Origin of the sequence: Amycolatopsis sp. A133 (assembly GCF_031082405.1) — a bacterium.
Classification (GTDB): Bacteria; Actinomycetota; Actinomycetes; order Mycobacteriales; family Pseudonocardiaceae; genus Amycolatopsis.
Genome location: NZ_JAVHJU010000062.1, coordinates 1 through 57,108, shown reverse-complemented (window position 1 = coordinate 57,108; position 57,108 = coordinate 1). Strand labels below are relative to the sequence as shown.

At 71.1% G+C, this 57,108-nt stretch carries 50 protein-coding genes, 2 tRNA genes and 1 pseudogene (1 of these 53 only partly in view); 36 read left to right on the top strand and 17 right to left on the bottom strand.

Translation table 11 applies throughout. From position 1 onward, the window contains the following. From Q5425_RS37505 to Q5425_RS37495, 3 genes are all read right to left on the bottom strand, one after another. A protein-coding gene (locus Q5425_RS37505) for a hypothetical protein (RefSeq protein WP_308677143.1) crosses the window boundary here: on the bottom strand, positions 1–89 show its 5' portion. It extends 277 nt beyond the left edge of the window; only the first 89 of its 366 coding nucleotides appear in the window; the start codon lies at positions 87–89; its stop codon lies beyond the left edge, outside the window. 20 nt (positions 90–109) lie between these two features. Further along, positions 110–1,009, bottom strand: coding sequence for an RNA polymerase sigma-70 factor (locus tag Q5425_RS37500; protein ID WP_308677142.1), 900 nt, complete (start codon positions 1,007–1,009; stop codon positions 110–112). Positions 1,010–1,118: 109 nt separating this feature from the next. Beyond that, positions 1,119–1,751: a LysE family translocator gene (locus Q5425_RS37495; protein WP_308677141.1), complete on the bottom strand. Its 633-nt coding sequence runs from the start codon at positions 1,749–1,751 to the stop codon at positions 1,119–1,121. Positions 1,752–2,243: 492 nt separating this feature from the next. Here Q5425_RS37495 and Q5425_RS37490 point away from each other — a divergent pair, with 492 nt between their 5' ends. After that, positions 2,244–2,696, top strand: a complete 453-nt coding sequence (locus tag Q5425_RS37490; protein WP_308677140.1) for a hypothetical protein — start codon at positions 2,244–2,246, stop codon at positions 2,694–2,696. 102 nt (positions 2,697–2,798) lie between these two features. Here the strand turns inward: Q5425_RS37490 and Q5425_RS37485 are convergent. The 4 genes from Q5425_RS37485 to Q5425_RS37470 form a co-directional block, all read right to left on the bottom strand. Further along, a tRNA-Ala gene (locus Q5425_RS37485) sits at positions 2,799–2,866 on the bottom strand. Between the two features lie 96 nt (positions 2,867–2,962). After that, entirely contained in the window at positions 2,963–4,396 is a 1,434-nt protein-coding gene (locus Q5425_RS37480) for an alpha/beta hydrolase (RefSeq protein ID WP_308677139.1), read from the bottom strand. 26 nt (positions 4,397–4,422) lie between these two features. After that, complete coding sequence (locus Q5425_RS37475; RefSeq protein WP_308677138.1) at positions 4,423–5,142, bottom strand: ABC transporter permease; 720 nt, start codon at positions 5,140–5,142, stop codon at positions 4,423–4,425. A gap of 11 nt (positions 5,143–5,153) precedes the next feature. Next, on the bottom strand, positions 5,154–6,038 hold the full coding sequence (locus Q5425_RS37470) for an ABC transporter ATP-binding protein (RefSeq protein ID WP_308677137.1): 885 nt from the start codon (positions 6,036–6,038) through the stop codon (positions 5,154–5,156). A gap of 108 nt (positions 6,039–6,146) precedes the next feature. Between Q5425_RS37470 and Q5425_RS37465 the strand changes: the two genes are divergently transcribed. The 5 genes from Q5425_RS37465 to Q5425_RS37445 all read left to right on the top strand — a co-directional run bounded on the left by Q5425_RS37465 (position 6,147) and on the right by Q5425_RS37445 (position 11,145). Then, positions 6,147–7,286 carry a histidine kinase gene (locus Q5425_RS37465; protein ID WP_308677136.1) on the top strand — a complete coding sequence of 380 codons (1,140 nt, stop codon included), beginning with the start codon at positions 6,147–6,149 and terminating at the stop codon, positions 7,284–7,286. Further along, positions 7,283–7,900, top strand: a complete 618-nt coding sequence (locus Q5425_RS37460) for a response regulator transcription factor (RefSeq protein WP_308677135.1) — start codon at positions 7,283–7,285, stop codon at positions 7,898–7,900. Before Q5425_RS37465 ends, Q5425_RS37460 begins: the two co-directional genes overlap by 4 nt. Before the next feature lie 152 nt (positions 7,901–8,052). Beyond that, positions 8,053–8,391: a helix-turn-helix transcriptional regulator gene (locus Q5425_RS37455; protein ID WP_308677134.1), complete on the top strand. Its 339-nt coding sequence runs from the start codon at positions 8,053–8,055 to the stop codon at positions 8,389–8,391. After that, positions 8,388–9,341, top strand: coding sequence for a hypothetical protein (locus tag Q5425_RS37450; protein WP_308677133.1), 954 nt, complete (start codon positions 8,388–8,390; stop codon positions 9,339–9,341). The genes Q5425_RS37455 and Q5425_RS37450 overlap by 4 nt, the downstream gene beginning before the upstream one ends. A gap of 34 nt (positions 9,342–9,375) precedes the next feature. Then, a complete protein-coding gene (locus Q5425_RS37445; RefSeq protein ID WP_308677132.1) occupies positions 9,376–11,145 on the top strand; it encodes a hypothetical protein in 1,770 nt (589 codons plus the stop codon). 334 nt (positions 11,146–11,479) lie between these two features. Here Q5425_RS37445 and Q5425_RS37440 read toward each other — a convergent pair. Continuing rightward, positions 11,480–11,614, bottom strand: a pseudogene (locus Q5425_RS37440) (epoxide hydrolase); the annotation flags it as partial. 595 nt (positions 11,615–12,209) lie between these two features. Here Q5425_RS37440 and Q5425_RS37435 point away from each other — a divergent pair. After that, positions 12,210–14,882 (top strand): RICIN domain-containing protein, encoded by a 2,673-nt coding sequence (locus Q5425_RS37435; RefSeq protein WP_308677130.1) that lies wholly within the window; start codon positions 12,210–12,212, stop codon positions 14,880–14,882. A gap of 118 nt (positions 14,883–15,000) precedes the next feature. Continuing rightward, positions 15,001–15,501 (top strand): hypothetical protein, encoded by a 501-nt coding sequence (locus Q5425_RS37430; RefSeq protein WP_308677129.1) that lies wholly within the window; start codon positions 15,001–15,003, stop codon positions 15,499–15,501. A 325-nt stretch (positions 15,502–15,826) separates the two neighbouring features. Here Q5425_RS37430 and Q5425_RS37425 read toward each other — a convergent pair. Then, positions 15,827–15,899 (bottom strand) — tRNA-Ala (locus tag Q5425_RS37425). 285 nt (positions 15,900–16,184) lie between these two features. Between Q5425_RS37425 and Q5425_RS37420 the strand changes: the two genes are divergently transcribed. From Q5425_RS37420 to Q5425_RS37395, 6 genes are all read left to right on the top strand, one after another. After that, positions 16,185–18,365 (top strand): RICIN domain-containing protein, encoded by a 2,181-nt coding sequence (locus Q5425_RS37420; RefSeq protein ID WP_308677128.1) that lies wholly within the window; start codon positions 16,185–16,187, stop codon positions 18,363–18,365. A 149-nt stretch (positions 18,366–18,514) separates the two neighbouring features. Continuing rightward, on the top strand, positions 18,515–19,084 hold the full coding sequence (locus Q5425_RS37415; protein WP_308677127.1) for an HdeD family acid-resistance protein: 570 nt from the start codon (positions 18,515–18,517) through the stop codon (positions 19,082–19,084). Positions 19,085–19,097: 13 nt separating this feature from the next. Further along, complete coding sequence (locus tag Q5425_RS37410) at positions 19,098–20,024, top strand: ribonuclease Z (RefSeq protein ID WP_308677126.1); 927 nt, start codon at positions 19,098–19,100, stop codon at positions 20,022–20,024. A gap of 10 nt (positions 20,025–20,034) precedes the next feature. Next, on the top strand, positions 20,035–21,687 hold the full coding sequence (locus tag Q5425_RS37405; RefSeq protein WP_308677125.1) for an FAD-dependent oxidoreductase: 1,653 nt from the start codon (positions 20,035–20,037) through the stop codon (positions 21,685–21,687). Next, positions 21,684–23,105, top strand: a complete 1,422-nt coding sequence (locus tag Q5425_RS37400; protein ID WP_308677124.1) for an ATP-binding protein — start codon at positions 21,684–21,686, stop codon at positions 23,103–23,105. The genes Q5425_RS37405 and Q5425_RS37400 overlap by 4 nt, the downstream gene beginning before the upstream one ends. Next, the gene (locus Q5425_RS37395; protein WP_308677123.1) at positions 23,105–24,598 is read left to right on the top strand and encodes a carboxylesterase family protein; all 1,494 of its coding nucleotides are present in this window, start codon (positions 23,105–23,107) and stop codon (positions 24,596–24,598) included. The genes Q5425_RS37400 and Q5425_RS37395 overlap by 1 nt, the downstream gene beginning before the upstream one ends. A 90-nt stretch (positions 24,599–24,688) precedes the next feature. On the opposite strand, the gene Q5425_RS37390 is transcribed toward Q5425_RS37395, so the two are convergent. The 3 genes from Q5425_RS37390 to Q5425_RS37380 all read right to left on the bottom strand — a co-directional run bounded on the left by Q5425_RS37390 (position 24,689) and on the right by Q5425_RS37380 (position 27,058). Next, on the bottom strand, positions 24,689–25,507 hold the full coding sequence (locus Q5425_RS37390) for a hypothetical protein (RefSeq protein ID WP_308677122.1): 819 nt from the start codon (positions 25,505–25,507) through the stop codon (positions 24,689–24,691). A gap of 76 nt (positions 25,508–25,583) precedes the next feature. After that, on the bottom strand, positions 25,584–25,838 hold the full coding sequence (locus Q5425_RS37385; protein ID WP_308677121.1) for a hypothetical protein: 255 nt from the start codon (positions 25,836–25,838) through the stop codon (positions 25,584–25,586). A 317-nt stretch (positions 25,839–26,155) separates the two neighbouring features. Then, positions 26,156–27,058: an ornithine cyclodeaminase family protein gene (locus tag Q5425_RS37380; RefSeq protein ID WP_308677120.1), complete on the bottom strand. Its 903-nt coding sequence runs from the start codon at positions 27,056–27,058 to the stop codon at positions 26,156–26,158. Positions 27,059–27,098: 40 nt separating this feature from the next. On the opposite strand from Q5425_RS37380, the gene Q5425_RS37375 reads away from it, so the two are divergent. The 4 genes from Q5425_RS37375 to Q5425_RS37360 all read left to right on the top strand — a co-directional run bounded on the left by Q5425_RS37375 (position 27,099) and on the right by Q5425_RS37360 (position 31,604). Then, a complete protein-coding gene (locus Q5425_RS37375) occupies positions 27,099–27,698 on the top strand; it encodes a pentapeptide repeat-containing protein (protein WP_308677119.1) in 600 nt (199 codons plus the stop codon). Between the two features lie 29 nt (positions 27,699–27,727). Further along, the gene (locus Q5425_RS37370) at positions 27,728–28,327 is read left to right on the top strand and encodes a sulfite oxidase-like oxidoreductase (RefSeq protein ID WP_308677118.1); all 600 of its coding nucleotides are present in this window, start codon (positions 27,728–27,730) and stop codon (positions 28,325–28,327) included. After that, positions 28,297–29,040, top strand: a complete 744-nt coding sequence (locus Q5425_RS37365) for a ferredoxin reductase (protein WP_308677117.1) — start codon at positions 28,297–28,299, stop codon at positions 29,038–29,040. Before Q5425_RS37370 ends, Q5425_RS37365 begins: the two co-directional genes overlap by 31 nt. Positions 29,041–29,282: 242 nt before the next feature. Beyond that, positions 29,283–31,604, top strand: coding sequence for a hypothetical protein (locus Q5425_RS37360; RefSeq protein WP_308677116.1), 2,322 nt, complete (start codon positions 29,283–29,285; stop codon positions 31,602–31,604). Here the strand turns inward: Q5425_RS37360 and Q5425_RS37355 are convergent. After that, positions 31,601–33,973: a helix-turn-helix transcriptional regulator gene (locus Q5425_RS37355; protein WP_308677115.1), complete on the bottom strand. Its 2,373-nt coding sequence runs from the start codon at positions 33,971–33,973 to the stop codon at positions 31,601–31,603. The genes Q5425_RS37360 and Q5425_RS37355 overlap by 4 nt on opposite strands. Then, positions 33,970–35,097: a molecular chaperone DnaK gene (locus Q5425_RS37350; protein ID WP_308677114.1), complete on the bottom strand. Its 1,128-nt coding sequence runs from the start codon at positions 35,095–35,097 to the stop codon at positions 33,970–33,972. Before Q5425_RS37350 ends, Q5425_RS37355 begins: the two co-directional genes overlap by 4 nt. A gap of 304 nt (positions 35,098–35,401) precedes the next feature. On the opposite strand from Q5425_RS37350, the gene Q5425_RS37345 reads away from it, so the two are divergent. The 5 genes from Q5425_RS37345 (at position 35,402) to Q5425_RS37325 (ending at position 41,666) form a co-directional block, all read left to right on the top strand. After that, positions 35,402–36,388 (top strand): IniB N-terminal domain-containing protein, encoded by a 987-nt coding sequence (locus Q5425_RS37345; RefSeq protein WP_308677113.1) that lies wholly within the window; start codon positions 35,402–35,404, stop codon positions 36,386–36,388. A 101-nt stretch (positions 36,389–36,489) separates the two neighbouring features. Further along, positions 36,490–38,271, top strand: coding sequence for an isoniazid inducible protein IniA (locus tag Q5425_RS37340; RefSeq protein WP_308677112.1), 1,782 nt, complete (start codon positions 36,490–36,492; stop codon positions 38,269–38,271). Further along, a complete protein-coding gene (locus Q5425_RS37335) occupies positions 38,268–39,470 on the top strand; it encodes a GTPase (protein ID WP_308677111.1) in 1,203 nt (400 codons plus the stop codon). Before Q5425_RS37340 ends, Q5425_RS37335 begins: the two co-directional genes overlap by 4 nt. A 121-nt stretch (positions 39,471–39,591) precedes the next feature. Further along, entirely contained in the window at positions 39,592–41,124 is a 1,533-nt protein-coding gene (locus Q5425_RS37330; protein ID WP_308677110.1) for a long-chain fatty acid--CoA ligase, read from the top strand. Further along, complete coding sequence (locus tag Q5425_RS37325) at positions 41,124–41,666, top strand: TetR/AcrR family transcriptional regulator (RefSeq protein WP_308677109.1); 543 nt, start codon at positions 41,124–41,126, stop codon at positions 41,664–41,666. Before Q5425_RS37330 ends, Q5425_RS37325 begins: the two co-directional genes overlap by 1 nt. Positions 41,667–41,709: 43 nt before the next feature. Here the strand turns inward: Q5425_RS37325 and Q5425_RS37320 are convergent, their stop codons facing one another. After that, positions 41,710–42,111, bottom strand: a complete 402-nt coding sequence (locus Q5425_RS37320; protein WP_308677108.1) for a PPOX class F420-dependent oxidoreductase — start codon at positions 42,109–42,111, stop codon at positions 41,710–41,712. A 156-nt stretch (positions 42,112–42,267) separates the two neighbouring features. Between Q5425_RS37320 and Q5425_RS37315 the strand changes: the two genes are divergently transcribed. Together Q5425_RS37315 and Q5425_RS37310 are read left to right on the top strand one after the other, a co-directional pair. Further along, on the top strand, positions 42,268–43,473 hold the full coding sequence (locus Q5425_RS37315) for a glycosyl hydrolase family 8 (protein WP_308677107.1): 1,206 nt from the start codon (positions 42,268–42,270) through the stop codon (positions 43,471–43,473). Between the two features lie 69 nt (positions 43,474–43,542). Continuing rightward, the gene (locus Q5425_RS37310; RefSeq protein ID WP_308677106.1) at positions 43,543–44,124 is read left to right on the top strand and encodes an NADAR family protein; all 582 of its coding nucleotides are present in this window, start codon (positions 43,543–43,545) and stop codon (positions 44,122–44,124) included. Here Q5425_RS37310 and Q5425_RS37305 read toward each other — a convergent pair. Beyond that, the gene (locus tag Q5425_RS37305; protein WP_308677105.1) at positions 44,085–45,068 is read right to left on the bottom strand and encodes a Gfo/Idh/MocA family oxidoreductase; all 984 of its coding nucleotides are present in this window, start codon (positions 45,066–45,068) and stop codon (positions 44,085–44,087) included. The genes Q5425_RS37310 and Q5425_RS37305 overlap by 40 nt on opposite strands. 97 nt (positions 45,069–45,165) lie before the next feature. On the opposite strand from Q5425_RS37305, the gene Q5425_RS37300 reads away from it, so the two are divergent. The 5 genes from Q5425_RS37300 to Q5425_RS37280 are packed head-to-tail and all read left to right on the top strand — an operon-like array spanning position 45,166 to position 49,893. Next, a complete protein-coding gene (locus Q5425_RS37300; RefSeq protein WP_308677104.1) occupies positions 45,166–46,113 on the top strand; it encodes an ABC transporter substrate-binding protein in 948 nt (315 codons plus the stop codon). After that, complete coding sequence (locus tag Q5425_RS37295) at positions 46,100–46,978, top strand: amino acid ABC transporter permease (RefSeq protein ID WP_308677103.1); 879 nt, start codon at positions 46,100–46,102, stop codon at positions 46,976–46,978. The genes Q5425_RS37300 and Q5425_RS37295 overlap by 14 nt, the downstream gene beginning before the upstream one ends. Next, positions 46,971–47,738, top strand: a complete 768-nt coding sequence (locus Q5425_RS37290; protein ID WP_308677102.1) for an amino acid ABC transporter ATP-binding protein — start codon at positions 46,971–46,973, stop codon at positions 47,736–47,738. Before Q5425_RS37295 ends, Q5425_RS37290 begins: the two co-directional genes overlap by 8 nt. Next, positions 47,735–49,453, top strand: coding sequence for an aminotransferase class V-fold PLP-dependent enzyme (locus tag Q5425_RS37285; RefSeq protein ID WP_308677101.1), 1,719 nt, complete (start codon positions 47,735–47,737; stop codon positions 49,451–49,453). The genes Q5425_RS37290 and Q5425_RS37285 overlap by 4 nt, the downstream gene beginning before the upstream one ends. Before the next feature lie 53 nt (positions 49,454–49,506). Then, entirely contained in the window at positions 49,507–49,893 is a 387-nt protein-coding gene (locus Q5425_RS37280) for an effector-associated constant component EACC1 (protein WP_308677100.1), read from the top strand. A 43-nt stretch (positions 49,894–49,936) separates the two neighbouring features. Here the strand turns inward: Q5425_RS37280 and Q5425_RS37275 are convergent, their stop codons facing one another. Next, positions 49,937–51,109, bottom strand: coding sequence for a macrolide family glycosyltransferase (locus Q5425_RS37275; RefSeq protein ID WP_396135345.1), 1,173 nt, complete (start codon positions 51,107–51,109; stop codon positions 49,937–49,939). 275 nt (positions 51,110–51,384) lie between these two features. On the opposite strand from Q5425_RS37275, the gene Q5425_RS37270 reads away from it, so the two are divergent. From Q5425_RS37270 to Q5425_RS37245, 6 genes are all read left to right on the top strand, one after another. Next, entirely contained in the window at positions 51,385–52,956 is a 1,572-nt protein-coding gene (locus Q5425_RS37270) for an alpha/beta hydrolase (RefSeq protein ID WP_308677098.1), read from the top strand. 157 nt (positions 52,957–53,113) lie between these two features. Beyond that, positions 53,114–54,013, top strand: a complete 900-nt coding sequence (locus Q5425_RS37265; RefSeq protein WP_308677097.1) for an ABC transporter ATP-binding protein — start codon at positions 53,114–53,116, stop codon at positions 54,011–54,013. After that, on the top strand, positions 54,010–54,741 hold the full coding sequence (locus Q5425_RS37260) for an ABC transporter permease (RefSeq protein WP_308677096.1): 732 nt from the start codon (positions 54,010–54,012) through the stop codon (positions 54,739–54,741). The genes Q5425_RS37265 and Q5425_RS37260 overlap by 4 nt, the downstream gene beginning before the upstream one ends. A 55-nt stretch (positions 54,742–54,796) precedes the next feature. Continuing rightward, entirely contained in the window at positions 54,797–55,417 is a 621-nt protein-coding gene (locus tag Q5425_RS37255; protein WP_308677274.1) for a hypothetical protein, read from the top strand. Then, a complete protein-coding gene (locus tag Q5425_RS37250) occupies positions 55,414–55,725 on the top strand; it encodes a transcriptional regulator (RefSeq protein ID WP_308677095.1) in 312 nt (103 codons plus the stop codon). Before Q5425_RS37255 ends, Q5425_RS37250 begins: the two co-directional genes overlap by 4 nt. Before the next feature lies 1 nt (position 55,726). After that, positions 55,727–57,031 (top strand): DNA polymerase IV, encoded by a 1,305-nt coding sequence (locus Q5425_RS37245; protein WP_308677094.1) that lies wholly within the window; start codon positions 55,727–55,729, stop codon positions 57,029–57,031. The last annotated feature ends 77 nt before the right edge of the window (positions 57,032–57,108 follow it).

Here is a 57,108-nt window from a genome sequence, read left to right as displayed (position 1 = left end):
TCGCCGAGGACGGCTTCGAGCGCGGCGCTGTCCCGTCGGCGGCAAGCCGCGGCGAACCGGCGCACGGTCGCGTCATGCGGGTCGAACACGGATTCCTCCCGCCGGCGGGTCAGTCCGGGACCCGCACCGCCTTGTTCTTTCCGGGGTTGACCAGCCACAGCAGCTGATCGATGCCCTCGGCGGTGGCGCTGACCGTGAGCAGGCCGTACACGCCGCCGTCCTGCAGGAGCACGGCGGCGGTCTGCCCGTTGGCCTGGGTCCACCGCACGTCGATCTCGTCCCAGAACCAGGTCGAGATGGCTTGCAGGAACTTCGCCACCCGCACCGCGCCCACGACCGGCGTGCGGGCGACCCCCTTCCGGCCGTTGCCGTCGGACAGGCTGGTCACGTCCGGTGTGAAGAGCCGTTCCAGCGCGCTCAGGTCGCCCGACCGGGCGGCGGCGAGGAACGCGGTCAGCAGCTCCCGCTGCTCGGCCGCGGTCACCGGCGCGTGCCGTTCGCTCGCGAGGTGCTTGCGGGCCCGGCTGACCAGCTGGCGCACCGCGGGTTCGGTCGAGGACAGGATGTCGGCGATCTGCGCGTAGGAGTAGTCGAAGGCTTCCCGCAGCACGTAGGCGGCGCGTTCGTTCGGGGTGAGCTTCTCCATCAGCAGCAGGGCCGCGAATTCCAGGGCCGCCCCGCGTTCGGCGCCCAGGTACGGGTCCGCGCCGGTGTCGACGGGTTCGGGCAGCCACGGCCCGACGTAGGTCTCGCGCCGGTTCCGCGCCGACTGGAGGACGTTGATCGCCAGCCGGGTGGCGGTCGTCGCCAGGAACGCTTCCGGGTTGAGCACCGCGGAGCGATCGCAGGTCTGCCACCGCAGCCAGACGTCCTGCACCAGGTCCTCGGCCTCGGTGGCGCTGCCGAGCATGCGGTACGCGATCCCGAACAGGCGCGGCCGCACCCGCGTGAAGGCCGCCGTGGCCGCCTCGAGCTCACTCGCGTCGCCGGCCACCCCGGAATCCGCCACTCCACACCTCATCGTCGTCTCGCGAGCTCCGTCGGCCCGACCACTCTACGAGGCAGGCCGCCGAACTCGCCGCCCATATCGGCGACATAACTTCGGGTGAGCCTACGTGTCATAAACTCTCGGTGAACAACCGGATCGCCAAGCCGCCGAAAATCGCTGCGGAAAGCTCCTTGAGCCGACGCTGGAACTTCGGTTTCCGGAGCAGCAATGCGGAGAATGTTCCGGCAGCGATCCCGACCGTGCCGTCCATGACGATACCGATGACGATCAGCACCGTGCCCAGCGTCAGTATCTGAGCGGATACCGCCCAGCCGCCCGGCGTGAGGAATTGGGGCACGAAGGCCAGGTAGAAGAGAACGACCTTCGGGTTCGCGAGGTTCGTGAACACCGCCGACACGTAGGTCCTGCGCAACGTGGCCCGCGCGCCCGCGCGCAGCGCGAAAGGCGTGGCCGATTTCCTGGCCGACACCAACGTCGTCACCGCCAGGTACAGCAGGAAAACCGCGCCGATGATCTTCACCGTCCCGAGCGCGGCGGGAGCCGCCCGCAAAAGGGCGCTCAAGCCCAGCGCGGCGGCCACGGTGTGGACGACCGTGCCGCTGGCCATCCCCAGCGTGGCGGCGATCCCCCCGCGGCGCCCGCCGGCGATTCCGTGGGCGATCATGAACATCATTCCCGGCCCCGGTACCAGGTTGAGCACCACGCATGCGCCGGCAAAACCGAGGATCAGTCCCAGGTCCATCAAGTCATCAAAACACCGGTACGGCGCTATCGGAACCCCTGCTCACCCTCGACGGGTGGTGAACTCCCATTCGGCAACGCCGCCATCCGTGGCCGGGTCCATTCATCGTGGAAAGCTGTCCGACGAAATCCGTAGAGGCTGTATCCCGGACGACGCGACCCGAATCTCCGGCCTTCTCGTCGGCGTCGGAGTCGAGCTGGTCGAAGTGGGAATCGCCCGCCGTGACGGACCAGACCTCGGATGATCGACCGGGTCCCTCGCGGCCATCGGCCGGCCGGATCGTCAGGTTCGGTTGTCCCTCTCACCGCAGGCGGGAGGGACAGCGCCGGCGGCGACGTGGCGCCGCTCGAAGTCGATCACCGAAGAATCGGTGTTCGAGCCGGGCTGGCTGCCCGGCACCGCCTGCGGGAGGCGACCGCCGAGCTGCTGGAACGCGCAGGCGCGTCGTGTACTCGGGACGCAGAGGAGGCGCCGCTTCGACATAATCGCCCCATGCCGTTGTTCGACTACTTCCGTGCACCCGGCGCCGACGCGGTGCAACGGGCGATGGACGTCACCGACGAGTGCTCTCCGATGGGCGAGGTGTTCGACGGGGTCGAAGCGAAGGGAGTCGATCCGGCGGTCGTTCTGGGCATGCTGATCGCGGCGGTCCGGCAGGTGCCGTGGCGCCCGGACCTCGTGAGCGAAAAGCTGGTCTGGCCACCAGGCGGCGAACCGGATCCCGGCCACGAGGGCCCGTGGGTGACCGAGCTGAACGAGTCGGCCCGCGATGCGCTGGCCGAGGCCGGCGATCTGCCCCGTGTGGCGCGGGAGTGGGCCCGGATCGAAGAACTGGGCGGCCGCGTCGGCGTGGCGGAGGCGCAGGCGTTCATCGAGACGATGGTCGAGCTCGCGCGGCGGGCTCGGGAAGCCGATGAGCTCCTGTTCTGCTGGATGAGCCTCTAGCCGCTCCGGGTGGCCAGTGGCCCTCACCCAAAATCGACCGCGGGCATGAAGAAACCCCTCCGCCTGCCGCAACGGCGTGATCGAAGGGGTTCTGCGAGAAAGTGGAGCTAAGGGACTCGAACCCCTGACCCCCTCACTGCCAGTGAGGGTCGATCATCGCCCTGACCTGCGGTGATGGAGAATCGCCTAGTCAGATGATGCGCCGTGCTCGCTGATCCGAAGCGGCGGTGCCACCCCAGGGGACGGGGTGGCACCGCCGCTTACGGTCAGCTTTCCGCGACGCAGAAGGTGTCGTCCGGCCGCTTCCCGCTCACCAGGTACTCGGTCACGAGCGAGTTCCCGCACTTGCTGGGCGTGAACAGGTAGGCCCCGTGCCCACCCTGGTCGATCGTGATCATCCGGGCGCGCTCGCCGAACGCCGCGCGCAGCTTGCGGGCCCCGGACAACGGCGTCCCGGGGTCACGCTGGTTTTGCACCATCAGCACGTTCGCCGGGCCGTGGCCGGTGATCCGCACCGGCGGCTCGGCCGGCGGGGCCCAGTACGCGCACGCCGCGATGTTCGCGCTCGCCGCGCCGAGCAGCGGGTAGCGGATCCGGTCGACGGCGACGTCCAGCTGGTAGCTCGCGATCGAGCGCGGCCACGCCGAGTCGCCGCAGATCACGGCGAACCGGGACGCCAGCAGGTTTTCCACCCCGGTCACCGGTGCCTCCGGCGGCTTCGGGGCTCGGCCCTGGTCGAGCCCTTGCCAGTCCTCGGCCAGCTGTGTCAGGTCCGTCACGTACAAGCCCTCGAACGTCAGGCCGCGGAAGACCGAGCCGGTGACGCCCTCGACCGGCTCGTGGTCCAGTCGCGCCGCCAGCTCGTGGAACTTGGCCGTCACCTGGGCGGGCGTGGTGCCGAGCCCGTACTCCGGGTGTGCCGCGGCGAACTTCGCGAAGTCCGGGAACCGGTCCTGCATGCCCCGCGCGAACCCGCGCATCGCGTTGATGTCGTAGCCGCCCGGGCCGAGGCTGCTGTCCAGCACGAACCGGTCGCTGCGCTCGGGGAACAGCGTCGTGTACACCGCGCCGAGGTACGTCCCGTAGGACGCGCCGAGGTAGGACACCTTCGCTTCACCGAGCGCCGCGCGGATGCGGTCCATGTCCCGCGCGGTGTTCGCCGTGGTGACGTACGGCAGCATCGCCCCGGTCTTCGCCTCGGCGCACTGCTTGGCTTCCTGCTTCGCCAGCGCGGCTTGCTTCACGACGTCGGCCGGGCCGTTCGCGTACGGCAGGTTGCCGACCGCGATCTGCTCCGGCTTCAGGTCGCACGTCACCGGCGTGCTGTGCGCGACCCCGCGCGGGTCGAACCCGATGATGTCGTAGGAGTCGAGCACTTCTTGGGGCAGCTTCACGTACTTCAGCAGCTGCGGGTAGTCCAGGCCACCGCCGCCGGGGCCGCCCGGGTTGGTCAGCAGCACGCCCCGCCGCTTCTCCGGGTTTTTGCTCGGCAGGCGCGACACGGCGACGTCGATCGTCCGCCCGCCCGGATCCCGGTCGTCCAGCGGGACTTTCAGGGTCGTGCACTGCAGGTCCGGCGTCGGGAACGCCCCGGCGGGACACGGTCCCCAGTCCACGGTGTTCGGTGCGGCGGATGCCGCGGGGACGGCGGTCGTCGCGCCGAGCACGGCGATCGCGGCCACCAGCAAGGCTTTACGCATCGGAATTCCTTTCGTTCGCACCGCGCTCAGCGGCGCGGTTCCCAGCGGAAGAGCCGCGTCGCCAGCACGACCGCGACGAAGACCCAGGCCAGGGTCGGGGCGAAGAGAAGCAGGGAGCCGGCGGCCGGTTTCCCGCCGTTCCACGCGTCGAGCACCAGCTCGGCCGCCGAACCGCCGGGCAGCAGGCGCTTGAGCAGCGTCAGCTCGCCGGTGCCGGTGAGGCCGACCCAGCCGGCCACGGCGATCACGCCGACGCTGATCGGCAGCGTGGTCACCTGCGCGTGTTCCGGCGAATTCGTCAGCCCGGCCGTGGCCAGGCCCAGCGCAAGCATCATCACCACGGTGGCCACGACGGCCGCGGCCAGCAGAGGCGGATTCGCCGGCTTCCCGGTGACCACGGCCAGCACCGCGAGCAGCACGGCGATCTGGACCACCGCGATCGCGGTGACCGGCAGCAGCAGCCCGCCGAGGATCCCGGCGTCACCGGCCGCGGTCGAGCGCAGGCGCTTGAGGAACAGGTTCTGGCGGCGGGCGGCCAGCGTCGTCACCGTGGTGGTGTAGAGGCCGATGCCGAGCACGAAGAACAACGTCAGCGTCGCGATGTAGCCGAGGCTGCCCACCTCGGTGAAGATGTCGTGCCGGGCGATGAAGAACGCGCTGAGCGCCGCCGGCAGCACCAGGGCGGTGACCAGGACGAGCCGGTTCCGGAAGAGCTGGATCAGCTCGCCGCGAGCGATCGTCAACATGGTTCCTCCTCTCAAGAGTTTTCGATGGCGCGGAAGACGTCGTCGAGCCGCGTCGGCCCGGCCTGCAGGTCGAGCAGCTCCACGGCCTGGTCCTGCGCCCAGGCGAGGAGCGTGTGCAGGTCCTTCTGCAGGCCGAAGGTTTCGACGAGGAACTTTCCGTCCACGCCCCGCGTGGCTAGCAGTGGCGGTGACGGCGCGTGAGCCGGGAGTCCGAAGTGGATGGTCGAGGGCAGCGTCCTGGTCAGTTCGGCGACGGTGCCTTCGCGGTGAAGGGCGCCTTGGTGCATGAGCCCGATGCGGTCGGCGCGTTGCTGGGCTTCCTCGAGGTAGTGCGTGGTGAGCACGACGGTCGAGCCGTCCTCGCGCAGCCGGTCGACGGCGTCCCAGAGCGCGTCCCGCGACTGGATGTCGAGCCCGGTGGTGGGCTCGTCGAGGAAGACCAGCTCGGGCGTGCCGTAGACGGCGGTGGCGAAGTCGAGCCGTCGCTTTTCCCCGCCCGAGAGCTGCCCGACCTTGGTGCCCGTCTTGCGGGTCAGGTCGACGACGCCGAGCACGCGTCCGACGTCGTCGTGCCGCTCGGTGAGCCGCCCGATCAGGCCGACGGTCTCGCGCACGGTCAGGTCGGCGGAAAACCCGCTCTCCTGCAGCATGATCCCCATCCGCGGGCGGACGGCGGCACGGTCGCGGGGGTCCTTGCCGAACACCCGCACGGCCCCCGAGGTCGGTGCGCGGTGACCTTCGACCGTCTCCAGGGTCGAGGTCTTTCCGGCGCCGTTCGTGCCGAGCAGGGCATACAGCTCCCCGCGATCCACCTGGAACGAAAGGTCTTTCACGGCGGGGAAGCCGCCGTAGGTGAGGGTGAGGCGATCGACGTCGATGACCGGTGTCGTGGACATGCCTCGAATTCCAGCGTGGATCGGCGAGGCCCGGCAGTGCGGCGACGTCACCCGGATACATGACGTGGTGTCACTGGTGGTGCCCGCTCAGCCGGATACGCTCGGCTGGTGGAGGTGCCGACGATCGCGCGCAGGACGTCCTGGACCGGCGGGAAGGTCCAGGAACGGCTGCGCCGGCTGAACCTGATCACGACCGTCCCTCCGCTGGCGCTTGTCGGCGTGTTCCTGCTGCTGGCGACCGCCCGGTCCTGGTGGCAGCTCGTCATCCAGGTCGCAGGGCTGCTCGCGGCGCTGGCGACGGCTGAACGCTGGACCGCGGGTGACTACCTGCGCGTCGCGCGGCCGAGCCTGGCCGTCACCGCGGTGGTGTGGCTGGCCGGGTCGCTGACCGACGACACGGCCGCGTTCTTCGGGCTGTCCGTCGTGGGGTCGTACCTCATTCCGCCGCTGCCCCGCCGCCGGCTCGCCGCGCTGGCCGGGCTGACGGTCCTGATCGCGGGGCTGGGCGCGGCGAACGTCCTCGTGCACGACGACCGGATCGGCTGGCGGCTGTTCCAGTTCGCCGCCGTGCCCGCGGTCGCCATGCTGGTCTCGACCGGGTTCATGTTCGTCAGCCAGCGCTTCTTCGACCTGATCGCGGAGCTCGAGCAGTCTCGCGAGCGAGAAGCGGACCTCGCCGTCACCCGGGAGCGGGTGCGCTTCGCGTCCGACCTGCACGACATCCAGGGGCACACCCTGCACGTGGTGAAGCTGAAGGTGGCGCTGGCCGAGAAGCTGCTGGACCGCGAGCCGGATCGGGCGCGCGAGGAACTGCGTGAGGTGCACGACCTGGTCGGTGACACCATCGACCGGACCAAGGAACTCGCCTACGCCCAACGGCGGCTGAACCTGTCCGCCGAGCTGGAGAACGCCAAGAACCTCTTCGAGGCCGCGGGGATCCACGTCCGCGTCACGCGCGAGTCCGAGGTGGACGCCGCCGCGGGCGAACTGCTCGGCCAGGTCCTGCGCGAGACGACGACCAACATCCTGCGGCACGCCGAAGCCCACCAGGTGGGAATCACGCTCACCCGGAGGGGGATCGCGATCGTCAACGACGGCGCCCCGGACACCGGCCCGCTCGAGCTCGGCGGGCTCGCGGTGCTCCGGCAGCGCTTGGCGGAGCACGGCGCCGAGCTGGAAGTCTCGCACTCCGGCGGCCGCTTCCGCACTGCGGCGGCCTTCCCCGCGCCGAAGGAGGCCCGACGATGACGACGGTGGTGCTCGCCGACGACGAAGCCCTGCTCCGCAAGGCACTGGCCGCGCTGCTGCCGCTGGAAGGCGAGATCACGGTGCTGGCCGAGGCCGAAGACGGCGAAACGGCAGTCGCGGCCACCCTCGAACACCGGCCGGACGTGCTGGTCATCGACCTTGAGATGCCCCGCGTGGACGGGCTCGGCGCGGTCGAGGAGATCCGCCGGGCCCGGCCGGAGCAGGTGATCCTGATGCTGACCCGCCACGCTCGTCCCGGCGTGCTCCGGAAGGCGCTGAAGCTCGGCGTCCAGGGCTTCGTCAGCAAGGCAGCGGAACCGGCCCACATCACCTCGGTGATCAAGACCCTGCACGCGGGCAAGCGCTGGATCGACCCGGACGTCTCGGCCCTCGCCGTCGTCGACGACTGCCCGCTGACCGACCGCGAGCTGGACGTCCTGCGTGCGACCCGCGAGGGTTTCTCGGTGGCCGACATCGCCGGGCAGCTGCACCTCGCGGAGGGCACGGTCCGCAACTACCTGTCCAACGCGATGCAGAAGACCCAGACCCGCACCCGCCACGAAGCGGCCCGATACGCCCGTGAGCACGACTGCGCGACGCCATCGATCGGCTGAACTGATCAAACGGGAGACCTGGGGCCGGTTGTTCCTGCAGGTGTGAGGTTGCGGTGGGTGGTCGGGCCGCTGCGAAATTTCGCGAACGGCGAAGCAACGCAGCCCGCTATATATCGTCTTCTGATATATGTGGACCCATGGCGGAGCGAAGCATGTCCGAGCAGACGTTCCTGGTGCTGATCGCGCTGGCGGACGAGCCGCGGCACGGCTACGGAGTCGTCCAGCGGGTACAGGAGCTGTCCGAGGGACGGGTGCGACTGCGGGTCGGCACCCTCTACGGCGTGCTGGACCGGCTGGTCGCCGACGGCTGGGCCGAGCACGACCGGGAGGAGATCCACCAGGGCAGGCTCCGGCGCTACTACCGGCTGACCGGGGCGGGCAGCACGGCACTGGCCGACCAGACCCGGCGGCTGGCCGCGAACGTCGATACCGCCAGCAGGGTGCTGCGGGCCCGCGGCCAATGGCCCCGGGCAGCGGAGGTGCGGGCATGATCGACGTCGAGACCCAGTACCGCGCCCTGGTGCGGGTGCTCCCCGCGTGGTACCACGCCGAACGCGGCGACGAGATCGTCGACACCCTCCTCGAACTGCACGGCGAGCGGGCCCGCGCGGCACTGTGGACCGAACTGTGGGCCCTCCTGGCCCTCGGTGTGCGCACCCGGCTCGCGGGCCGGGCGGCACCTGCCCGCACGGTCGCACTGGGCGACCTGACGCGGGTGGGTGTACTCCTCGGCCTGCTCTGGGACGTGCTCAAGTCCGCGGCCCACGCCGGCAACGAACTCTGGCTCATGATCGCGCGTCCTGGCGCGGACCTGCCCCCGCTCCTGCACGTCGCACTGAGGTCCGAACTGATCAGGAACCTCATCCTGCTGGCGGCCGCCCTGCTCCCGCTCGCACTGTTGGTGGACGGGTGGCGCCGCGCGGCGCGGATCGCCGCCGGGGCGGTACTGGCCGCCGGCTCGCTCTGGGGGCTGACCAGGTACTCGCTCGGTCTCGGCCCGGATCTGGTCGCGCACTACGCCCCGCAGTGGCTTCCGCTGGTGTTGTTGCTGCTGGCCTTCCACGCCGAGGCCCCGCTGCCGCCGGCGCGTCCGTGGTGGTGGGCCATCGGCGGAAGCCTGGTCTCCGCCGTGACAGCCGGATTCCTCTTCGCGGGCGACCTCAACGGGTTCGCCGGGCTGTCGCCGCTCGTCTGGCTGTGCATCATCGCTGGTGCCGGATGCCTGTTCCTGCGGCACGGCATCGGACAACGCGCGGCGCCGTGGACACTGGCGCTGGCCCTGTGCATCGCGCTGGCGGTGGCGCAGACCCTGGTGCTGAAGCGCTCATTCACCACTTTCGATGTGCTGGTGGTCGTCCAGATCAGCCTGGCCGGGCTGGTCGTGGCGGCCCTGACCGTCAGTGGAATCCGCGACTACCGTCGCGCCGTCGCGAATCGCTGAGCTTTCTTCTCCTTCCAGACAAGGATTTCTTCTAATGGAAACCATTCCTGTTGCGCCCTCGCGCGCCCTTTTGTCGTCGCTCGACGTACCACGGTCGCGGGCGAGAATCCGCTGGAACGGCCTGCTCGCGCCGGCCGCCGCGGTACTCATCGCGGTCCTGGGCTACCTGACCCGCTGGATCTGCGATGACGCGCTGATCTTCACCCGGATCGTCGAGCAGATCCTGTCCGGGAACGGCCCGGTCTATTCCGTGGGAGAACGCGCGGAAACTTCCACGAGCGCGCTCTGGCAATGGCTGCTCGCCCTCGCCGGATTCGTTTCCGGGCACACCGACACCTCGGCGATCTCCTGGATGCTCGGCCTGGCGCTGACCGCGGGCGGATTCGCCCTCGCGGTGGCCGCGACCCGGCGCCTGCACGACAGGCCCGGAACCTGGCTGCTGCCCGTCGGCGTCCTCGTCCTGCTCGCGCTGCACCCGGTCTGGCAGTACGCGACCTCGGGCCTGGAGACCGGGCTCAACACGTTCTGGATGGCGGCGTGCTGGTGGCTTCTGGTGCGGCTGCGGGGAAACACGTCGGGCAAGGCGATCACCGGCGCGGCACTGGTCATCGGGCTCGGCCCGCTCGTCCGGCCGGAACAGGCGCTGGTCGCCGCGGTGTTCCTGGTCGCGCTGTGGCTGCTGGTGCGGCCGGGCCCACGGGTGACGCTGGCGGCGGCCGGGGCGGCGGCCGCGCTGCCGCTGGGTTACGAGATCTTCCGCATGGGCTACTACGGCATCCTCGTCCCGATGCCCGCGATCACGAAGAACGCCGACGCGTCGAGGTGGGCCCGCGGCTTCACCTACCTCACCGACTTCGCGGACCCGTACCTGCTGTGGATCCCGCTGGTACCGGTCACGGTCATACTCGCGCGGCTCCTGCGGCGGCCGCGCGCGGACCGGAGCGGCCTGCTGGTCACGCTGACCCCGGTGGTGGCGGGCCTGCTGCTTCTGGTGTATGTGCTGAAAGTCGGCGGCGACTACATGCACGCGCGCATGCTGCTGCCGTCGCTGTTCCTCGTGCTGCTGCCGGTCCTGGTGCTCCCGCGTTCGCGGACCACGGGGGTGCTCACGCTGGTCGTCGTGGTGTGGGCGCCGCTGTGCGCCGTGCTGGCCCGGTACCGGGAGGAGCCCGCCGCGGTGCGCTCGATCGACGACGAACGCGCCTACTACCACGCGTGGACCGGCCGCGAGCACCCGACGGATTCCACGGACTTCACGCCGAGACAGCGGAACCTTCGAGACGCGGTGGCGGACGCGGTGAACTCCGGTCGACGGGTGCTGATCTACCAGGGGCCGCACGACGAGATCATCACCGCCCCGTTGCGCGCGGACCTGCCGGGGAAGGCGGCGGTGCTCGGTGTGTACCTCGGCACGGTCGGCATGCTGGCACCCGTCGACGTCCGGATCGTCGACTTCTGGGGGCTGAGCAACCCGATCGGCGCCCGGTTCGTTTTCCCGGAGGGCAAACCCGGTCATTCGAAACCGCTGAGCAACGCCTGGCTCGTCGCCGACTACGCGGCCCCGGAGGAACCGGTTTCGCCCGTGGGCAACTTCGCTTTCCGCGACGAGGTCACGCCCGCGCAGGTGGCCGCCGCCCGGCACGCACTCAACTGCGGCGACCTCGCGGAAGTCCAACGTTCGACCCGGGAGCCGCTGACGTTCAAGCGCTTCTGGGACAACCTGACCGGCGCGGGGCACCGGACCCAGGTCACCATTCCGCCGGATCCCTTCGAAGCTGAGCGAAAATTCTGCGGACGACCGTGAACCAGGAAGCAGCACCCGGGCCACCATCCAGGAGCCTTGCCGGAGGTGCGTGGCGAACGGATCGTCTCGACGCCCTGCGTGACAGCGACGGACGGTCAGCCCACGATCGTACCGGAGCGGGCGCACGGTCAATGTCGCACGGCGATGCACCAGCACCGCCGGCCGGGTCGAGAATGCCCGGGTTGGTTCACTCGGTCACGCGCACCTCGTCCGCGAAATCGGCGCCGCAACACCTTCTCGTGCCGAACGTCCACTCGGGACGGTGAGACCGCGTTCGCCGCCGGCAGTACCATCTCCCGGTGCGCACGGGCTTCCCGGAGCTGGGAATCGACGGTCAGCGGAAGAGGCGGAAGAACCCGCGCACCTGCTCGACCAGCGAGTCCGGCTGCTCCAGGGCAGCGAAGTGGCCCCCTCGCGGCAGTTCGTCGAACCAGCGCAGGTCGGTGAACCGCAGCTCGGCCTCCCGCCGCCGCCCGCTTCGCCCACGACCTCGACGACGGCGGTGTCGGTGTCGGTGATCAGCATCTCGAGTGCGGAGCGGACCAGGCGGCGGTGCGGACCCCGATGCCATCGGGTGGTCGGTCCGGCCGACCGGGAGTGCGCAACGGTCAGCGAACCATCGCCGAAGTGCTGCGGCCAACCGGCGACGGCTACCACGCCCTCGTCAGCCACGACAGTGACCTACTAGCCGCTGCTAACCGACGTCTCCGGCGTCGCAACCAACGACGGGGCACAGGTCATCCAGTGGACCGCCGACGGCGGGACGCCCAGTTGCAGCCTGAAAATTTCCCGGGGGTTGCCCTCTTTGAAAGTTTCGCGGGATCGCGCTCTTCTTTCGTCGCAAGCCATAGACATGTTTGACACCACGAGTCGACCCCGCTTATCGTTCTGTCGAACCGGTTCGAACACGATTGCTTACCGACCGATGCCCTGCTCCGCGGGCATGGAGCCGGTAGACGAGTCCATAGTGGACCTCTCCATTTTGGCGCCCCGGTAGGTAGTGACGATGGGTCCGATGATCGGTGTATCACCGTAGACGCGACACCCCCGAAAGGGGTTTCTTGATGCGTCAGAACCGCCCTCGCACGCTATCCCGGCGCTTCGCCCGCGCAGCGCTGGCCGGCGCCACACTCCTCGCGATCATCGACACGGTACAACCCGCCGCCGCAGGACAGCCGGCCGTCGCAACACAGCCGGCCCCCGCGGCCGCAGCTGCCGGCGCCGCCGCGATCGCCTCGGTCGACCTGGCCGGGACGTGGAGTTTCACGCCGGCGGGTCGGGGGGCGACCTCGATCACCGTGCCCGGCGGCGGCTGGTACAAGCAGGGCTTCACCGACGTGAACGAGGCGGTGTACTCGCGCACCATCACCGTGCCCGACTCGGGTCAGCCGCAGTCGACGTGGATCGAATTCGGTGCGGTCAACCACCAGGCGACGCTGTCGGTCGACGGCCGGGTGGTGGCGACGCAGACCACGTCGTTCACGCCGTCGAATTTCGACATCACCGCCTACGCGGCCCCCGGTAGCACCCACACGATCAGCGTCGCCGTGAAGGGCCGCGGCGCGTTGAAGGCGTCCAACGGCCGGTACCTGGTGCCCGACGCCGCCGACTGGTCCGAGGCGGTACCGCAGGGGATCTTCCGGTCCGCGTTCCTGCGGACGTACCCGGCGGTGTACGTCAGCGACACATTCGTGCGTACGTCGGTGGCGAACAAGACGTTGAGCTACGACGTGTCGGTGCGCAACACGTCGGGCAGTTCCCGGTCGGTGACGTTGACCGGTTCACTGTCGTCCAGCAACGGGACGGCTTTCAGCTACCCGGAACTGCCCAGCCGTACGGTCACCGTGGCGGCCCAGTCGACCGTGACCGTGACCGTCGGGCCGGTCGCGTGGAACCTCGACAGCACCTCGTACTGGTGGCCCAACGTGCCGTACCGGCCGGGGTACCGGGCGCAGCTGCACGGGCTGAAGGTGCATGCCGTCGCCGATGACGGGCACACCAGCGACGCCACGTACCGGTTCGGGTTCCGGGAGACCACCCAGAACGGTGACTACTACTACCTCAACGGCGTGCGCGTGAACTTCCGCGGCGACAACCTCCAGGGTGCCGACTATGACCGGATCAACAACGGCGGCAAGGGCGACGCTTACGACACCCTGCCCGGCTTCCTGCCCCCGTCGCCCGGCAACGGCGGCTGGCCGCAGGCGGTGGACAACTACCAGCGGCTGAACTACAACGTGGTGCGCATCCACCAGGAGCCCGCGAGCCCGTACATGGTGGATGTCGCCGACGAGATGGGCCTGATGATCATCGGCGAGACCGCGATTCGCGGCTCCTCCGGCAAGCAGGATTGGATCGCCGGGCACGACAACATGGTCAACCACGCCCGGGCGCTGGTCCTGCGCGACCGCAACCACCCCGCGGTCATCCGCTGGAGCCAGGTCAATGAGCCGAACCAGAGCGGCCAGGATTCCGAACAGTTCGAGAAGGACCTGTACGCGGCGATCAACGGCAACGACGGCACCCGGCCGGTCATCGCCGAGGTGGGCGTCGACGGGAATCTCAACGGGTATCCCGGGATGACGTACGCCAACTTCGCGGTGTTCCCGCACTACGTCGACGGCTTCGGCAGGTACGGGGAGGGCCTGAAGACCGTGAATGGGCGGCCCGACGGCGAGGGCGAGTACATCTGGCCGGCCTGCAACACCAAGCAGGGCTTCGAGTGGTTCGCCACGGCAACCCTGGCCAAGCGCGGCAAGAACGCCTCCGACCTGCGTCCGTACACGCTGCTGTCCGCCTGGGCCGGCGTCGTGCCCGGAGTGCGGACCACCGACTTCACCCCGGAGGAGGGCGGTCGCCCCGTCTACGGCGCGGACAACCTTTCGGCCCCCTGGAGCAACCCGCAGATCCAGCGCGTGCAGGCGGCGTTCAACCCGGTGGCCGCGGTCGACCTGCCGTTCTGGTCGGCCTCCGGCGTCTCGGACGCGAACGGCACCTTCCCGCTGCCGCAGGCCGTGCCCAACTACGCCCGGAACGCCACGGTCACCCGCAACATCACCGTCTTCAACGACGACTTCGCCGACACTTCGGTGGGCTTCACCTGGACGGCGCGGCTCGACGCGCCGGACGGCGCGGTCGTCGCGTCCGGAAGCACGACCCTGACCGTCCCGCTCGGCTCGCGGGTCACCCAGCCGGTGTCCTTCACCACCCCGGCCACCGGCAACCGCGTGTACCTGCAGCTGTCGACCACGAAGTCCGGTAGCCCCGTCTTCACCGACGCGGTGGAGTACTTCAACCTCGCCGGAAGCGGCGGAGACGGACCCGCACCGGGCACCTACCGCATCGTCAACCGCAACAGCGGCAAGCCGCTCGCTGTCGCGGGCAACTCCACTGCGGACGGTGCGAAGGTGGTCCAGCAGAGCGGCACCGCCACCTGGACCATCGCCACGACCTCCGACGGCTCCTACACCCTCCAGTACGTCCCGAGCGGAAAGGTGCTCGACGTCAACGCCAACAGCAGCACGGCCGGGCTGCAACTGCAGCAGTGGACGGCCAACGGCGGCACCAACCAGATGTGGTACCTGCGGTCCACCGGCAACGGCTACTACACCATCGTCAGCCACGACAGCGGACTGGTGGCGGACGTCAACGGTGCGGCGACGAGCGACGGGGCGCAGGTCGTGCAGTGGGCCGCCAACGGCGGGGCCAACCAGCAATGGCAACTGAACCGGGCCTGACCGGACGACCCGGTTCTCGCCTCCTCGCTTCGTGCCGCCCTGCAACGTGAGCCCTCGGTGGGTGAGGTGGCTGGTCGGGTTGGAGTAGCTGAAGAACGTGCCGTCGCGCAGGACTCGGGTGCCGATCGCGGTGGTGTCGGCGTGGATGCTGGCGACAGGGCCCCCGAAGCCGACGGCGACTGGGGTGTGGGCGTGGCGGTGGGTGGCGGGCAAACCGACGCTGGCGTTGAGCACGGCGGCGACGGCCAGAACGAGCGTTGTGGCTCCAATGCGCGGGCACCCGGGCGCTCAAATACCTCAACCTCGATGGTCGGCAACCGCCACACAACACGGCTGGCAGGGTGCAGTAACGCTTGCCAAAGACCCCGATCCGACTGTCCGTCGCGACTTCAGGGAAAGAGTAGACGAAAGTTGGCGGGCCGCCGTCGTGGAAAAGCGGAACGCGAACCAGTGCCCGTCGCAGCGGATCAGTTGTCCCGAGAAGATCGCCGGAATCGACTCCGCGCTCGCCGATCTGGTGGACTGGCTGGCGCGCGACCTGGCAACCGGCGGTGGCAGTCCGGTCGGAACACCACCCGGAACAGAAAAGTGGAAGTCGCCGAAGCGGGGGATCACCTGAACCGTCCGAGCGGGTGGTGGCTGCCCATCATCTGGACAACCGGGTCATCGAGACCTACTCCCACGTCGCCCCGGAGGTCGAGCAGCGGCTGCTCGACGATCTCGAGCGCCGCTGGCGCATGGCGGCACCACTGCCGCCGACGCCGTCACCAAGTGTGGCCGACGGTGCGCGGACGGCGCCGGTTGTCCCCTGGGTCGGTGCTCCAGTTTGCCCCACCAGGAGCACAAGATCACGCCGCAAGCCGATCACTGCTGATCGAACCGGGAACGCAGAAAACCCCTCCGACCAGCCACAACGGCTGAAACGAAGGGGTTCTGTGAGAAAGTGGAGCTAAGGGGACTCGAACCCCTGACCCCCTCACTGCCAGTGAGGTGCGCTACCAGCTGCGCCATAGCCCCGAAGCGAAGGTGAACTCCGCATCTCGTATGCCCATACAGTACACCCCGCCAAGACCCACTCCGCACGGGGGTCCCCACGCTACCTCCGAGCTACCCACATCCCCCTGACCAGCACATTCACACCTTATTTTTAGTCCTGTATTGACGCCCGACTGTGGCCGCCGTTACATTTTGCGCGGTTGTGACGCCGAGGTCCCCGCCCGTTACGCCGCGTCTCCGAGACCGGGCACGCCTCTGCCGTTTCCTGCTCTATGGACGCCGCCACGTGCGGCAGAGGAGGTCTCGATGAAGACGAGACGGCGGGTGATGACACTGCTCGCAGCAGCGTCAGTCCTGACAACGAGCCTGACCACGACCGCGGACGCCGCGGTCACCCCCGACGGCTGGTACACCGTGGCCGCCGCGAACAGCGGTAAGTGCGTTGATGCCCGGGCGGCCGGGACCGCCGATGGGACCGTCGTGCAGCAGTACACCTGCAACCAGACCGGCTCCCAGCAGTGGCAGTTCCAGTCCACCGGCGACGGTTACTTCCGCGTCAACGCCCGGAGCAACCCCGCCGCGACCTGGGACGTCACCGGCGTCTCCGCCGCCGATGGCGGGCTCCTCCAGCTTTGGACCTACTCCGGCGGCGCCAACCAGCAGTGGCAGGCCGTCGACGAAGGCAACGGGCGCTACCACTTCGTCAGCCGCAACAGCGGTAAGTGCCTCGACGTCCCCGGGGCCTCCGCCGCCGACTCGGTTCAGCTGCAGCAGTACACCTGCAACGGCACCGGGGCCCAGTCCTTCATGCTGACCCCCGTGAACACGAGCCAGCCGGGCCAGCCGGACTTCGGGCCGAACGTCGTCGTCTTCGACCCGTCCATGCCGAGCTCGGCCATCCAGAGCCGGCTGAACAGCATCTTCGCCCAGCAGGAGCGCAACCAGTTCGGCAGCCAGCGCTACGCCGTGATGTTCAAGCCCGGCACCTACGCCAACGACGTCAACGTCGGCTTCTACACGCAGGTGCTGGGCCTTGGGCTGAGCCCCGACGCCGTCACGATCAACGGTGCCGTGCACGTCGAGGCCGACTGGTTCCCGCCGCAGAACGCCACGCAGAACTTCTGGCGGGGCGCCGAAAACCTGTCCGTGACCCCGGCCGGGGGCGCCGACCGCTGGGCGGTCAGCCAGGCCGCGCCCTACCGCCGCATGCACGTCCGCGGTGACCTGCAGCTCGACGACGGCGGCTGGGCCAGCGGCGGCTGGATCTCCGACACGAAGATCGACGGCCAGGTCCGCTCCGGCTCGCAGCAGCAGTGGATCTCCCGCAACTCGCAGTTCGGCAGCTGGAACGGCGCCAACTGGAACATGGTCTTCACCGGCGTCCAGGGCGCGCCCGCCAACACCTTCCCGGCCCCGCCTTACACCACGGTCGGCCAGACGCCGGTCGTGCGCGAGAAGCCGTTCCTCTACATCGACAGCGCCGGCAAGTACCAGGTCTTCGTGCCCGGTGTGAAGACCAACGCGTCCGGCACCAGCTGGGCCAACGGCGCCGCCCCCGGCACGTCGCTGCCCATCGACCAGTTCTACATCGCGAAGCCCGGCGCCACCGCCGCGGACTTGAACGCCGCGCTCGCCGCGGGCAAGAACCTGCTGGTCACGCCCGGTGTCTACCACCTGAACCAGACCCTGCGCGTCACCCGTCCGGACACCGTCGTGCTCGGCCTCGGCATCGCCACGCTGATCCCGGACAACGGCATCACCGCGATGACCGTGGACGACGTCGACGGCGTCAAGCTCGCCGGCCTGCTGGTCGACGCGGGCACGACGAACTCGAACACGCTCATGCAGGTCGGCCCGGCCGGCTCGGCCGCGAACCACGCGGCGAACCCGACGTCGCTGCACGACGTGTTCTTCCGGATCGGCGGCGCCGCCGTCGGCAAGGCGACGACCAGCCTGGTGGTCAACAGCAGCAACGTGATCGGCGACCACATGTGGATCTGGCGCGCCGATCACGCCGAGCGCAACGAATACGTCGGCTGGACCACCAACACCGCCGACACCGGGCTCGTCGTGAACGGCAACGACGTCACGATGTACGGCCTCTTCGTCGAGCACTACCAGAAGACCCAGGTCATCTGGAACGGCAACGGCGGCCGGACCTACTTCTTCCAGAACGAAATGCCCTACGACGTGCCGAACCAGGCCAGCTGGATGAACGGGTCGACACCGGGCTTCTCCGCCTACAAGGTCGGCCCGAACGTCACCAGTCACGAGGCGTGGGGGCTGGGCAGCTACTGCTACTTCAGCACCAACCCGTCGGTGGCCAGCGCTCACGCGTACGAGGCGCCGAACACGCCGGGTGTCCGGTTCCACGACATGGTGACCGTGTCGCTCAACTACCAGGGCACGATCACGCACGTGATCAACAACACCGGACCGGCGACGCCGTCGGGCACCAAGGCCGTCAACCTGGTGAGTTACCCCTGAATCACCGGCGTGCGCCGTGGTGGCGGCCGCGGCGCACGCCGGTCCTTTGTGGATACACCCGAACGGGGTGTTCGGGGCGCCGGACGGGGTAATCGTCGCGATACTGAGGTGTCCAAAAGCTGAGGTCCCCATCGATCCGGGAGCGGCAGATGACCTCCTTCGCAGCGTTCACCGTCGTCGAACCCCGCCGGGCCTGGCCGATCGCCGCCGTCCGCGGCGTGTTCGCGGTGCTCTTCGGGCTCTTCGCGCTGATCTGGCCCGGCGCCACCGTGCTCGTCCTGGCGATCCTGTACGGCGTGTACGCGATCGTCGACGGCATCGGCGGCCTGATGCAGGCGTTCCGCCCGGGTGACACCGCGCACCGCGTGGCCTACGGCGTCCTCGGCGCGCTCGGCGTCGTCGCCGGGATCCTCGTGCTGGTGTGGCCGGGGATCACGGTACTGCTGCTGGCCCTGCTGGTCGGCTTCTGGGCGATCATCACCGGGATCGCCGAGATCGCCGCGGCGATCCGGCTGCGCAAGCAGATCAAGGGCGAGGCGTTCCTCGTCGCGGCCGGCGCGATCTCCGTGCTCGCCGGCGTCCTCATCGTGATCCACCCGATCGCCGGCGCGTACGGCATCGCGCTGCTCGCCGGGATCTACGCGCTGCTGTACGGCATCGTGCTGCTGGTGCTGGCGTTCCGGCTGCGCAAACTAGGGGACGGGAAACTCGCCGCCTGAGTATCGTTCGGGGGTGTCGACCCGGGAACTGGTGGTGCTGGGCACCGCGAGCCAGGTGCCCACACGCCTGCGCAACCAGAACGGCTACCTCCTCCGCTGGGACGGCGAGGGCATCCTCTTCGACCCCGGCGAGGGCACTCAGCGGCAGATGCTGCGGGCGGGCGTGCCCGCCACGGACATCACGCGGATCTGCATCACCCACTTCCACGGCGACCACAGCCTCGGCCTGCCCGGGGTGATCCAGCGGCTCTCGCTCGACGCCGTCAAGCACCCGGTGCACGCCCACTTCCCGGCGTCGGGCGCGCACTACTTCGAGCGGATGCGGCACGCGACGGCGTTCTACGAGCAGGCCGACCTGCGGGAACACCCGATCGCGGAAGACGGGCCGATCGCCACCGGGAAGGTCGCCATCGAGGCCCGGCGCCTGAGCCACCCCGTCGAGGCCTTCGGCTACCGCCTGGTCGAGCCGGACGGCCGCACGATGCTGCCCGAGCGGCTCGCAGAACGCGGTATCGCGGGCCCGGACGTCGGCCGGCTGCAGCGCGAGGGCCGGCTCGGGACCACCACGCTCGACGACGTCAGCGTCCCCCGGCGGGGCCAGCGGTTCGCGTTCGTGATGGACACCCGGCTGTGCGACGCGGTGTACGCGCTCGCCGAAGACGCCGACACGCTCGTCATCGAGTCGACGTTCCTCGCCGAGGACACGCGGCTCGCTCGTGACTTCGGGCACCTGACCGCGCAGCAGGCCGCGCGCGTGGCGGCCGAGTCGGGTGTCCGGCAGCTCGTGCTGACCCACTTTTCGCAGCGCTACCCCGAGCCGGAACGCTTCGCGGAAGAAGCCGAAGCCGAGTTCGACGGCGAGATCGTGGTCGCCGAGGACCTGGAGCGGGTCCAGGTCCCGAAACGGCGGTCCTCCCCGGCGGAGCACCGCGAGACGTAGGCTGCACCTCGTGAGCCAGCCGATCCTGATGACCGTCGACGACGATCCCGCCGTGTCCCGCTCGGTCGCCCGTGACCTGCGCCGGCGCTACGGGAAGGACTACCGCGTCATCCGCGCCGACTCCGGCCAGGACGCCCTCGAGGCGCTGCGCGAGATCAAGCTGCGCGGCGACGCCGTCGCGGCCATCCTCGCCGACTACCGGATGCCGCAGATGGACGGGATCGCCTTCCTGGAGAAGGCGATGGACCTGTTCCCGCACGCCCGCCGCGCCCTGCTGACCGCCTACGCCGACACCGACGCCGCGATCCAGGCGATCAACGTCGTCGACGTCGACCACTACCTGCTCAAGCCGTGGGACCCGCCGGAGGAGAAGCTCTACCCGGTGATCGACGCGCTGGTCGAGACGTGGAAGGCGGTCGGCGACCGGCCGGTCGAGGAGGTCAAGCTCGTCGGCCACAAGTACTCGTCGCCCTCGTTCCACATGCGCGACTTCCTCGCGCGCAACGCCGTGCCGTACCGCTGGTACTCCGTCGAAGACGACGAAGGCAAGCGCCTGCTGCAGGCCGCGGACGCCACCGAAGCCGACATCCCGGTGGTCGTCACGCCGGACGGCACCGTCCTCAAGCAGCCGACGGGCAGCGAGATCGCCGACGCGGTCGGTTTGTCGACCCGGCCCGCGCAGGAGTTCTACGACCTCGTCGTCATCGGCGGCGGCCCGGCCGGCCTAGGCGCCGCGGTGTACGGCGCTTCCGAAGGCCTGCGCACGGTGCTCGTCGAGAAGAAGGCCACCGGCGGCCAGGCCGGCACGAGTTCGCGCATCGAGAACTACCTCGGCTTCCCCGACGGCGTTTCGGGCGCGCAGCTGACCGACCGGGCCCGGCGCCAGGCGCAGAAGTTCGGCGCCGAGGTGCTGACCGCGCGCGACGTCGTCGGCCTGGAGGCCCGCGGTTCGTCGCGGGTGATCACCTTCGGTGACGGCAGCGAGATCGCCGCGCACTCGGTGATCCTCGCCAGCGGCGTCAACTACCGCGCCCTGGAAGCCGACGGCGTCGAGGAGCTGACCGGCCGCGGCGTCTACTACGGCTCGGCCGCGACCGAGGCGCCCGAGTGCAAGGGCGAGCACGTCTACATCGTCGGCGGCGCCAACTCCGCCGGGCAGGCCGCGGTGTTCTTCTCCAAGCACGCCAGCGACGTCACGATCCTGGTGCGCGGCGCGTCGCTGGAGGCGTCGATGTCGCACTACCTGATCGAGCAGATCGCCGGCATCGGGAACATCCACGTCCGCACCCACACCACGATCAAGCAGGTCCACGGCGACGGCCACCTCGAGCGGATCACGCTGTGCGAGAACGGCGTCACCGAGACGGTCGAGAGCGGGCACCTGTTCATCTTCATCGGCGCCGCCCCGCGCACCGACTGGCTCGGTGACGCCATCCACCGCGACGAGCACGGCTTTGTGTGCACCGGCCCCGACCTGCTGTCCGCCGGGCAGCGGCCGGCGGGCTGGCCGCTCGACCGTGATCCGCACTACCTCGAATCGTCGATCCCCGGCGTGTTCGTGGCCGGTGACGTGCGGTCCCAGTCGGTCAAGCGGGTGGCGTCCGCGGTCGGCGAGGGCGCGATGGCCGTGACGCTGGTACACCGGTACCTGGAGGAACAATGAGCGCACTGCCGCGGGAAGAGCTTCGCGGCCTCTTCCTGTTCGAACACCTTTCCGAAGGCCAGCTCGACTGGGTCGCCGCCAACGGCGTGATCGAGCGCCACCAGGGCGACACGTTCGTCATCCGCGAGGGTGACGAGGCGACCTGCTTCTACGTGATCCTGAACGGCGCCGTCCGGATGACGCGGCTGGTCAGCGGCACCGAGATCGAGACCAACCGCTCGGACCAGCGCGGCGCCTACTTCGGCGCGACGCAGTTCTTCGTGCACCAGGAAGCCGAGCACCGCTACGGCGCCACGGTGCAGGCGCTGAGCGACCTGACGCTGCTGGCGCTGCCGTCGAAGGAGTTCTCCACCGAGTTCCGCAAGTGGTTCCCGATGGCGACGCACCTGCTGGAAGGCATGTACCTGGGCTGGCGCAACAGCGACACGGTGATCGGTTCCCGCCGCCGGCTGCTGGCGCTCGGCGAGCTGTCGGCCGGCCTGACGCACGAGCTGAACAACCCGGCCGCGGCCGCCGTCCGGGCGACGTCCGCCCTGCGCGAACGCGTCGCCGGGATGCGGCACAAGCTCGCCTTCCTGGCCAAGAAGGACATCGATCCGGAGCTGCTCTACCAGCTCATCGACGTCCAGGAACGCCTCGTCAAGCAGATCGTGCAGGCGGAGAAGCTGACCGCGATGCAGCAGTCCGACCGCGAGGACGAGATCGGCGACTGGTTCGACGACCGCGGCATCGACGGCGGCTGGGACCTCGCCGACATCTACGTCCGCGCCGGCCTGACCACGGCCGACCTGGACAACGTCCTCGAGCAGGTCGGCGACACCTTCATCGACGGCGCCGTCCGCTGGCTCGCCTACGCGCTCGAAACCGAGATGCTGATGGGCGAGATCGAGGACTCCACCACGCGCATCTCGGCGCTGGTCGGCAAGGCCAAGCAGTACTCGCAGATGGACCGGGCGCCGCACCAGTGGGTCGACGTCCACGACGGCCTCGACTCCACGCTCGTGATGCTGTCCGGCAAGATCGGCGACGGCGTCCGCGTCGTCAAGGAGTACGACCGCAGCCTGCCGAAGATCCCGGCGTACCCGGCCGAGCTGAACCAGGTCTGGACGAACATCATCGACAACGCCCTCGGCGCGATGGCCGGCGAGGGCACGCTGACGCTGCGGACGTGGCGCGTCGACGACCAGATCCGCGTCGAGGTCGGCGACACCGGCCCCGGCATCCCCGCGGACATCAAGCCGCGGATCTTCGAGCCGTTCTTCACGACCAAGCCGGTCGGCGAGGGCACCGGGCTGGGCCTGGACATCTCGTGGAAGATCGTGGTCGAGCGGCACCAGGGCGACCTGCGCGTCGAATCGGAGCCGGGGAACACCCGGTTCGAGGTCTGCCTGCCGACGGTCGAGCAGGCCTCGCTCTGATGGCTTCCGTCCCGACGGTCACGACCGAACTCGGGGCGCTGGTCGGGCTGGCGGGTGCCGGCGTCCGCGTCTGGCGCGGGATCCCGTACGCCCGCCCGCCGGTCGGCGAGCTGCGGTGGAAGGCGCCGCAGCCGCCGTCGCTGTCCGGTGGCGTGCACGTCGCCACCGAGTACGGGCCGCACGCGATGCAGTCGCCGGACCCGATGAACCCGTCCGCGGTGTGCGACGAGGATTGCCTGTACCTCAACGTCTGCACACCCGAAGGTCCCGCGCCGGCGGGCGGGTGGCCGGTGCTGTTCTGGCTGCACGGCGGCGGTTACCGCGTCGGCCACGGCGAGCAGCTGGGCGACGGCGAGGAGTTCGCGCGGGCCGGGATCGTCGTGGTCACCATCAACTACCGGCTCGGCTCGCTCGGTTTCCTGCACCTCGCCGGGATCTTCGGCGAGTCCGAAGCGGACGCCGGCGTCTGCGGGTTCCTCGACCAGATCGAGGCCTTGAAGTGGGTGCGCCGCAACATCTCCGCGTTCGGCGGCGATCCGGCGCGGATCACCGTCTACGGCGTCTCGGCGGGCGCCAAGAGCGTCGGGAACCTGATGGGCAGCCCGCTGGGTGCGGGCCTGTTCGCGCAGGCCATCAGCAGCTCCGGCGGCGCGGACCACGTCGCGACGCCGGAAGCGGGAACGGCGCTGGCGCGGCGCTTGCTGGCCGAGGTCGGCTGCCACGACCTCGCCGCGTTGCGGTCGTTGCCCGCCAAGGAGTTCGTCGAGGCGCAGGAACGGATCCTGACCGGGTTCCAGGCGCTGTGGCTCTGGCGCCCGACGCTGCACCCGCGGGTGCTGCCCGAGGTGCCGATCGAGCCGATCCGGCGGGGGAGTGCGGCGGGGATCCCGCTGCTGATCGGCTGCAACAGCAACGAAGGCAGCACGTACGCGATGATGCTCGGCGACGACGTGGCGACGGCCCCGGCGTCCGGTGTGCTCACGGACATCCTCGGCGACGCGGGTGCTTCACGGCTTCTCGAGACCTACCTCCGCCGCGTTCCCGACCTCAAGGCCGCTCGAATCGCCGCCATGGGCGACGAGCGGTACGGCATCCCGACGCAGCGGCTCGCCGACGCCCAGTCCGCGCACGCTCCCGTTTACCGGTACCGGATCGACATCGCCGCGCCCGGGGTGCCCGAGCAGCTCGACGGCGGGCACGGCACCGAGACGACCATGGCCTGGAAGACCCCGCTGCCGTTGTACGCCCAGGCGACCGACGTGAACCCGAAGCGCGAGCGGGCGGCGTTGCTCATCCACCGGTGCTGGGTGCGGTTCGTCCGCGACGGCGTCGCTTCCGCGGACGGTCCCGAATGGCCGGTGTACGGGCCGGAACTGCGGCCGGTGCTGGTTTTCCGGGAGGACACGGACCTGGTGCTGGATCCGCGGGCGGACGAGCGGGCGGCCTGGGGTGACGCGGAGTGGGCTTCGGGGACCTGGTTTCCGGTGCCCTGACGCGATCGCCGGACAGTCCACGCTTGTGAGTGATGATGTTCGAACGCGCGTTCGAGTAGCGTCGTTGTCATCCGGTTCGAGGGAGGCAAGTCATGGACGCGTACCGAGGTTCGGCAAGGTCAACGTCATCGCGGCAGTCGTCAGCCAGCTCATCAGATCGGCGAGGGGGATCCGCGAAAGCCGTTCCGGCCATTCCTCCGCCACCGCGTGCAGCACGAGTTCGTCGTGCCGCGGCGCGATTTTTGTCAGTCTCGTGTTCGGCGGGAGCTCCGGCAGCGGCAGCTCGATGGGCCGGAACCGGTTCGGCGCCCGCAGCTGTTTCCGTCCCATGTGGAGGGTCTGGGGCAGGAGCACCACGGCATCGGCCGTCACCTGGGGACGAAGGGTCAGGTAGCCCCACTGCGGGTGCTTGGCCCAGTGGATCCGGAGCAACCCGTTCCCGGCCGGGGCCGCGACGATCCCGGGCCGGACCGCCGCCACCCGTTCGCGCAGCACGTCCGCGGACACGGCGATCTGCAGCCGCACGCGGGCGGGAACGGCGGCCGGTGTGGGCAGCGAGCGGAGGCGGACGTCTTCGGCGATCACGATGACCTCGCGCAGCGGAATGCTGCCGCCCTCCGAGCCGGGCTCCGGCCAATCGACGTCCTCGGCGACGATCCGGACGTCGCCGAGGCGCCCGGTGGCCAGCCGGAGGCTGTCGGCCGGGTAGTCGAGTTCGGCGAGGGTGAGGCCGACTTCGCGGTCACCCACCTTCGTGGTCAGCCTGCGGCCGACGAGCTGCTCGGTGACGGTGCGGGCCAAGGCGGCCGGCGTGACCGGGACGTTCGGGAGCAGGGAACGCCCGGCCGCGGCCAGCCCGGCCAGCTCGGGCCACGGTGACCAGCCGTCGAACCACCTGCCGTCGCTCATCCGTCCAGTGTCGCCCAAGGACACCGGCGGCGCCGACGGCGGGTGGTTCCCGGCCGGATCGGTGGACCGCCTTCGGTCACCGGCCCGCGAAGCGGGCGATGAGGCCGGTGATGACCAGCCAGAACACCGCAGCCAAGCCGTAGTCGAGGATCACGGCCAGGCTCGGGCTGTCCACCGGGAACAAACCGGGCCAGAACAAGGCGAGAGGAACCGCGAGTGACTTGATGAACTGGAAGAAGGCGTTGCCGGCGTTCGCACCGGCGAGCACCATGATCATGTAGAGAACTTCGATCCCCGCGAAGAGCGCGCCGATCGCCGTGATGACCCGCACGGCCGTGTTCCGTCTGGTGGTGGTTCGCCAAGGAGACATGCCGCGAAAATTCCCGGATCGGGTGACAGATCAAACGCTCCAAGCCCAAGATTGCGCCGTTCGGCCGCTTTTGTTGCTCTCCGGCGGCTATCCAGGACGCTCTGTGAGCTCTGGAGCAGCGCTCGGATCGTCCCGCTCGGTCCATGCTCCGGCCGCGGTCCCAGCAGCCACGGCCGGTCGTACGCGGCCAGGGCGGTTCGCCACGACCCGCGGTGTCGTTCGCCCCGGCACACGGGCTGGGCACGCGTGTCGTCTGCTCGGATACGCGGGTCGTCCGGCTAGGCCCGTCCCACCGCACCCAGCAACCGAGCCACGGCCCAGTCCTGCACGGCGAGACCGACGGACTTGAACACGGTCCGCCCGGTGACCGCCGGGGGCGTGCGCAGCGCCGGGCCCAGCTCGATCAGCTCGCCGCGGTCGAGTAGCCCGGTGTCCACCGCGTGGATCACCTCGCCCGCCTCCTCGAGAGCGGCACCGATCTGGTCCACCACCACGCACCCCGCGGTGGCGAGCAGCTCGGCGGGCAGCTCGCGCATGGACGGCAGGTACGACCCGATCGCGTTGACGTGCACGCGTTCGGGCAAGTCATCGGCAGCGAAGAGAGGAGTACTGGATGAAGTAGCGCAACAGACGATCTCCGCGTCGGACACCGCTTCCGGTGCGCTCGGGGCCACCCGCACCGCCGTCTCCGGGAACTCGGCGCCCACCCGGCCCGCGAACGCCTGCGCGCGCTCGGGGTCGCGGCCGAACACCGCCACGCGGCGCACCGGGCGCACCGCCGCCACGGCGCGCACCTGGTCGGCGGCCTGGGCGCCGGTGCCGAGGAGGGCGAGGCTGCTCGCTCCGGGCGGGGCGAGCAGGTCCGTGGCCACGCCGGAGACCGCGCCGGTGCGGAGGGCCGTGACCTCGACGGCGTCGGCGACCACCTGGCCCTCGGTGGTGTTCCACACCAGCGTGCCCAGGATCATCGGCGTGCGGCCCGGGACCAGGTTGAGCGTCTTCACGACCGTCGTCGACGTCGGTGTGTGGCAGGCGGTCATCACGAGCGTCGTCGCTCCGGCGAAGGACAACCGTTGCGGCACCACAAAACGGCCGGCGGTGAGTTCGAGGAACGCCTCGCGCACCGCGTCGACCGCGGCGGCCATCGGTACGGCCTTGCGGACGTCCTCGGCGTCGAGCATGTGCGCCCCTCCGGCGTCGGTCTGCCGCTAGCCTGGCGGCATGTCCGAGGCCACGCAAGAGGAGCAGCGGTTCTTCCGCGACGACTGGTACGGGGAGGAGATCACCGGACGGCACTACGTGCGGTGCGAGTTCCGCGAAGCCGACTTCTCGGAGGCGGTCACCCGGAACTCGGTCTTCACCGACTGCGTGTTCGGCAACGTGCGCTTCAACGCGTCGCGGCACACGGACTCGGCGTTCACCGGCTGCACCTTCAAGCGGTGCAACTTCTTCGACGCCGAATTCACCGGGTGCAAGCTCGTCGGCGCCACGTTCACCGAGTGCGAGCTGCGGCCGCTGCGGGTCGAGGGCGGGGACTGGTCGTTCGCCGGGCTGGCGGGCGCCGACCTGCGCTCGGTCAGCTTCCGGGGGGTGCGGATGCGGGAAGCCGACCTCACCGGGGCGAACTGCGCCGGCGCGGTGTTCGCCGACGTCGACCTGTCCGGGGCGGTGCTGCACGCCGTCAAGCTGCCGCGCGCCGAGCTGCGGGGCAGCGATCTCTCGGCGCTCGACCCGCTGGACGCCGAGCTGGCGGGCGCGATCGTGTCACCCGAACAGGCTGCGGTGCTCGTCACGTCGCTCGGGCTGCACGTCCGGGCGTAGGCTCGTCGCGATCGGGAAGGGAGAGCCGCATGGGTGTCGTGACACCGGGTTTCCACGGCCGGGCGCGCAGCGGCAACCCGCGTCTGCCGCCGGGGCAGTACCTGGCCGAGGACTTCCCGGTGCTGTCGGCGGGCCCCACCCCGCGCGTGCGCACCGAGACGTGGGAGTTCACCGTCACGACCGAGACGGGGGACAAGCACGCCTGGAGCTGGGCCGAGCTGATGGCGCTGCCCAGCGAGAAGCCCACAGTGGACATCCACTGCGTCACCCAGTGGTCCAAACTGGACACGCGGTGGCGCGGCGTCTCGGTCGACACGCTGGTGGGCGGGCTCGGCACCCAGGCCGACTACGTCATGGTGCACGCCTACGGCGGGTACACGACGAACCTGCCGCTGGCCGACCTGCTCGACGGCCAGGCCTGGATCGCCTACGAATACGGCGGCAAGCCGCTGACCCCCGAGCACGGCGGCCCGGCGCGGCTGCTCGTGCCGCACCTGTACTTCTGGAAGTCCGCGAAATGGGTGCGCGGGCTGGAGCTGAAGACCCGGGACGAGCCGGGCTTCTGGGAGAACGCCGGCTACCACGACTACGGGGATCCATGGCGCGAACAGCGGTATCAGGGCGACTAGCCTGGCGGGTCGCCCGCTTGGCCGGCTTCCGCGACGAGACGCCGACGGCGCGCACGCTCGTCTTCGACCTGCCCGGCTGGCCGGGACACCTGGCGGGCCAGCACGTCGACGTCCGGCTCACGGCGGCCGACGGCTATCGCGCCCAGCGCAGCTATTCGCTGGCGGCGCCCGCGGACGGCGACCGGGTGGAGCTGACGGTCCAGCGCGTCGCCGACGGCGAGGTGTCCGAGCACCTCACCGGCCCGTACGCGATCGGCGACCCGGTCGAGATCCGCGGCCCGATCGGCGGCTGGTTCGCCTGGCGGCCGACGGACCCGGCACCGGTCCTCCTCGTCGCGGGCGGCTCGGGAATCGTGCCGCTGATGGCGATGATCCGCGCCCGCCGCGCGGCGGGCGTCCGCACGCCGTTCAAGCTGATCTACTCGTTGCGAACCCCGGCCGAGCTGTACTACGCGGACGAGCTGCGGACGCCGCTGGCGGGCGTGGACGTGACGTACGTGTACACGCGCGAGCTGCCCGAAGGCCGCCTGGGCATCCCGCGGCGCATCGACGTGGCGACGCTCAACACGGCGGGCTGGCCGGCGGAGTTCGGCGCATCGTGCTTCGTCTGCGGCCCGACGGGCTTCGTGGAGACGGTGGCGGACATCCTGGTCGCCCTCGGCCACGACCCGCACCGCATCCGCACGGAACGCTTCGGCCCCAGCCGCGACTGACCAGCCGAGCCGCCGCCGGGACATCGACCGCCGCGGCGGTGCGGCGTGCCGCCGGCCGGCACGAGTACCGGCGGCGACGCTGTGGCCGTGCCACCGATCTACCCGCGGCAAGCCGCCAAGTCACCCCCGTCGGGTATCCGGGAGAGCACGGGCCGGCAGCCACCTTCACCGTTCACGACCGCGTAGCGTAACGCGCTGTACCCGTCGGGCGACTCACCTTCGGGTGACGCCGGAGGTGCGAGGTGGCAGGCGAGAAGCTCCGCGGACCGGAGCAGCGTCTGGTCGACGCCGTGGTGAGCGGCGCCGTCGTGGACCTGCGCACCGGCGATCCGGTGGCCGACGCCGCCGCCTCCGGCGCCGGCTGGCCCGCCGGCCGGACCGTGCGTGCCGAGCTGATCGCCCGGCTGGTGACCGGCACGCCGCCGACCGGGCCGACCACCGGGCCATCGACCGGGGCAACGACCGGGCCACCGACGGGGCTAGCGACCGGGCAGACCGCCGGGTCAACGACCGGGCCGCCCACGGGGTCACCCACCGGGCCGCCGCGGGCCCTGCGGCTCTTCGGGGCCCGTCTCACCGGTGAGCTCGACCTCGAGTCCGCCGTCCTTCTTTGCCCGCTCGTCCTGGTCGGCTGCCACTTCGAGGAAACCGTCACCCTGCGGCAGGCGCAGGCCGTCACGATCCGCCTGCCGGACTGCCACGCCCCCGGGATCGCCGCGGACGAGGTGCACGTCCGGGGGGCCTTCGTGCTGGAGCGGGTCGTGGTGACGCGCGGCGGTGTGAGCGTTTCCGGCGCCCGGGTCGACGGGCACCTCGACTTGGACGGCGCCGAGCTGTACTGCCGGGACGGGGCCGCGCTCTACGCCGATGGCCTCCGGGTCGAGCAGAGCGTGTACTGCCGGAACGGGTTCCGGTCCGCCGGGGAGGTGCGCATGGTGGGCGCCCGCGTCGGCGGCAACCTCGAACTCGACGGCGCCGTCGTGACCAACCCCGGCGGACGCGCGCTCAACGCCGACAGCCTCCGGGTCGAGCAGAGCCTGTACTGCCGGGACGGGTTCTCCGCCGAAGGTGAAGTGGACCTGCTCGGTGCCCACGTCGGCGGCAACCTGGAATTCGACGGCGCCACTCTGGCCAACCCGGGCGCGGCCGCGCTCAACGCCGACAGCATCAGCGTGAACCGCGCGATGTTCTGCCGGAACGGGTTCACCGCCACGGGGGAGGTGCGCCTGCTCAGCGCGCGCATCGGCGGCAACCTGGAATTCGACGGTGCCGGCCTGGTCAACCCGGACGGGCCCGCGCTCAACGCCGACAGCATCACCGTCGAGCAGAGCCTGTACTGCCGGGACGGGTTCTCCGCCGAAGGGGAGGTCAACCTGCTCGGGGCCCGCATCGGCGGCAGCGTCGACTTCGAGACGGCCACGCTGACCAACGCCGGCGGAATCGCGCTCTACGCCGAGAGCCTCACCGTCAGCCGCGCGATGTTCTGCCGCAAGGGGTTCGTGGCCACCGGGGAGGTGAACCTGCGCGGTTCGCACGTCGGCGGCAGCCTCGACTTCGAGGTCGCCACCCTGAGCAACCCCGGCGGGCTCGCGCTGAACGCCGACAGCCTCACCGTCGAGGACGCGATGTTCTGCCGGAACGGGTTCACGACCGAGGGCGAGGTGAACCTCCTCAGCGCCCACGTCGGCCGCAGCCTCGACTTCGACGGCGCCGGCCTGACCAACCACGACGGGCCCGCGCTCAACGCCGACAGCATCACCGTGGACCGCGCGATGTTCTGCCGCAACGGCTTCCGCTCCGAAGGCGAGGTGAACCTGTTCGGCGCCCGGGTCGGCGGCAGCCTCGACTTCACCGGGGCCACGTTGGCCAACCCCGGCGGCCGGGCCCTCGACCTCGAGAGCGCTCACGCGGGCGCGCTCTTCCTGACCCCGCGAGAGCCTCCGGAAGGCGTCGTCGTGCTGACGAACGCCCGGGTGGGGAGCTTCCACGACGCCCGGGAGGGCTGGCCGGCCGCGATGCGGCTGCGTGGTTTCGGGTACGACGTGCTGGAGAACGACTCGATCAGCGTCCGCGCGCGGCTGAGGTGGCTGGCGCGCCACGAAGACGGTTACGCGCCCGGGCTCTACGACCAGCTGGCCGCGGCGTACCGCCGGGACGGCCACACCCAGGCCGCGCGCCGGGTGGGGATCGCCAAGCAGTGGCGCCGCCGCCGGGCCCTCAACGTGCTCGGCAAGGCGTGGAACTGGCTGCTGTACCTGACGGTGGGCTACGGCTACCGCACCTGGCTGGCCGGGCTGTGGCTGGCCGCGCTCGTGGCCGTGGGCACCGCCGTCTTCGCCGGGGCCTACCCGGACCTGATGCGTCCCGCGTCCGCCACCGTGCCGGCCTTCCAGCCCGCGGCCTACACCTTGGACGTCATGCTGCCGATCGTCGACCTCGGCCAGAAGAAGAACTGGTTCCCCCAGGGCACCGCGCAGGTCTGGTCGTGGGTGCTGACCGGCGCCGGGTGGGTGCTCACCACCGCGGTCGTCGCCGGCCTGACCAACGCCCTCAAACGCGACTAAGGCGCGTCGGGGCGCGAAAGCAGTTCCCGCAGCGTGGCCAGCAGCTCCCGCCGGTCCGCCGCGCCCAGCTTCCCGCGGATCCGGGCCATGTGGTGCTCCACCGTCTTGCCCGAGATGAACAGCTTGCTGCCCGCCTGCTTGTACGTCAGCCCGTCCACGACGAGCCGGGCCACTTCCAGCTCGCGCTCGCTCAACGCCGCCAGGCCGGTGCCCCCGGCCGGTTCGGTCGTCCCCGGGTCGCGGCGGGCCGCCGTGCCCTGGAACTGCCGGGCCGCTTCGAGGAGCTGGACCATCGCCTTGCGGTCGGACGTGCGGATCGCCGCCTGGCCGGCCAGGCGGGCCGCGTCCCAGCGCAGGCCCAGGTCGTGCAGTTCGGCCGCCGCCGCGGAGATCGTGTCCGGGTCGAACGTGCCGCCGAGCACCGCCAGCCAGCCCTGCGCCGCCGTGGCCAGTGCGCGGGGGTGGCGGCCGCAGTGGGCGTGCGTGGTCAACGTCGCCAGGTGCGCCTCGGCCGCGTCCGCGTCCTCCAGCGTGATCGCGGCGTGCAGCTCGTGCCAGACCAGCGAGACCGTCCACAGTGGAGGCTCGCCCAGCCGGGCCAGCAGCCCGTGTGCGCGTTCGAACTGGCCGGAGAGCTTGGCGAACGCGCCGGTGCGGGCCGCGGCGATCGCCAGCTCGCCCAGCGGCAGCAACGTGAACAGGTCCGTCTGCTGCCGCATGGACGCCTGGTACGCGCGGTTCCACGACCGCTGCAGCCCGACGAGGTCGCTGGCCCGCCGGGCCAGGCCGAGCTCCAGCGTCGCGAAGAACAGCTCGTCCCGGGCTTCCAGCGGCCGGCCCGCGACGGCGTCGCGGTGTTCCGCGGCCGTCGCCAGGTCGCCCGCCGTCATCGCGACCCAGCCCAGCAGCAACCGGTGCCGCGCGGCCAGCAGGTCCCCGCCGATCCCGCTCTTCAGCGCCCGGGTCAGCACGGACTCGGCCAGCGCCAGCTCCCCGGTGTGCAGGGCGGCGAGCCCGGCCAGCGCGGCCGGGCTGTCCGGCAGCAGCGTGCCGCCCAGCGCGGGCTCCAGCATCGCGGCCGCGCCGAGCAGCGTGGACAACGTTTCGGTCGCGCAGCCGGACACCGAATCCACGATGCCGCGGGCCATCCGGCTGGCCGCGCCGGCGAACAGCGTCGGCGCGACGCCGGGGGCGGGGGAGTCGAGCAGGCGCCGGGCGCCATCGATGTCACCCGTGCCGACCAGGGCCGTCGCCGAGAAGGCGTCGGCGCGGCCGGCCCAGTGGTAGAGCTCGGCGCTGCGGGCCAGTTCGCCGCGGTGCGCCAGCACGGTCGCCGCGATCTCCGCGCCCGCGGTGCGGGTGTCCGCATCGGCCGCGCCGAGCATCCCGTCGGCGAGCCGCAGCGCGGTGTCGAGGTCGCCGGACAGGGCGGCCGCGCGTGCCCAGCCCGCCGTGACGGCGGGCGAGCGGTCGCCCGCTTCGGCGGCAGCTTCGAACAGCCGCGTCGCCAGCCGCGCGTCCGACGGAAGCGCTTCCCCCGCTGCCGCGGCGAACGCGGCGGCCGCGGACGCGCCGGTACTGCCCGTGCCGAGCAGGGACCGGGCCAGGTCGAGCACCGGGAGGCCGTTCGCCAGCTGCAGCTCGACCAGCCGCTGCACCGTCGTCAGCCGCCGGGCGGGCGGCCCGAAGTCGCGGACGGCGGCCGCGGCCAGCGGCAGCAGCGTGTCGTCGGGCGCGAGCAGCCCGGTCGCGCGGGCGCCCTCGACGATGGCGGGCAGCTGGTCGGGGCCGCGGTCGAGCAGCGCGCACAGCAGGTCGAGGTTGCGCCCGGCCCCGGCCTCGGCCGCGATCAGGTAGCGGAGCACGTCGTCGTCGAGCTCGTCGAGCTCGGGCCGGAACTCCTCCAGCCGCCCGAGCAGCGCGCGCTCGGCCAGCCGCGGCACGCCGCCGCTGCGGGCGTGCAGCTCCGCCGCGGCCGCCGGGTCGGCGGGCTCCCCGGTGCGGAATTCCATCAGCAGCGCGACGTCCTCGACGCCGAGCGGGCCGAGCTGCAGCAGCGTCCAGCCGGGCGCCACCGCGGCCGGCCGGTGCGCGACGACGATCGGGCCGTCCGCGCCGGCGAGCAGGTCCTCGAGCTGGTCGGCGCCGAGCCGGTCGGCGTCGTCGACCAGCACGGCGTCGACGCCGGCTTCCCGGTAGCGGCGGTCGAGCGCGGCGAGCAGCACGCTCTTGCCGTACCCGCCGGGGGCGACGACGGCGAGCCGCAGCGGGGCGCCCGGGTCGGCGGCGACGCGGTCGAGCAGCTGCCGCGCCGCCGGGTGCACGGGGACGGTGTGCGGCGGGGGAACCTGCGTGAGCAGTGTGTTCAACAGTGACCTTCACCGGAAGGGGCGCAGTGGCTCGGGGCGGGGGAGGGAGGAGCGGTAGCGGGGCCGGCGGTGGCTTCGCGGGCGGTGACGGTGATCACCACAGCGGAGACGGCCGCGGCGAGCACCAGGATCGCGGCGGCGAGGGGCCGCCGCCGCCGGAACAGGTTCAGCGGGCCGGTCCGCTCGGGCAGTTCGAACGGCGTGATCTCGACCGGCGGCCGGGGCGGCCGCTCGCCGAGCTCACCGAGCGTGTCCACCTTGGGCAGCAGGGTGGTCTCGACGGCGGGGGGTTCGTGCGGCGTCACCCGGTGGTCGGCGCGCAGCGCCGCGAGGGCGGCCGCACCGAGGGCGGCGGTCGCCGGCGGAACCGGTCCCGCGAACACCGGGCACGGCGGCCGGGCCGGCAGCGCGTGCGGGGGGACGTCCCCGCAGAACACCACGCCGGCGAGCCCCCTGGGGGACGTCGAGGCCGTTCCGGCGAGCGCGAACAGCGTGCTGAGCGCGGCCGCCGGGGCCACGCCTTCGGCGCTCTGGCCGAGCTGCCAGCCGCTGGCGCCGCTCGCCGTCGCCAGCGTGACGTTCACACCGTCGGAGCCGAACTCGCACACCCCGGCGGCCTGTGCGCCCGGGCCGGGGAGCGGCAGGTGCGCGCCGAGCGCGGCGATCGAGCCGGGGACCAGCGTGACCGCGGTGAACCCGGCGTCGGCCAGTGCCCGGCGCAGCACGTCACGGCGGTAGCCGCCCCAGTCGCCGGGGTGGGTCAGCACCAGGTGGATCGGGGGGCCGCCGAACTGGTTCGCGGCGTGCTCGGCGATCCCTTCGACGAGCAGGGTGGTGAGCGTTTCGGGCGGGAACGGCTCGCCTTCGACCAGCATCGGGACGTCGTCGCCGATCCGCCGGTGGAAGCCGGTGAGCAGCCGGGACGGCACCTGGGCGCCGGCCTGCGCGGCGGCGTCGCCGGTGAGCAGGTACCCCTCGTCGTCGAGGAAGAGCGCGGACGCCGCGGCGGGGGATCGTTCGCCCAGCCAGAGGGGTTCGGGTTCGCCCCAGCCGGGGCCCTGGCGGCGGCAGGTCGCGGCGTGGGTCCGGCCTTGGGCCACATCGATCCCGAGGACGTAGGGCAACGGCGCTTTCCTCCTCACGTCGTGGCGGCCGATCGGGGGCACACAATTCCCCCTAGGGCTCGGGGCATCCTCACCCAAACGGGTTAGTCAGGCAAGGGTCTGGAGGGATTTAACCCAACTGAGCGCGTCTCGGATGAGCCCCTAACTCCCTAACGATGACATATCGATCCCCTATCGGCTGACCGGAGTTCGACTCGGAGTAATCCCCGATGTGCGCTGGGGGACGGTCTCCCTACCTTGATGTCGGAGCACCGGTCCCTGCGGCCGCTGCCGTCCCCCGAACCACCGGATCTGGAGATACCCCATGGACTCCGTGCAGACCTTGCACGATTTCGCCCTGAACCTGCTCAACGACCCGACCGCGCTGGCGGCCTTCGGGACGGACCCGCAGGGCTGCCTCGCCGCCGCCGGTCTCGGCGACGTCAGCGCCGCCGACGTGCACGAGGTCATCCCGCTGGTGCTGGACTACGTGCCGGTCGACAGCCTCCCGGTCGTGGGCAGCCTCCCCGTCGTGGGCAACCTGACCTCGGTCGGCACCGACACCACGGGCATCCAGGGCGCGATCGACCAGCTCACCGCCCTCACCGCGGGCCTCGGCCTGCCGGCCGTCCCGGCCCTGCCGGGTGTCGGCGACCTGGGCACCGGCGAGCTGCCGGTCGTCGGCGACCTGGGCCTGACGGGTGTCGGCGGTCTCGGCCACTCCGTGACCAGCATCACCGACGTCACCAACAGCGTCGCGAGCGTGACCGCGCTCGCCGGCGACGCCACCGGCTCCCTCGGCCTGGGCGGAGACCTGGCCCAGAGCATCGACGCGGGTGCGATCGGCAACCTGGGCAGCGCCGTCACCGGCGCGGTCGAGGGCGGCGACATCGCCGGCCAGGTCGGCGACGTCGTCACCGGCGTCACGGGCCACGTCGCCGCGCCGGTCCACGCCGGCGACCTGACCGGGGCCGTCACCGGCGCCGTGACCGGCGCCACCGACGTCACCAACCACATCGGCGACTTCACCGGCACGCTGAAGAACGTCGGCGACCTCGACGTCAAGCACGTGGGTGGCGACCTGACCAGCGCGGTCCAGAACAGCGTCGGCGACATCACCCACAACACCGTCACCACGGTGACCGGGGCGGCCGGGATCGACCACAACGTGGTCGGCGAGATCGGCAGCAGCAACGGTGTCGACGCGGTGCACGACGTGGTGTCGGGCGTCACCGACAACCTCAGCCACAACGCGCTGGGCAACATCCACATCGGCGACCTCGGCCACAACGACATCCACCTCGGGCACTGATCCCCGAACCGGTCACCGGTGCCCGTCCCGCGGTCTGGGTGCAGCCGCGGGACGGGCACCCGGTGTGCGTACGGGGAGTGAACCGGGGACACTCGTCCATCGTGACCGCACCGGCTTGGCTCGAAGTGCTCAACGAGACACTGGACGCGTGCCGCACGCACGGCCGCGCCGATCTCGCCGAGCGCCTGCGCAGACGCCGGGACGCCCCCGCCGGGCAGACCCGGCTCGGCGTGCTCGGCTTCCCCAAACAGGGCAAGGGATACCTGCTCAACGCCGTGCTGAACGCGCCGGTGTGCGCGGTCGGCGACGCCGCGACCCCCGCCGTCCCCACGGAAATCGCCTACTCCGCCGAACCCGCCGCGACGCTGGTCGGCCGGTCCCGCGAACGGATCCCCGTCGCGGTCGAACGGCTCACCGGCGAGCTCGGCGCCCGGCCCGCCGGCACGCTCAGCCGCGTCGAGGTCGGCGTGCCGCGGGAACTGCTTTCGGCCGGGCTCGTCCTGGTCGACACCCCGCCCGTCGGCGACCCGCGGTCGCCGCGCACCGCGGCCGCGCTCGACCTGCTCGCCGAAGCGGACGCGGTGATCCTCGTCTCGGACGCAACCGCTCCGCTGAGCGCCGCCGAACTCGCGCTCGCCCGGCACGTGCGCACCTGGTGCCCGCACGTCGTGCTGGCGCTCACCAAGATCGACGTCTGTCCCGGCTGGCGCGCGGTCGCCGAACGCGACCGCGCCATGCTCGGCGAGGCGGGCATCGACGCGCCCGTTCTGCCGGTTTCGGCCGTCGTGCGCCAAGCCGCCGCGAGAACCGGTGACGCGGAACTCAACGCCCGCTCGGGTTTCCCGGAGCTGCTCGGCTGGATCGCCGAGCAGGCCGCGCGCCCGCCCGAGCAGTCCCGCGCGCTGCTCGCCGCCGTGGGCGTCCGCGCCGCCGCCGCCGAACTCGTCGAGTCGCTGCGCGACCGCATCGACGCAGCCGGGCAGGACGCCGGGCTCGGCCAGGCCGCGCTGCTGCAACGGGCCCAGCGCCGCGCCGACGACCTGCGGCGGCAGAACACCCGGTGGCAGAACCTGCTGTCCGACGAAATCACCGACCTGCTGTCCGACGCCGAGTACGACCTGCGCGAGCGGACCCGCAAGATCGTCAACACCATCGACCGGACCTTCGACGAGGGCGACCCGGCGAAGGTGTGGGACGACTTCGCGCCGTGGCTGGACAACGCGCTGGCCGAGGCCGTCGACACGAACTACGCGTGGCTGGCCGACCGGGCGGAGTGGATCGCGCAGGCGGTCGCGGCCTGCTTCGGCGCCCAGTACGACCGCGCGCTGCCCGACCTGCGGCTCGACGGCTCGGGCGTGGACACCCTGGACGACGTCGGCCGGCCGAAGATCGAGAAGTTCAAGGTGGGCCAGCAGGCCTTCACCGGCCTGCGCGGGTCGTACGGCGGTGTGCTGATGTTCGGGCTGGTCACCAGCCTCGCCGGGCTGCCGCTGATCAACCCGGTCTCCATCGGGGCCGGCGCGGCCTTCGCCGCGAAGACCATCAAGGACGAGGGCGGGATGCGGCTGCAGCGGCGCCAGGCCGTCGCCAAGCAGGCGGCGCAACGGCACGTCGACGACGTCTTCCTGCGGTTCAGCAAGGAATGCCGCGATTCGATCCGGCTCGTGCAGCGGCGGCTGCGCGACCACTTCACCGGGCTGGCCGAAGAACTCGCCGACGAGCTGACCCACGAGCGGGAGACGATCCTGGCCGGCACCGCCGAGCGGGAACGGCGCACCGGGCACATCCGCCGCGAGATCGACCGGCTCGCCGGGCTGCACCAGCGCGCGGGCGAGCTCGGCACGATCGCCGGACGGCAGCAACGGCGGGAGCTCTCGGCGTGACCCAGGACGTCCGCGACCTGCTGCACGCCGCGGCCGGGCTCTACCGGGACGACCCCCGGGCGTCGGCGTTGCTGCACGACTGCCTGAACCGGCTGGAGCAGCCGCTGCGCGTCGCGTTCACGGGGGCGCCTTCGTCGGGCAAGACGACGCTCGCCGCCGCGCTGGGCGAATGGCCGACGCGCGCGCTGCGCGACCTCGTGCTGCTCGACGACCCGGGCCCGGCCGACGACGTCCCGGACGCGACGGTCCGGCTGGTCCGCCACCTCGAGCCGGACGAACTCGCCGCGGCGCACCCGCCGGGCGGCTCGGCGTTCGCACGGCAGAGCGCGGTCAACTCGGTGCTGGTGCTCTCGCGGGCGGACGAGGTCGGCGCCGGCCGGATCGACGCGCTGCTCACCGCGAAGCAGCTGGCGCGGCGCGCGTGGCGGGAAGACCCGCTGTGCACCGGGTTCCTGGGCGTGATCGCCGTCGCCGGGCAGCTCGCCTACGGCGGCCGGTCGTTGCGCGACGACGAGTTCGACCTGCTGGCGGCGTTCGCCGCGGTGCCGCGCGAGGAACTGGAACGGCACGTGCTGTCGGTGGATTCGTTCACCGACCCGGCGTTCCCCGGCCCGATCCCGGTCGAGACGCGGCGGTCGCTGGTGGTGCGGTTCGGGATGTTCGGCGTCCGGCTGGCGCTCACGCTGATCCGCACCGGCTGCGACGACCGCGTCAAGCTCTCGGCGGAACTGGTGCGCCGCAGCGGTTTGGGCGAGCTGCGGGACACCCTCGCCGGGTGTTTTGTGGCCCGCGCCGAGGCGCTGCGGGCGCGGACGGCGATCATCCGGCTGGAGGCGTTGCTGGCGGCCCAGCCCCGCCCGGGCGGGGACCGGTTGGTGTCCCGGGTCGAGCGCTTCGCCGCGGCCGCGCACGACTTCCGCGAGCTGCGCCTGATCGCCGACATCCGCGGCGGCCGCACGGCGCTGTCCGGCGAGCCCGCCGAGGAAGCGGTCCGGTTGCTGGGCGCTCAGGGCACGGCCCCGGCCGACCGTCTTGGTCTGGAGCCGGACGCCGACCCGAACGAGATTTACGAGGCCGGCCTGGATGCGCTGCGGCGCTGGCGGCACGAGGCCGAGCGCCCGGACCGCCCGCACGCCGAGCGGACGGCGGCGCACGTGGTGGTGCGCTCGACCGAGGGATTGCTCTCGCTGTTCACCTGAAGCCGGGAAACGACGGACAATCCGGGCATCGTGGTCATCGTTGTCCGGTGTTGACTCCCCGGGCGACTGCGACGCACCATAGGCCGGTCTATGGTCCAACGCCGGCCCGAGGAGCACTCCGATGCCCGAAGACGTCCGCCCTCGCGTCCGGTTGTTCGGTGAGCTCCTCGCGCACTGGGCGCGGGAACGGCCCGGCGACACCGCGCTGATCTTCGGCGACCGGCAGTGGTCCTGGGCGGAGTTCGACGAGCGCGTCCGGCGGCTTTCGGGCGCGCTGTCCGCCGCCGGGGTCGGCAAGGGCGACCGCGTCGCGTTCCTCGACAAAAACCACCCCGCCTGCCTGGAAACGACGTTCGCGGCGGCGGGGATCGGCGCGGCCAACGCCGTGGTCAACTGGCGGCTGTCCGGTGACGAACTGGCGTACGTCCTCAACGACTCGGGCGCGAAAGTCGTGTTCGCCGGCGCCGAACTGCTCCCCGTGCTCGACACGATCCGCGACCGGCTGCCGGCCGTCGAGCGCGTGGTGGTCGTCGACGAGTACGAGTCCTTCCTGACCTCGGCCGCGCCGCACGCCGGCACCGATGTCGACGCCGATGACGGCGTGCTGGTCATGTACACCAGCGGCACGACCGGCTTCCCCAAGGGCGCGGTGCTGACCCACCGCAGCGTCCTCGCGCACGGCCTCGCCGCCGGGACCGCGTTCCCGATCGGCCCGGGCGACGTCAACCTGGTCGCGATGCCGCTGTTCCACGTCGGTGGCAGCTGTTACGCGGTTTCCGGGTTCCTCTACGGCGAACCGTCCTACCTGACCCGCGAGCCGGACGCGGCTTCGCTGTTCGCGGCGCTGCAGGCCGGGATCACGCACGCCTTCCTGGTGCCCGCCGTGGTGGCCGGGATCGCGCAGGGCGGCGAAGCCGCGCTCAAGGCGTTCTCCCGGCTCAAGTACCTCTGCTACGGCGCTTCGCCGATGCCGCTCCCGCTGCTGCGCACGGTGCTCGCCGCCTGGCCGGACGTCAAGTTCGCGCAGGTCTACGGCATGACCGAGCTGTCCGGCGCGGTCACCGCGCTGGACCCGGACGCGCACCGGGACCCCACCCGCCCGGAACGGCTCGCCTCGGCGGGCACCGCACTGTCCGGAGTGGACATCCGGATCGTCGACCCGGTCACGGGCGACGACGCCGAGGTCGGCGAGGTGTGGGTGCGCACCGAGCAGCGGATGGCGGGCTACCTCGGCAAGCCCGAAGCCACCGCGGAGACCATCGTGGACGGCTGGGTCCGCACCGGCGACGTCGGGCGCCTCGACGACGGCGGGTTCCTGTTCCTCGAGGACCGCGTCAAGGACATGATCATCACCGGCGGCGAGAACGTCTACTCGCCGGAGGTCGAGCGCGTGGTGGCGGAGTTCCCCGGCGTCGCCGAGGTGGCCGTGATCGGCATCCCGGACGACAAGTGGGGCGAACAGGTCAAGGCCGTCGTCGCGGGCGACCAGCTCGACGCCGGAAAGATCGTCGAGTTCTGCCGCGAGCGGCTGGCCCACTACAAGTGCCCGCGCAGCGTCGACGTCGTGGACGCCCTGCCGCGCAACGCGACCGGCAAGATCCTCAAGCGTTCGCTGCGCGAGCCCTACTGGCGGGACCGGGACCGGAACGTCTGATGCCCGCGGTGACGCGGCGGGCGTACTTCGAGGCCGCGCTGGACGTGCTGGCGAAGCACGGGTTCACCGAGCTGAACGTCGGCGCGCTGTGCCGCGGGCTCGGCGTCACGAGCGGTTCGTTCTACCACCACTTCGGCGGCTGGCCGGGGTTCGTCGCGCAGCTGCTGGACCACTGGGAGAACCGCCAGGTGCTGATCCTGCGCGAGCGCAGCTTCGGCACCGGCGGGCCGGCGGCGGACTTCGCCGCGCTGATGGACCTGACGCTCGGGCTGCCCCATGAGGCCGAGGCCGCCATCCGCGCGTGGGCGAGGAACGACGAAACCGTGCGCGCGGCCCAGCAGCGCGTCGACGACGCCCGGCTGCGGACGGTCGGCAAGGCGGTCGCGGGCATCGTCGGCGACCGCGCGCTGGCCCGGACGCTGACCTCGTTCGGGATGGCGCTGCTGGTCGGGCACCAGCAGCTGGCGTCGGCGGGGGAGCACGGCGAGCTGACGGCACTGCTGGCGGAGTACACGCGCCTGGTGCACTCCCGCGGCTCGTGAGTGGTAAGGCGGGTTAGAACCCGCCTTACCACTCACGAGCGGGTCAGGCGTTGCCGAGCACCCGGGTCACGGTGATTTCGATGACGACCCGCTGCGGGTTCGGCTTGGGCTGCCGGTAGCGGGCGGCGTACCGGTTTTCGGCGTCCCGCACCGATTCCGGGTCGTCGCGCAGCACCGCACGTCCCTCCAAAGTGGACCACCGCGGGCCGTCCAGCTGACAGACCGCGACGGGGATCCCCTCCGCGCCCGCCGCGCGCACGAGCCGGGCCTTCACCGAGGGGGCGAAGGTGATCACGCGGGCGAGTCCGGCGTCGAAGTCGACGGTGACGCCGACCGCGACGACGTGCGGGGTGCCGTCCGGGCGGACCGTGGTCAGCGTGGCCAGGTGGCGCTCGGTCCAGAACGCGCGGAAGTCCGGCCCGCGGCCGTCGAGGTCGATCGTCATGCCGTCCACGCTAGTCCGTCCGGGTGCGCGGGCCGGTGCGGGACCCACTCACGGTAATAGTAAGGAAAGTTTCCTAACACTCTTGACCCGGTCTTGAACCTTCTGCCACGCTCGGATGACCTTCGCCGCAGCCAACGATGTCTTTACGGAGGAGCCATGAAGAGAGTCGTCCGGGCGGTGGTGGTTTCGGCCGCGCTCGCCGCGGGGCTGCTGAGCGTGCCCACGGGTGCGTCCGCGGCCGGCACACCGTACGTGCCGGGAACGCTGCGGCCGTCCGTCTCGCAGGCCACGCAGGATGCCGCGCTGCAGAAGTACTACGACTTCTGGAAGAAGAACTTCCTGACGACCAAGTGCGGCACCGGCACCTACGCCGTGCTGTCCAAGGACGCCGACCACTCCTTCGTCGCCGAGGGCGAGGGGTACGGGATGACGATCTCGGCGATGATGGCCGACAAGGACCCGCAGGCCCGCTCGATCGTCGACGGGATACTGAAGTTCGTGAAGGCGCACCCGTCGGTCAACAACAAGGACCTGCACGCGGCCGAGCAGGACGCGAACTGCAAGAGCGTCAACGGCAGCGACTCCGCCACCGACGGCGACCTCGAAATCGCCTACGGCCTGCTGATCGCGGACAAGAAGTGGGGCAGCTCGGGTTCGGTCGACTACAAGGCCGAGGCCGTCCGGATCATCAACGCGATCAAGAAGAGCGAGGTCAACGGCACCACGAAGTTCACCCTGCTCGGCGACTGGGGCAACGACGCGGAGTACCGCAACAGTTCGCGCTCGTCGGACTGGATGCCGGGCCACCTGCGCGCGTTCGCGGCGGCGACCGGTGACAGCTTCTGGACTTCGGTCCGCACCCGCTCGGAGACGGCGGTGAGCCAGCTGCAGTCGCAGTACGCCCCGAACACCGGGCTGCTGCCGGACTTCGTGGTCAACACGAACTCGACGCCCAAGCCGGCCCCGGCGGACTTCCTCGAGGGCCCGTACGACGGCAAGTACAGCTGGAACGCCTGCCGCGACCCGTGGCGCCTCGGCGCGGACGCGATCTCCTCCTCCGGCAGCGCGGCCGTCTCGCAGGTGCGCAAGATGACCACGTGGATCAAGTCCGCGACGGGCGGCGACCCGGCGAAGATCCAGAGCGGGTACTCGCTGTCGGGTTCGAAGACCGAAAGCGGCCAGCACCCGTGCTTCACGGCCCCGTTCGCGGTGGCGGCGATGGCGGACCCGGGCAGCCAGGCGTGGCTGGACAAGCTGTGGACGGCGGTCTCGTCGTGGTCCCCGGACGCGACGGATTACTACGGAACCGGCATCACGGTTCAGGTGCTGTTGATCCTGAGCGGCAATTACGTGGCCGCTTAGCTCGCACGCCGGCCGCCTCGCACGCTGTTTCGGGTGTGGGACGGCCGGTTCGTGGGTGAGACTGGCGGCATGACCGCTCACCCGCGCAGTGTCGAGGAGCTGACCCGCGCCCTCGACGCGGGACGGCGGTTCAAGTACGTGTACTTCTGGGGACACCGGCCACCCGGCGGCGGCGGAGTGGGCGCGGGCTGCTTCAGCCAGTGGTGGCCCTCGCCGTTCGTGGTCGACGACGTCCGCTTCGCCACGGCCGAGCACTACATGATGTGGCGCAAGGCGAAGCTCTTCGGCGACGACGAAGTGGCCGCGCAGGTGCTCACCGCGGTGCACCCGAAGCAGGCCAAGGACTTCGGCCGCCGGGTCCGGGGCTTCGACGAGGCCACCTGGGTGGCGCACCGCTACGGCATCGTGGTCGACGGGAACGCCGCGAAGTTCGGGAGGAATCCCGAACTGGGGCGGTACCTGGCCGGGACGGGAAGCCGCGTGCTCGTCGAGGCGAGCCCGGTCGACCGCGTCTGGGGGATCGGCCTCGCGGCCGACGACCCGCGGGCCGGGAAGCCCCGCTCGTGGCGGGGACTCAACTTGCTCGGCTTCGCCCTCGCGGACGTGCGGGCTCAGCTCGGTTCGCGCACCGGCAGTCCCGCGGCCCGGTAGATCTCGTCGATCACGGTCATCGTCTCGACCGCGTCGGCCGCCGAGGTCTTCACCGGTTCACCCCGCAGGACTGCCGCCGCGAAGGCGTCCAGCTGGTACGCGTACGTGGCCCGGCGAGGGAACTTCTCCGTCCGGCGCGCGTCGCCCACCCGCACCGAAAGCCGGTGGTACGCCTGCGGGGCCACCGGGTTGACCACCGACAGCGACCCGCGGGACCCCACCACCTTCGCGCTGATCTTCAGCAGCGAAGACGACCACATCGAACACTCCACCCGCCCGGTGTGGCCCGACGGGAACCGCAGCTCCGCCGTCATCGCCCGGTCGACCCGGGGCGAACGCAGCTTCGCGGAAGCCGAAACGACCGAAGGCGTCTCGCCGCCGAACACCCGGGCCATGTGGACCGCGTAGCAGCCCGCGTCCATCGTGGCCCCGCCCGCCAGGCCGTAGTCGTAGCGGATGTCCGAGAACTTCGGCAGCGGGAAGCACAACGCCGTCTCCACGCGCTCCAAAGCGCCCAGCTCGCCCGACGCCACGATCTCCTCCACCCGCAGCGCCAGCGGGTGGTAGCGGTAGTGGAACGCCTCCATCACCACGCGATCCGAAGCCGCCGCCGCCCGGGCGACCTCGCGCGCCTCGGCAGCGTTCGCCGTGAACGGCTTCTCGCACAACACGTGCTTCCCCGCCGCCAGCGCCGCGCGCGTCCAGCGTCCGTGCAGGCCGTTCGGCAGCGGGTTGTAGACGGCGTCGATGTCCGGATCCGCCAGGAGCGCCTCGTAGGACGAATGCACCCGCGGCACGCCGTGCCTGGTCGCAAACGCTTGCGCGCGCTCGGCCGACCGTGCCGCGACCGCGGCCACCGAGACCGACGGAACAGATGCAGCGGGCTTGACCAGGGCCGCGGGTGCGATGCGAGCCGCACCCAGGATGCCGATCCGCAGGCTCATGTCCGCGAAGCTAGCACCGGACAGGATTTCAACACCGAGTTGACCTCTTCAACACAGAGTTGTAGCGTTCCGGCCAGCCGAACAGTGGAGGTCCGTTATGTCCCGTTCTCGTACCGTGCAGGCGGTGGTGCTCGCGAGCGTTGCCGTGCTGGTGACGGCTTGTGGAGGCGGTCCGGACGGCGCGGGCGGGACGTCGCAGGCCGCCGGTGCGCCCGCGTCCGGCATCCCGGACACCGCGGCGATCGTCCAGGGCGTGCAGAAGGACGCCCAGCTCAACGCGGCCCTGCCGGAGAACGTCAAGCAGGCGGGCCTGCACCTGGCGTCGAACCTGCAGTCCGCGCCCAACAACTTCTACGCCGCCGACGGCAAGACCCCGATCGGCTACGAGGTCGACCTCGCGAAGGCGATCGCCGCCAAGCTCGGCGTCACCGTGACCCACCAGGACATGGCGTTCGGCTCGCTCATCACCAGCCTCCAGTCCGGCCGCATCGACCTCACCATGGCCGGCATGAACGACACCAAGGCCCGTCAGGCGCAGATCGACTTCGTCGACTACTTCACCTCGGGCATCACGATCATGATCAAAAAGGGCAACCCCGACGGCATCACCGGCCCGGACGCGCTGTGCGGGAAGAACGTCGCCGTCGTGCAGGGCACCAGCCACCAGAAGTTCGCCGCCGAGCAGAGCACGAAGTGCACCCAGGCCGGCAAGCCCGCGGTCACCGTCACCGCGACCGACAGCGACAACCAGAACCAGAACCAGCTGCGCACCGGCCGCGTGCAGGCGATCCTCAACGACCTGCCCAGCGCCGTCTACATCTCCCGCACCGCCGGTGAGGGCAAGTTCTTCGAGGTCGTCCCGGGGGAGCCGATCGACGGCGGCCCGTACGGCATCGGCGTCAACAAGACCAACACGCCGCTGCGGGACTCCGTGCGAAAGGCGCTGCAGGCCCTGATCACCGACGGCACCTACGGCAAGATCCTGCAGGCCTGGGGTGTCGAGCAGGGGGCGATCAAGGAGGCGGCGATCAATGGCGGCTCCTGAACCGCTGCCGATCGTCCGGCTGAGGCACTGGGGCCGCTGGGTCGCCGCCGCGATCATCGTCGCGCTGCTCGTGCTGCTCGGCATCGCCCTCGGCAACGCGCAGATCGAGTGGAACCAGGTCCCGGACTTCGTCTTCTACAAGGTGATGGCGACCGGCCTGCTCAATACGGTGGTGCTCGCCGTGCTGTCCCAGGCCGTCGCGATCGTGCTGGGCATCGTCATCGCCCTGCTGCGGCGCAGCGCCAACCCGGTCGCCCGGTGGTTCGCCGCCGGCTACATCTGGATCTTCCGCGGGCTGCCGGTGCTGCTGCAGATCCTGCTCTGGTACAACCTGGCGCTCGTCTTCCCGGTCATCGACATCCCGTTCCTCGTCCACGAGCAGACGAACGTGCTGATCAGCGCGTTCACCGCCGCGTTCCTCGGGCTGGCGCTCAACGAAAGCGCGTACATGGCCGAGATCGTCCGGGCCGGCCTGAACAGCGTCGACAGCGGACAGACGGAGGCGGCCAAGTCGATCGGCATGACGCCGGCGGCGACGCTGCGCCGGGTCGTGCTGCCGCAGGCCATGCGTGTGATCATCCCGCCGACCGGCAACGACTTCATCAACATGCTCAAGGGCACGTCGATGGCGTCGGTGATCGGCGTGACCGAGCTGATCCACGCGGCCAACAACATCTCGTCGAACAACCTGCTGGTCATGGAGACGCTGTTGGCCGCGGCCGTCTGGTACATGGTCGTGGTGACCGTCGCCGGCGTCGGCCAGCACTACCTGGAACGCGCGTTCGGGCAGGCCGACCGCGGGCCGCTTTCCCGCGCCGGCAAGGCGTTGCGCGGCGTGCCGCTGGTGAGGAGTGCCCGTGTCTGAACCGCTGCTGCGTGCCGTCGGCGTCCGGAAGTCCTACGGCCACACCGAAGTCCTCGGCGGCATCGACCTGGACGTCCGCAAGGGACAGGTCGTCTGCCTGCTCGGGCCGTCCGGCGCCGGCAAAAGCACGTTCCTGCGCTGCATCAACCACCTGGAGACCATCGACGCCGGCCAGATTTGGGTCGACGGCGAGCCGATCGGCTTCCGGCAACGCGGCGGGAAGCTGTACGAGCTGCGCGAACGCGACGTCGCCCGCCAGCGCCGGGACATCGGCATGGTCTTCCAGCGCTTCAACCTGTTCGCACACCGGACGGCGCTGGAGAACGTCGTCGAGGGGCCGATCCGGGTCCTGGGCGTGAAGCCGGACGAAGCGCGCAGGCAGGGGTTGGAGCTGCTGGACCGCGTCGGGCTCGCGCACCGGGCCGGCGCCTACCCGGCGCAGCTGTCCGGCGGGCAGCAGCAACGCGTCGCGATCGCCCGGTCGCTGGCGATGAAACCGAAGCTGATGCTGTTCGACGAGCCGACGTCGGCGCTGGACCCGGAGCTGGTCGGCGAGGTGCTCGAAGTCATGAGTACGTTGGCGGGGGAGGGGATGACGATGGTCGTCGTGACGCACGAGATGAGCTTCGCCGCGGAGGCCGCCGACGAGGTGGTGTTCCTGGCCGACGGCGCCGTCGTCGAGACCGGGCCGCCGTCGGAGGTGCTGAGCGCGCCGAAGCACGAACGCACCCGGCAGTTCCTGGCGAGGATCCTCGCGTGACGCGGATTTCGCCCCGGTACCTGCTTCAGTTCGACGAGCCCGCCGGTTACCTCGACTTCGCCCGCTTCGGCCCGCCGTCGCACGCGGTGCTCGACACGACGGCCGCCCTGCTCGACCAGGCCACCACGGCCGGTCCGTCCACAGTGGACGAGCTGATGCGGCAGGAGGTCCGGGCCAAGGCCGCCGCGGCGCGGCTGTCCGGCTCGGACACCGACCACACCGTGCTGCTGCCGCACACCAGCCTCGGCCTGTTCCAAGCGGCGTTCCACAGCTCGGGCGAGGTGCTCGTGTCGGCGGCGGAGTTCCCCGCCAACACCTACCCGTGGGCGCGCGCCGAACAGGCCGGGCGCCTCAAGCTGCGTCGCCTGGCCGGCGGTTACGTCACCCCCGAGCGCGTGGCGGAGGCGTTGACGCCGGAGATCACGACGGTCAGCGTCAGCGCCGTCGACTTCCGCACCGGCTACCGCGCCGACCTGGCCGCGCTGCGCGACGTCGTCGGCGACCGGCTGCTGGTCGTCGACGGCATCCAGGGCTTCGGCGTGGTCGAAGCGCCGTGGGAGGTCGCCGACGTCCTGGTCGTCGGCGGCCAGAAGTGGCTGCGCGCGGGCTGGGGCACCGGCTTCGCGGTGCTGTCGGACCGCGCGCTCGACCGGATGGACCCCGTGCTGTCGGGCTGGACCGGCGCCCGCGACCCGGGCCTGTTCGACGACGAGATCCACCCGCCGGACGACACCGCCCAGGCGTGGTCGATCTCGAACCTCAGCCCGATCACCTCCGGCGCCTTCGCCGAGGCCCTCGAGCTGGTCGAGGAGGCCGGCGTCGGCGCCATCGCGGCGCGGATCGCCGAGCGGCTGACCTCCTTCGAAGAGGTACTGGCCTCCTGCGGCGCCGAAGTCGTCTCGGCGACCGAGCGGCGGGCGGGGATCCTGGCGTTCACCCTGCCCGGCCACCCCGCGGAGCAGGTCGGCGCCGCGCTGGCCAACGCCGGGATCGCCGCGACCGTGCGGCCCGAGCACGTCCGGCTCTCGCCGCACGCCTCGACGCCGGCGGCCGCCGCGGACCTGCTGCGCTCCGCGCTGGAGACGTTGACCGCACCCCGGGAGCCCCTGGTCGTCCCGGCCGCGGGCGCGACGACGCACGACGTGCTCACCGCGCTGGTGCCGGCCATCCCGGGACTGGCGGCGATGCTCGGGCCGGGCAACGAGGTCCTGCTGCACGACCTGAGCCGGCTGCCGGACTCGATCATCGCCATCGCCGGTGACCTCACCGGCCGCAACGTCGGCGGTCCGATGACCGACCTGCTGCTCGGCCTGGTCCGCCGCGGCACCACCCAGGACCTGACGAACTACCGCACGCACGGCCCGGACGGCCGTCCGATCCGCTCCTCGACGCTGTTCCTGCGGGACGCCGACGGGGTGGCGGTGGGCTGCCTGTGCGTCAACAGCGTCGAGGAGGCCGCGTCCCCGGGCGGCAACGGCGAGCCGGAGACTTTCCCACCGGACGTCGACAGCCTGCAACGGTTCCTGGTCGACCGGGCGGTGGCGAAGGCGGGGATCCCGGTGGACCTGATGAAGAAGCGCCACAAGGCCGCCGTGGTCCGTGAACTCGACGAAGCCGGTTATTTCCTCATCAAGGACGCGGTCGACCACCTGGCCGGGCGCCTCGACGTCACCCGGTACACGATCTACAACTACCTCAACGAGATCCGCGCCTGACGCTGCCCGATCGGACCTTGTCACCTGCGCCTTCCGGGCGGACCATGGCGCGCATGACCGAATCGGACCCGCAGCGGGCCCTGGTCCGGCTCGAAGCGGACGACGAGGCGGACGCCGAAGAGCTCGACCTCCTGGCCCGCCGGCTGCGCGCCGAGCTGGGCGAGCTGGACGTCGACGTGCTCGCCGTCGTCCCGGCCGGCGACCTGCCCCCGGGCGCGAAGGCCGCCGACCCGGTGACGGTCGGCTCGCTGATGGTGGCCTTCAGCGCGGCGGGCGGCGTGTTCCCCGGGCTCGTCGAGACGCTGCGCGAGTGGCTGGGCCGCCAGGCGGGCAAGCACAAGATCAAGGTGACGATCGACGGCGACACCGTCGAGCTGGAACGGGCGACGTCGGCCGAGCGGCAGCAGCTGATCGACGCCTTCGTCCAGCGCCATGGTTAGCCGCGGCCGGCCGCCACCGAGCCGGTGGCGGCCGCCGCGCTGATCACTCCAAGGAGGACTCCACGGCATCCGCGGCGAAGGAAACCCCGCCGTGGCTGTGGATCTCCGTCTTCAGCTCGGCCAGCCGCGCCGCGACCGAAGCCGACGAGGACACCTGCTCGACCGCCTCCCGCAGCGAGGAAACCGTCACCGACGAAGCAGGCAAATGCCGTCCCACGCCCAGCTCCTCCAGCTGGGCCGCGTTGCCGAACTGGTCCGCCGCCTGCGGGATCGCGACCGTCGGGACCCCGAACCACAACGCTTCGGTGGCCCCGCCCATCCCCGCGTGCGTGATGAACGCCGACGCCGCTTCCAGCACGGCCAGCTGCGGCACGCTCTCGAAGACCTCCACCGAGTCCGGCAGCGTTCCGAGGGCCTCCGGCGAGACGTGTTTGCCCAGGGAAATCACCACGTGCCAGTCCGAGGCGAACGCCTCGACGCAAGCGCGGTAGACCGGGAGCTGGTCGGTGAACGCCGTGCCGAACGACACCAGCAGCACCCGGCGGCCCGAGGCGGGCGGCGTCCACGACCGGTCGCCCAGGCGTGCCGGGTCCAGGCACGGCCCGACGAACCGCACGTGCGGACCCACCCGGTCCGCCTGGGGCTGCATCGCGCGCGGGATCAGCGACAGGACCCGCTCCGGGTGGCCGAGCCAGTACCAGGGGTCGGCCGAAACGCCGTGGGACGACAGCCATCCCGACAGCGTGGCCGCGTAGTCCACACCGGACGGTGACGCCTTGATCGGCGCCATCACCTCGGCCATGTCCTCGTCGTAGCCCTCCCACGCCACCAGCGTCGGCGACAGCTGCACCGCGGGCACGCCGTAGCGCTTCGCGAGCAACGGCGCACCCAGCCCGCCGATGTCGTACAGCACGAGATCCGGCCGGTCGTCGTCGAACCGCGCCGTCAGCAGCGGGTGGATCGCGATCGCCTCGTCGAGGAAGACGCGCATGGCGTCGGCCGGGTCGTCCGGCCACACCGCCGCCTCGCCGAGCGGGAAGGTCGTCGGGTGCTCGACGACCGTGGCGCCGGTGGGCGCGACCAGCGAGGCCAGCGGTGCGCCGACGACGTAGGACACCCGGTGCCCGCGGCGGACCAGCTCGCTGAGCACGCCCAGGGACGGGTAGATGTGGCTCGGCGCGGTGCAGCCGACCATGACGATGTGTTTTTGGCGCAGCATGGTGCTCCTTCAAGGGGAGAAAGAACAGACGGCGCGCAGATGAAGGGACTCTCCCGGTGGGCGGGGAGTCCGGCGGTCACGCCGTCTCAGACGAGGCGGAGCCGGGTGTAGAAGATCATGAACCCGACCGTACGGGATCCCGGAACGCCCGCGCCACCCGATTTCCACCTTTCGTAGGGCATTCGCGCGCATCCACCCGTTTGCCGTCCCGGCGGCCGCACGCCGGGTCTAGGGTTTTCCCGCCCGAAGACGCAGGGAAAAGGGAGAAAACAGTGAGACGTGCCGTTATCGCCGCGGTGGCCGCCGCCGCGACGGCGTCCGCGCTCGTCGTCGCGCCGGTCGCGACCGCCGCGCCCGCCGGACCGGCGTCGATCGCCTGGGGACCGTGCACCGATCCCACGCTGATCGCCGCCGGCGCCGAATGCGGCTACCTCGGGGTGCCGCTGGACTACCGCAGGCCGGCCGGGGAGCAGATCCAGCTCGCCGTCAGCCGCGTCAAGCACAAGGTCGCCGACGCGCAGTACCAAGGCGTCATGCTGACGAACCCGGGCGGCCCCGGCGGGTCCGGCCTGCTGCTGGCCACCCGCGGCCCGCGCGTGCCCAACCACGCCGGCGACGCCTACGACTGGATCGGCTTCGACCCGCGCGGGGTCGGCGCGAGCAAGCCGGCGCTGTCGTGCGACCCGGACTACATGGACTACAACCGGCCGGCGTACGTGCCGTTCACCCCGCAGCTGGAGCGGACCTGGCTCGACCGGTCCAAGGGGTACGCCGAAGCCTGCGCGAAGAACAACCCGCGTGCGCTGCTGGAGAACATGAAGACGACCGACACGGTCCAGGACATGGACTCCATCCGGCAGGCGCTCGGGCAGCGGCAGCTGAACTTCTACGGCTACTCCTACGGCACCTACCTCGGCCAGGTGTACGGCTCGCTGTACCCGCAGAACGTCCGGCGGATGGTGCTCGACTCGACGGTCGACCCGCGTGGGGTCTGGTACGGCGACAACCTGAACCAGGACGTCGCCTTCGACAAGAACATCCTCATCTGGTTCGGCTGGCTCGCCCAGCACGACGACGTCTACCACCTCGGCAAGACCCGGTCCGCCGTGCAGCGGGTCGTCAACGAGCAGCTGCTGAAGACGTCCTTCAACCCGGCCGGCGGGGTGATCGGGCCGGACGAGATCCTCGACGTGATCCAGCAGGCGAGCTACTACCAGCTGCGGTGGACGCTGCTGGGCGACGCGCTGTCCCGGTTCGTGAACCAGGGTGACTGGCAGAACTGGAAGACGCTCTTCGAGGCCTTCGGCGGCCGCGGCGACGACAACGGCTACGCGGTGTACCTCGCCGTGCAGTGCACCGACGTCCAGTGGCCGCAGAGCTGGAACCAGTGGAAGCGCGACAACTGGCGGACCTTCGCCCAGGCGCCGTACTTCACCTGGCAGAACGCCTGGTTCAACGCGCCCTGCCTGTTCTGGCCCGCCAAAGCCGGCAAGCCCACCAAGATCGACGGGCGCGGTGTCCAAAGCGTGCTGATGATCGACGAGACCCTCGACGCGGCGACGCCGTACGAGGGCAGCCTCGAGGTCCGCAGCCGGTTCCCGGGTGCTTCGCTGATCGCGGAGCCGGGCGGGACCAGCCACGCGATCACCCCGCGCGGCAACGCGTGCGTCGACACCAAGATCGCCGACTACCTGGCGACGGGGGCGCTCCCGGCCCGCAAGCCGGGCCGCACGGCCGACGTCGAGTGCGCCCCGCTGCCGCAGCCGACGCCGCCGGTGCCGACGGCCGCCAAGGCGGACGTCGCGGCGACGCAGGGCCTGCTCGCCGGGCGGTTCACCGGCTGACCTGCGGAAACCCTGAGAAACGGGGTGCCGGGCACACTGCCCGGCACCCCGTTTTTCTGACTTTTAGGCGCCGTGAGCTTTGAAAGCACGCGGACTTTGTGTTACAAAGTGCGCAGCGACTTTGCGCTGCAAAGTCCACGAGCGAAAGGAGGACGCCATGACTGGGGGACCGGCGTTCGCACTCCACGGCCTCACCAAACGGTTCGGCCGGGTCACCGCGGTCGGCGGCGTGTCCGTCGAGGTCGCCCGGGGCGAGGTCGTCGCGCTGCTCGGGCCGAACGGCGCGGGCAAGTCGACCACCGTCGACATGCTGCTGGGGCTGACCAAGCCGGACGAGGGGGCGGTCACCGTCGCGGGTGGCAGCCCGCGCGAAGCCGTCGACCGGGGACTCGTCGGCGCGATGATGCAGAACGGCGCGCTGCTGCCGGACGTCACGGTCGGCGAGATCGTCGGCCTGATCGTCTCGACGCACCAGAAGCCGCTGCCCGCCGAAGAGGTGATCGCCCGGGCGGGCCTGGAACACCTCGTGAACCGCCGCTGCGGCAAGCTTTCCGGCGGGGAGCGCCAGCGCGTCCGGTTCGCGCTCGCCCTGGCCGGCGACCCGCAGCTGCTCGTGCTCGACGAGCCCACGGCCGCGATGGACGTCGACGGCAGGCGGGCGTTCTGGGCGGCGATCCGCGAGTTCGCCGCGACCGGCCGGACCGTGCTGTTCGCGACGCACTACCTCGCCGAGGCCGAGGACTACGCCGACCGCGTGGTGCTGATGCGCCACGGCGCCGTCGTCGCCGACGGCCCGGTCGCCGAGGTCCGGGCCGCGGTGTCCGGGCGGGTGCTCAAGGCCGTCGTGCCCGGCGCGACCGAAGCCGGGCTCGCCTCGCTCCCCGGCGTCACGAGCGCGCAGCTGCGCGGCGGCCGGGCCGAACTGGCCTGCGCCGACTCCGACGCCGCCATCCGCGCCCTGCTCGCGGCGCACACCGATGCTTCCGACATCGAAATCACCGCGCTCGGCCTCGAAGAGGCCTTCCTGGCGCTGACCGCCGAGGAGGCCGCCGCGTGAACACGACGTACCTGAGCCTGGAGATCAAGCGGATCGTCCGGAGCCCGCAGTTCACGATCTTCACCATCGGCATGCCGCTGGCCATGTTCCTGCTGTTCGGATCGATCTTCGGCAAGCTCGTGGCGCCGAACGGGCTGGCTTCGAACGTCCAGACCATGATCAACCTGGCCGCGTACGGCGCGAGCGGCGGCGCCCTGTTCACCGGCACCCGGGTGGCGCAGGAACGCACCGACGGCTGGCAGCGGCAGCTGCGGCTCACGCCGATGCGCGGCCCCGGCTACCTGGTCGTTAAGGTGCTCTCGGCGATGGCCGTGGCGCTGCCGGTCCTCGTGGTGCTCTTCCTCGCCGGGCTGGTGATGGGGGTCGAGATGACCGCCGCGCAGTGGGGCCTGGTGCTGGTGTCACTGTGGCTCGGCGTGCTCCCGTTCGCCGTCCTGGGCCTCGCCATCGGGCTGTTCGGCAAGGGCGACACCGTCGGCGCGGTGACCGGCGCGCTGATGATGCCGCTGGGCATGCTCGGCGGCCTGTGGATCCCGCTCTACGTCCTCCCGGAGTGGATGGCGGCGCTGGCGCACTTCTTCCCGACCTACTGGCTCGGGCGTGTCGGCCTGGAGCCGCTGGCCCACGCCGGGGGCACGGGGTTCGCGGTGCTCGTGCTGCTGGGCTGGCTGGTCGTCCCCGCCCTGATCGTGGTGCGCCGGTTCCGGCTGGACACGGCGCGGCTGTGAGTGCGTGTTAGCTTCCGTGCGGTTGAGGGAGTTGCACGGGAGAGGGGTGGATCAGGTGGAAGACGAGCCGATGTCGGCCGAGGAGTCGTTGAACCTGATCGCCCAGCAGAACCGGCGGACCCGCCGGGAACTGGGCGGAGGCCCCGCGCGGATGCTCGGCGCGTGGGCCGTCGCCTGGATCGTCGGCTGGGGGTTCACCTACGTGGCGGTGCAGCCGGGGGTCGCGATCCCCGGCTGGGTCGGCGGGGTGCTCGTCGCCGTGCTGTTCGCCGCCGCCATCGCCTACACCGGTTACGTCGGCGCCCGGGCCGGGCGGGGCATCCGCGGTCCGTCGCGGACCGTCGGCGCGATGTACGGCTACAGCTGGGCTCTCGCGTCCATCGGATTGAGCGTGATCGACATCCGGATCACGCAGTTCGGCTCGCTCACCTCCGACCAGGTGTCACTGCTGTGGTCGAGCTCGTGGCTGCTGCTCACCGGCGTGCTCTACCTCGCGGGCGGCATGGTGTGGCAGGACAAGCTGATGTACGGCCTCGGCGCGTGGATGATCGTTTCCGCCGGGCTCAGCGTGCTGGTCGGGTTCCCGGCCAACTTCCTGGTGCTGGCCGTCTGCGGCGGTGGCGGGTTCCTGCTCGCTTCGATCGTCTACTTCGTCCGCGAGAAGACCGGCCGATGAGCGAACTGCCGCAGCTCGACCCGGTCATCCACGCCCAGGCACGGCTGCGGGTGACGGTCGCGCTCGCCGGGCTGCGCGCCGGTGACCAGATCACCTTCCCGCGGCTGCAGCAGCTGCTCGACATGACGGCCGGCAACCTCTCGACGCACCTGCGCAAGCTCGAGGACGCCGAGTACGTCGAGATCACCAAGGCCTACGAGCACCGCACGCCGGTCACCCTGGTCCGGCTGACCGCCCGCGGCCGCGCGGCGTTCGAGAGCTACACCAAGGCGCTCCACCAGCTGCTGGACGTCACCGGCGGGGACTGACGTGGGCCGCTGGGTGATCCACCTCGACCTGGACGCCTTCTACGCGTCGGCCGAGCAGCTCACCCGTCCGACGCTGGCCGGGCGGCCCGTGCTCGTCGGCGGCACCGGGCCCCGCGGCGTCGTCGCCGGCGCGAGCTACGAGTCGCGCGTGTTCGGCATCCGCTCGGCGATGCCGATGTCCCAGGCCCGGCGGCTGCTGCCGGCGAACGGCGTGATCGTGCCCCCGCGCTTCCGCGTGTACGAGCGGCTCAGCCAGGAGGTGTTCGCGGTCGTCACCGAGGTCGCGCCGGTGCTGGAGAAGATCTCGCTCGACGAAGCCTTCGCCGAGCCGCCTGCGCTGGTCGGTGCTTCGCTGGAAGAGGTGACGGAGTTCTGCGCGTCGCTGCGAGCGCGGATCCGGTCCGTAACCGGGCTGGTGGCGTCGATCGGGGCGGGCAACGGCAAGCAGATCGCGAAGATCGCCTCCGAGGAGGCCAAACCGGACGGGCTCCTGGTGGTGCCGCAGGGCACCGAACGGGAGTTCCTCGCACCGCTGCCGGTGCGCGCGCTGTGGGGGATCGGCCCGGTCGCCGAGGGGAAGCTGCGGTTCATCGGCGTCCAGACGCTCGGTCAGCTGGCGGCCCTGTCCGAACCGGACGCCGTCGCCACGCTGGGCGGCGTGGTCGGCCGCGACCTGCGCCGGCTCGCGACCGGCGCCGACGACCGCCCGGTGGCGGGCCGCGCGGAAACCAAGCAGGTCAGCGCCGAGACGACGTTCGACACCGACATCAAGGACCTGCCGGCGCTGAAGGCGGAGGTCCGCCGGATCGCGGTGGGCGCGCACCAGCGGCTGGTCAAGGCCGGTCGCGTGGCGCGGACGGTGGTGATCAAGCTGCGGCACACGGACATGCACACGGTGACCCGCTCCGAGACGATCTCGGCGCCCACGGACGACCTGGCCGAGCTGTCGGCCACGGCGGAGCGGCTGCTGCTCGACCCGGCGGAGTTCGGCGGCATCCGGCTGGCCGGGGTCGCCTACAGCGGCCTTTCGGTGCCGCACCAGGACGTGCTGTTCACCTTGGCCGCCCCTTCGGCGCCCACGGTGGTGTCTTCCGCACCGGCGCCGGCGCCCGCGGCGCCTTCGGAGTGGCGCCAAGGCGACGACGTCGTCCACGAGGAGTTCGGCACGGGCTGGGTCCAGGGCGCGGGCCACGGCCGGGTGACGGTCCGCTTCGAGCACCGCTCCTCCGGCCCCGGCACCGCCCGGACGTTCCCCCAAACCGACCCGGCCCTCCGCCGCGGCGACCCCGCCGACTGCCTGCGCTGACCGGTCGTGAGTGGTAAGGCGGGTTCTAACCAGTTCTTGCACTCGCCGCTGCGCACCTCATGACCACGGCGTGGGTC

Excerpts from the sequence above, each read along its gene's own strand:
- Q5425_RS37495 (WP_308677141.1), bottom strand. The coding sequence starts at position 1,751 with ATGGACCTGGGACTGATCCTCGGTTTTGCCGGCGCATGCGTGGTGCTC.
- Q5425_RS37490 (WP_308677140.1), top strand. The coding sequence starts at position 2,244 with ATGCCGTTGTTCGACTACTTCCGTGCACCCGGCGCCGACGCGGTGCAA.
- Q5425_RS37480 (WP_308677139.1), bottom strand. The coding sequence starts at position 4,396 with ATGCGTAAAGCCTTGCTGGTGGCCGCGATCGCCGTGCTCGGCGCGACG.
- Q5425_RS37475 (WP_308677138.1), bottom strand. The coding sequence starts at position 5,142 with ATGTTGACGATCGCTCGCGGCGAGCTGATCCAGCTCTTCCGGAACCGG.
- Q5425_RS37470 (WP_308677137.1), bottom strand. The coding sequence starts at position 6,038 with ATGTCCACGACACCGGTCATCGACGTCGATCGCCTCACCCTCACCTAC.
- Q5425_RS37460 (WP_308677135.1), top strand. The coding sequence starts at position 7,283 with ATGACGACGGTGGTGCTCGCCGACGACGAAGCCCTGCTCCGCAAGGCA.
- Q5425_RS37455 (WP_308677134.1), top strand. The coding sequence starts at position 8,053 with ATGTCCGAGCAGACGTTCCTGGTGCTGATCGCGCTGGCGGACGAGCCG.
- Q5425_RS37450 (WP_308677133.1), top strand. The coding sequence starts at position 8,388 with ATGATCGACGTCGAGACCCAGTACCGCGCCCTGGTGCGGGTGCTCCCC.
- Q5425_RS37445 (WP_308677132.1), top strand. The coding sequence starts at position 9,376 with ATGGAAACCATTCCTGTTGCGCCCTCGCGCGCCCTTTTGTCGTCGCTC.
- Q5425_RS37435 (WP_308677130.1), top strand. The coding sequence starts at position 12,210 with ATGCGTCAGAACCGCCCTCGCACGCTATCCCGGCGCTTCGCCCGCGCA.
- Q5425_RS37420 (WP_308677128.1), top strand. The coding sequence starts at position 16,185 with ATGAAGACGAGACGGCGGGTGATGACACTGCTCGCAGCAGCGTCAGTC.
- Q5425_RS37415 (WP_308677127.1), top strand. The coding sequence starts at position 18,515 with ATGACCTCCTTCGCAGCGTTCACCGTCGTCGAACCCCGCCGGGCCTGG.
- Q5425_RS37400 (WP_308677124.1), top strand. The coding sequence starts at position 21,684 with ATGAGCGCACTGCCGCGGGAAGAGCTTCGCGGCCTCTTCCTGTTCGAA.
- Q5425_RS37395 (WP_308677123.1), top strand. The coding sequence starts at position 23,105 with ATGGCTTCCGTCCCGACGGTCACGACCGAACTCGGGGCGCTGGTCGGG.
- Q5425_RS37390 (WP_308677122.1), bottom strand. The coding sequence starts at position 25,507 with ATGAGCGACGGCAGGTGGTTCGACGGCTGGTCACCGTGGCCCGAGCTG.
- Q5425_RS37380 (WP_308677120.1), bottom strand. The coding sequence starts at position 27,058 with ATGCTCGACGCCGAGGACGTCCGCAAGGCCGTACCGATGGCCGCCGCG.
- Q5425_RS37375 (WP_308677119.1), top strand. The coding sequence starts at position 27,099 with ATGTCCGAGGCCACGCAAGAGGAGCAGCGGTTCTTCCGCGACGACTGG.
- Q5425_RS37370 (WP_308677118.1), top strand. The coding sequence starts at position 27,728 with ATGGGTGTCGTGACACCGGGTTTCCACGGCCGGGCGCGCAGCGGCAAC.
- Q5425_RS37365 (WP_308677117.1), top strand. The coding sequence starts at position 28,297 with ATGGCGCGAACAGCGGTATCAGGGCGACTAGCCTGGCGGGTCGCCCGC.
- Q5425_RS37345 (WP_308677113.1), top strand. The coding sequence starts at position 35,402 with ATGGACTCCGTGCAGACCTTGCACGATTTCGCCCTGAACCTGCTCAAC.
- Q5425_RS37330 (WP_308677110.1), top strand. The coding sequence starts at position 39,592 with ATGCCCGAAGACGTCCGCCCTCGCGTCCGGTTGTTCGGTGAGCTCCTC.
- Q5425_RS37325 (WP_308677109.1), top strand. The coding sequence starts at position 41,124 with ATGCCCGCGGTGACGCGGCGGGCGTACTTCGAGGCCGCGCTGGACGTG.
- Q5425_RS37320 (WP_308677108.1), bottom strand. The coding sequence starts at position 42,111 with ATGACGATCGACCTCGACGGCCGCGGGCCGGACTTCCGCGCGTTCTGG.
- Q5425_RS37315 (WP_308677107.1), top strand. The coding sequence starts at position 42,268 with ATGAAGAGAGTCGTCCGGGCGGTGGTGGTTTCGGCCGCGCTCGCCGCG.
- Q5425_RS37310 (WP_308677106.1), top strand. The coding sequence starts at position 43,543 with ATGACCGCTCACCCGCGCAGTGTCGAGGAGCTGACCCGCGCCCTCGAC.
- Q5425_RS37305 (WP_308677105.1), bottom strand. The coding sequence starts at position 45,068 with ATGAGCCTGCGGATCGGCATCCTGGGTGCGGCTCGCATCGCACCCGCG.
- Q5425_RS37300 (WP_308677104.1), top strand. The coding sequence starts at position 45,166 with ATGTCCCGTTCTCGTACCGTGCAGGCGGTGGTGCTCGCGAGCGTTGCC.
- Q5425_RS37295 (WP_308677103.1), top strand. The coding sequence starts at position 46,100 with ATGGCGGCTCCTGAACCGCTGCCGATCGTCCGGCTGAGGCACTGGGGC.
- Q5425_RS37280 (WP_308677100.1), top strand. The coding sequence starts at position 49,507 with ATGACCGAATCGGACCCGCAGCGGGCCCTGGTCCGGCTCGAAGCGGAC.
- Q5425_RS37265 (WP_308677097.1), top strand. The coding sequence starts at position 53,114 with ATGACTGGGGGACCGGCGTTCGCACTCCACGGCCTCACCAAACGGTTC.
- Q5425_RS37250 (WP_308677095.1), top strand. The coding sequence starts at position 55,414 with ATGAGCGAACTGCCGCAGCTCGACCCGGTCATCCACGCCCAGGCACGG.